Genomic DNA, 57271 nt, shown 5'->3' with positions numbered 1-57271 from the left:
ATATCGGTGAAGGTATCGTGGAATGCGAACTGGTCAAATGGCTGGTCAGCGAAGGCGATGTGATCGAGGAAGACCAGCCGGTGGCCGAGGTGATGACGGACAAGGCCCTGGTGGAAATACCGGCGCCCTACAAGGGCCGGGTGACCCGCCTTTATTACAAGGAAGGCGATATCGCCAAGGTTCACGCACCGCTGTTTGAGCTGGTCGATGAGTCCGGCGACACCACCGAACCGAAGCCCGAGCCCGAGCCGGCACCCGCGGCGGAAGCGGAGCCCGTCCAGACTCCCCGACCCGAAAACAATGCGACCGAAGACTTTATCCTGCCGGATATCGGCGAAGGCATTGTGGAGTGCGAAGTGGTGGAATGGCGCGTGGCCGAGGGTGATGAGATTGAGGAAGACCAGCCTGTGGTCGATGTCATGACCGACAAGGCAATGGTCGAAATCACCGCGCCCAAGGCCGGCCGGATCACCAAACTGTACCACCAGCAACAGGCCATGGCCCGGGTGCACTCGCCACTGTTTGCCTTTATTCCACGTGATCGTGAAGAGCCAGTGGAGACAACCGCCAAATCCGCACCAACCCCGGAACCTGCAACAGACACGGCCACGGCACCTGAAAGTGCGACCGTGAACCGGCAGCGGATTCCCGCCAGTCCCGCCGTGCGCCGTCTGGTCCGGGAACACGAGCTGAGCCTGGGTGACATCGCCGGTTCCGGTAAGGACGGGCGGGTGTTGAAGGCAGATGTGCTGGCCCACCTCGAGAAACCCGCATCGGACCGGGTGCGCGCCAGCGACTCGCAACCCGACAGCTCCAGCGGTGCCCGCAAACAACCCGGGCATGAGCAGGAAGTACGGGTGGAGCCTCTGAAGGGAGTCAGGGCGGCAATGGCCCGCAGCATGGTGGCATCAGCAACCACCATTCCTCATTTTATCTACAGTGAGGAGATTGATGTAACCGATCTGCTGAGCCTGCGGGAACAACTCAAGCCGGAGGCCGAGGCCCGGGGTTCAAGGCTGACAATGATGCCCTTCTTCATGAAGGCAATGGCCTTGGCGGTACAGGAGTTCCCTGTTCTCAACAGCCGGCTCAACGACGACGTCAGCGAAATCCATTACCTGCCCCAGTGCAATATCGGCATGGCCGTGGACGGGAAAGCGGGGTTGATGGTGCCTAACGTTAAAGGAGCTGAAAGCCTCACCCTGCTGGGCATTGCCGATGAAGTGGCCCGCCTGACCGAAGCGGCCCGATCCGGCCGTGTCAGCCAGGAAGACCTCAAAGGCGGCACCATCACCATCTCGAACATTGGTGCGCTGGGGGGGACTTATGCGTCGCCCATTATCAACGCACCGGAGGTGGCCATCGTAGCACTGGGCCGGACCCAGAAATTGCCTCGTTTCGACGCCAACGGCCAGGTGGTCGAGCGCGCGATTCTGACCGTCAGCTGGGCAGGCGACCATCGGATCATTGATGGGGGTACCATCGCGCGTTTCTGTAATCGCTGGAAGGGCTACCTGGAGTCACCCCAATCCATGCTCTTGCATATGGGCTGACGAGGCATCATGGCGCAGAACAATCAACTGCAGCAGTTCTATATCCCGGAAGAGCAGTCGATCTACCTGCTCAGCCATGATGACGCCAAGAAGCTGAAGGACTGGGTGGCGCTATGCACCACCCAGCTCCGCCAACTCGGTTACCGGGACATTGAGCTGATCGGCAAGGGCGCCTACGGCTTTGTGTTTTCGGGCCGACTGCCGAACCCGGGCATTGACGGCCCTGAGCACGTCTTCAAATTCACCCGCATCAACCTGCCCCAGCACCTCCAGGATCGACTGGAGGATGAAGCCTATATACTCGAGCAGGTCCGGCACCCGAGGGTGCCGCGACTGATTTCCTACCAACGTGCCAACAACCAGCCAATCCTCGTGATGGAACGAGCAGCCGGTCTGAATCTCGAGGAAGTATCCCTGCGGGAGGGGCGCCTGAAACCCCGACTGATCATGCGAATAGCCGATCAGCTTGCGGACATACTACGCAATCTGCGCCGTGAAAACGGGCCTGCCGGACGCCCCATTGTTCACGGCGACATCAAGCCATCCAACCTGGTCTTCGACGCCAGCACAGAGAACATTGCTCTGATCGACTGGGGCTCATCCGTGTTTGCCCAGTTGGACGCCAATCAGCAATTTATTACCTCTAATGTGATGGAGCTGATGTCCGACAACCTCCAGCAGACCAACGCCCGGCTGGGAGATGTCTATTTTATTGGCGATGAGCAGCTGAACGGCGGCCTGTCTTCCCCCCGTTTTGATGAACAGGGTGCAGCCGGCACGCTGTATGCCCTGGCCTCCGCCCAGTCATGCCGGTTCGGGCATCGGGCAATACCCGCCACGTCGTTGGGGCTGCCGATGGAGTTTGCGCGCATGCTTGATGGCATGCTGGCGCCGGATCTGGATACCCGTTGCAAGGCCGGCGATTACTACCTGCGAGAGATGCCAAGAATGGCTCGTACCGTGATGATCGACTTGCCTCATCAGCCAGTCGTGGCGCAAGTGCCGGTCTGGGTGCGGGAGTCTGAACAGGAAATCGACACGGTGGTTTACAGTTCACGGAAATCGTTTCTGCGCGAAGAAGGCGCCCCGGAAACGCTCAATGACGTCAACGACGTGCAGCTGGACCGCTACTACAAGAACTTCATGCAGGGCATGGGCGAAACCGAAAAGGCGTTTCTGGCCGCCGTCAGCCGGCTTGGTCGGTATCCGGTTGAGGGCGGTCTCGCAGTGCGCTGGGAAACCGACGGTGTTTACATCGATACCTCCCTGAACCTGCACGACCCGGCTCTGAAGTCTGCCTTTGTCCAGGCGGTCAACAACATGGTCTACCTGGCCCAGGCGATTTATCGCAAGGGTATCTTCAAGAGCTGTCTGTTCAACGCCCGCAACACCCTCCACATTGACCGCGACGAGCCCGACCAGCCTTTCCTGGTATCGCCCGACATGCAACTGCATTACGAGGTCAGCGCTGCACCGGAGGTGGAAGACGAAACTCGCGTGCACTCCTACTTCGAGGACGGCCCGGACCCGGAGGAGTTTCTTGTGCTCCCCGAGACAATCATCCACGCCCTGGAGGCACTGAACAACATTCACCACACCGGCATGATCATCTTCGAGGCCCTGCCCCGCCATCTGAAGATTCACAGCCATTACCGCCTGCTTGATCCAGACATGGAACACGAATTCAGCCGGCTTCTGAACGAGATCCTGTCAGCAGTGGAGCAGATCACCGGGCTTGGCGTGTCCGGGTTCATGAAAATGCCCTACAAGGACACCCGGTTCTTCCCCCATATCGAGCGCTTGCCGGAGCGTTTTTACCCGCGGAATCCACGCACCGAGAAGATCTAGACACGGTCCGTTTCAGTGGCTTCGAGACGTCGCCCCTCAAGCAAAATCTCGATGTAATGCCTCGCGGCAAAATTGCGGACATGTGACACCCGAGTTTCCACCCGGTTAATCACGCCCCCACAAGGGCCGTGAGCGAAGTTTCCTCTCACGTTTTATGTGGGGGCAGGTGTTCTGAACTAGATTGCCTCGACTACCGCAGACAACATATCCCGGACTTTGCCAGCGACCTGCTTGAGCTCATCATTATCGATGGCCGTCATGGACGCAACGGGGTCAATCGCGCTGACCTCCACACCGTCTGCAACTTCCCGGAGAATTACGTTGCATGGCAGCATCGCACCGACACGGGGTTCCAGGCCAATGGCCTCCCAGGCCATGCCGGGATTGCAGGCGCCCAGTATCCGGTATGCCGGCATATCCTTGTCGAGTTTCTTCTTCATCGTGGCCTTGACGTCGATCTCAGTCAGCACCCCGAATCCGTGATCTGCCAGAGTTTCCCGGACTTTCTTGTCCGCATCCTCGAAATCCACGTTCTTGATAACTCGATTGATCGTATATGACATAGCATCCCCCAACTATTCAGTGGTTCAGGTAGATTGATCCAGTTTGATCACCCTCAATCGCAGCGCATTGACTATCACACTCACCGAGGACAGCGACATGGCCGCCGCGGCAAAGATCGGAGATAGCAGTATGCCGAAAAAGGGGTACAGAATCCCCGCCGCAATTGGAACGCCAGCGGAGTTGTAGACAAAAGCAAAAAACAGGTTCTGCCGGATGTTGCGCATGGTCCCCAGAGACAACCGACGCGCCTCCACGATGCCCATCAAATCACCCCGCAGCAATGTAATGCCGGCACTCTCGATGGCGACATCGGTGCCGGTGCCCATGGCCACGCCGACATCGGCCGTTGCCAGCGCTGGCGCATCGTTAACGCCGTCGCCGGCCATCACCACAATGCGGCCTTCATCTTTCAGGCGCTGGACAATCTTGCCCTTGTCTTCCGGCAGAACTTCCGCTTCCACTTCGTCGATGTGCAATTTGCGGGCAACCGCTTCGGCCGAGGTTCGGTTATCGCCGGTCAGCATGACCACCCGGATGCCGTCCTTCTGAAGGGCCGAAATGGCCGCTTCCGTGGTTTCCTTGACCGGATCGGCAATGGCGAGCAGACCCACAATTTCGCCATCCACAGCCGCGAAAATCACCGTGGCGCCGTCCTTGCGGAGCTGTTCGGCCTCAGTTTCAAACCCAGAGGTATCGACGTTTTCGGATTCCATCAACAGTCGGTTGCCGATCAATACCTGCCGCCCCTCGATATTGCCGGTTACGCCCTTACCATTTGGAGAATCAAAGCCTTCAGCGTCCGGCAGCTCGAGTCCCATTGCGGTGGCTTTTTCAAGAACGGCATGGGCCAGCGGATGCTCGCTGCCTTTCTCCAGGCCGCCGGCAAACCGCATCAGCTCCTCGTCACTGAACCCCTCGGCCGCAACCAGCTTTGTGACCTGAGGTTTGCCTTCAGTCAGCGTGCCAGTCTTGTCCACCACGACCGTATCCACCTTTTCCATCCGCTCCAGCGCCTCTGCATCCCGGATCAGCACCCCGCTTTGGGCACCCCGTCCGACACCCACCATGATCGACATGGGTGTTGCCAGTCCCAGTGCACAGGGACAGGCGATGATCAGCACGCTCACCGCAGCGATCAGACCGAAGGCCATGGGCGGTGTTGGCCCGAGGAAGGACCAGGCAATAAAGGCGATAATGGAGATCAGGATTACAGCCGGCACAAAATAACCCGCCACCTTGTCGGCCAGGCCCTGGATGGGTGCACGACTGCGCTGGGCACTTGCCACCATCTGTACGATCTGGGCCAGCATGGTATCCCGGCCTACCTTATCGGCCCGCATGATAAAGCTGCCCTGCTGGTTGATGCTGCCGCCGATCACCTGATCGCCGCTTTTCTTGCTGACCGCCAGGGGCTCACCGGTCACCATGGATTCATCCACATTCGAACCGCCCTCAAGCACTTCGCCGTCCAGCGGGACCTTGTCTCCCGGTCGCACCCGCAGGCGGTCGCCAACCTTGACCTGATCCAGTGAAACATCGGTTTCACCGCCGTTTTCATCCAGTTTCCGGGCTGTTGCGGGAGCCAGGTCGAGCAGGGCCTTGATGGCGCCGGACGTTTTCTCCCGGGCACGGAGTTCCAGCACCTGGCCCAGCAACACCAGAACCACGATGACAGCGGCCGCTTCAAAATATACGGCTACGGAGCCATCTTCCTGCCGAAATGCATCAGGGAAAACCTGCGGCGTCAGAGTCGCCACCAGACTGTAGATCAGCGCCACACCGGTACCGATAGCAATCAAGGTGAACATATTCAGGTTACGGCTGACCACGGACTTCCAGCCCCGGACAAAGAACGGCCAGCCACACCAGAGGACAACCGGCGTTGCCAGCACCAACTGGATCCAGTTAGATATCTGAGGAGCAACAATGTGATCGAGCCCGGTCAGGTGCCCACCCATTTCAAGCACCAGCACCGGCAAGGTCAGTACCAAGCCGATCCAGAACCGTCGGGTCATGTTCCTGAGCTCTTCTGACGGTCCTTCATCGAGACTCACCTGCTCCGGCTCCAGAGCCATGCCGCAGATGGGGCAATCACCCGGACCTTCCTGCCGGATTTCGGGGTGCATGGGGCAGGTGTATATGGTGCCGGGAGCCACGGATTCTTCACGTTTCCGTTCATTACCGAGATAACGGCCCGGATCCTTCTCGAACTTCGACTGGCAGCCGTCGGAGCAGAAATACCAGGTTTTTCCGCCGTGCTGGCTCCGATGCTCCGCCGTGTGGGGGTCTACGGACATTCCGCAAACCGGATCCTTGGCGAGATGTTCGCCGGCTTCACCTTCACCGTGGTGAGCATGCTGGTGCTCAGGCATCCGCACCCCCTTGTTTATCCGCGGGCCATTCAGAAAATGCAATGAAGTAAAGCAGGAACAGATTGAGCACTGGAACCAGTATCAGAATACCCATCCAGCCCGGATATCCCGTGCGCTGGCAGATGCGCCATGCCGGGATGACAACCACAATGCCTATCACCAGCATCCACAGCCAGTGCCCTGCCCACATCGTGTCATAAAACATGGTATTACCAAACGTTCCATTTCCCATCATGATACTGCCCTCCAGGTCGATAACGTATTACTGGTGATGCTGCACGTGAGTTCCGTCATGCTCAGTTTCCCGGTTACGAGCGGTTCTTGTCAGGAACACCTGTTCGGCAATGGCGATCACAGCCATCGTTGCCACGGCCACGCCAATAACAAAGGGGTCTGTGTTCAGTTTCACCCAGACAAAACCACCAAGTGCCAGCATATCCAGAACAATCGCCGTGGCCGGCACCCAGGCGCTTGCCTTAACATCGGCCCGCAAATAGCGAAGCACGCCCCAGTGGATGGCAATGTCCATGATCAGGTAGAAGACGATCCCCAGGGCGGCGATGCGGGAAAGGTCAAAAAAGGCCGTGAGGACCAGCCCCAGGACCACAGTGTAGACCAGCGTGTGCTTCTGGATGGTTCCCGGCATGCCAAAATGGCTGTGGGGCACCAACTTCATTTCGGTCAGCATGGCCAACATGCGCGAGACAGCGAAAATACTGGCCAGAATGCCACCGGCCGTGGCCATCATGGCAATGGCAACCGTGAACCAGACTCCGTAATCTCCCAGTGCCGGACGCGCGGCAGCAGCAAGGGAGTAGTCCCGGGTCTCAATGATTTCAGCCAGTGAGAGATTACTTGCAACGGCAAAGCCAACCAGCGTGTAGATCACCACACAGGCTGCAATGGAAATAACAATAGCGCGCCCAACGTTCCGGTGCGGATCTTTCACTTCGGAGCCACTGTTCGTGATGGTGGTGAAGCCCTTGAAGGCCAGTATCCCGAGCGCGGTGGCACCCAGGAAATTACCAAGGGTTCCCGCCTCTCCCGGTGTCGCGAAATCCACTGAAATGCTGTCTGCGATCCAGACACCCACCAGGCCGAAAACCAGTATCCCCCCGATCTTCAGGATGCCGATGAAGGAAGCTACGCCCTGAATCATTCGGTTACCCAGCAGATTGACCAGGAATGCCGCCAGGATCAGCGATACGCCGAGGATGGGCACCATTCGACCACTTTCGTCGCCGCCGAACAGCTGCATGGTATAGGAGCCGAACGTACGTGCGAGGAAGCTCTGGGCGATCACCATTGAGAAGTACATCAACAAGGCATTGAATGCCGTCGGCAACCGGTTCCCGTAGGCCTTGTGGAGGTACATGCCAATGCCTCCGGCGGACGGATAGGCATTTGAGATCTTGATGTAGGAATAGGCACTGAAGCCAACGATCACTGCGGCGGCCAGAAACGCCAGAGGGAAAAGAACTCCAGTCATCTGCGCCATCTGCCCGGTGAGCGCAAAGATCCCTGCCCCGATCATCACGCCAGTACCCAACATGACCGTTCCTGGCAAAGTGAGACTGCCCTCCTGATAGCGGGTTGTTCTGTCCTGCTTCTCGCTCATCTAAGCTCCTGTCACTTCTTCGTGGGCGGTATCTTGGAACAGCAGAACGGTTCATGCGTGGCATTGGCCCGGGTGTTGTCGTCCGTAAAGCGGTACCACGCAAGTTTTCTGCGAGTCCACCACCCTGTTTTCAACCGGCCTCCCTGGGCATCAATCAGCTCCAACAACTGGTCGATGGACCAATGGGTCCCGTCGTAGCTGACGTACAGTGTGTTATTCGGTCGCCGCTCGGATAAATCAACGCAAGGGTGATGATTGAGTTCGTAGATGAGATCGTCCCACTGGGCCTCGCCGAGGCCTTCAATCTTCAGTCTACGGGTAAGCAGAAATTGCTTTTGATTTGTTTCTTTATGAGCTTTGGTCATGGCGATTCGCCTCTCAGCCCCTTTACCGTTGTTTTATCACAACACTTCTAACTGAACTGGGACTGAAAATTCGGCAAAGCCTTAAGGCAGACTTGATTCACATCAAATGATGAATCAAAAACGGGCCAGAGTGGAGTTCTCTGGCCCGTCAATTTGCAGATCAGAAGCCGACTCTGGCTCCGATTACAGCAAACCAGTCTTCGGTGCCCCCTCCTTCCGCTTTGGCGAAGTCTGCGGTATCACCGTATTTGCGCTCATGCACCACACCGATGTAGGGGGAGAAGGTGCGATCGATCAGGTCATAACTCAACCGCAGCCCTGTTTCTGTCGAACTCAACCCTTTGCCCAGTCCTATTTCACGGTCCTCGCTGAAGGCCACCGTGGCATCCAGGCCTGCCGTAAGGATCAGGTGGTTGGTCAAGAGCAGTTCGTACTCTGCGTCGAACTCTGCGGATGTGTCGCCCTCATCACTGACATACAGACTCGCGTCCACCTCGAACCAGTAAGGCGCCAGTCCGGCAACGCCAAGAACGGCATAGGTACGGTCAGGTCCCTCGGGCGTATCGATCCTGACACCTGCTTTGGCGTCGAAGAAGTCAGATATCGGTGTCTGGACCAGAAGCTGGTTTTCCAGTTGTTCGTATGCCTGCTCTTCAATCGCATACTCACCCTTGCCCAGCCAACGGAACTTGAGATCGTCGGTGCCGTAAAAGGCATCGCCATTCCAGACCCCCAATTCTTCGTCGTCATCGCTGTAGCGATACTCCAGTTCCTCGAACTGCACTCCCCAGACCGTCAGGGCATCCTTACGACCGGACGTATCCTCCGGCATGTCACTGGCCCACGTGGGGGCGGAGGGAACAACAATCGCCAGAGCAAGTGCGGTAAGGGTCAGGTTCTTCATGCGTCACCTCCGTCCTGCTCTGCCTTGATACCGACGGTGTTGCCCTGATCGGGGCCTCCCTCTACCACCACCTTCCGGAACATGCCGGAGGCCGCGTGATAGGACAGGTGGCAATGGAAGGCCCACTGTCCCGGTGCATCCACTTCAGTTTCCATATAAACAGTGGTGCCAGGCTGCACACTGACCGTGTGTTTGACCGGGTTCCACTGTCCCGCACCCACGTCGAGGATCGACCACATGCCATGAAGGTGCATCGGGTGAGTCATCATGGTTTCGTTGACGAACTTGAAACGGACACGCTCGCCATACTGGAGTTTCAGTGGCTCCGCATCCTCGTATTTGACGCCGTTGATGCTCCAGGTGTAACGCTCCATGTTCCCGGTGAGGCGGAGCTCGATCTCCCTGGTCGGTTCACGTTCTTCGTACAGAGGCTTCTGGGCCCGGAGGTCGGCGTAGGACAGAAACTTACCGCCATTGGCCGCCACAGGTACCAGACCACTGCCCTCGGCGTAAAACGGGTCGCTGGCGCCACCCTCTGGCATGATCATGGAACTGTGGTCCATGCCGGCCATGCCGGAGTTATCCATGGATTCCATGTCTGAACCGGGCTGCTCGCTGTCTTCCATTTCCATCGCAGAATGATCCATACTTTCCATTGAGGAATGGTCCATATCGGACATGTCGCTCGAATCACTCATATCCATACTGCCATGGTCCATGCCGTGCATGCCGCCCATATCGGCCATGGTTAGCAGCGGCGCCTCTCTGAGGTCGGGCACCGCCCCTTCCATACCCTCTTCAGGAGCCAGGGTTGCCCGGGCATAGCCGGAGCGGCCCATGGATTCAGCAAAAATGGTATAGGCTTCGGCGGTTTTCGGACGGACGATGACATCGTAGGTTTCTGCAACGCCTATCCGGAATTCGTCCACGGTTACAGGCTGCACGTTATTTCCGTCAGCCTGAACCACTGTCATTTCCAGCCCTGGAATGCGGATATCGAAGTAAGCCATGGCCGAGGAGTTGATGAACCGCAGGCGGATTCGCTCGCCCGGTTCAAAAAGGCCGGTCCAGTTCTGATCGGGGCCCTTGCCGTTGATCAATCCGGTAAAGCCCTGCACATCTTCCACGTCGGCTTTCATCATGCGCATATCTCCCCAGGCCAGACGGTCCTGAAGAGTCGTCATGAACCCGTGGTTTGACATGTCTGAAAAGAAATCGCCAACCGTCTGCTGCTTGCGGTTGTAGTAGTCCGGCATCTTTTTCAGGTTTCGCATGATGCGGTTGGCATCGTGGGGGTGCTTGTCGGTCAGTTGGATCACATATTCGCGGTTGTAACGGAATGGCTCGCGACCTTCCGGTTCAATCACGATCGCGCCATAGGCGCCGTTTGGCTCTTGAAACCCGGAATGGCTGTGGAACCAGTACGTCCCGCTTTGCACAACGGGAAACTCGTAGGTGAAGGTTTCGCCGGCGGGAATACCCGGGAAGCTGATACCCGGAACGCCATCCTGTTCAAATGGCAGAATAAGTCCATGCCAGTGAATGGACGTGGCCTCATCCAGATTGTTGGTGACATTGATTTTCGCAGTCTCGCCTTCCTTGAAGCGTAGCACCGGTCCCGGAGAGGCTCCGTTGTAGCCGATACCCTCTTTCACGAAATCGCCGGTATCAATCATCACCCGGTCCACGGTGATGTTGTACTCACCGGCAGCCGCTATTACAGGCATAAGGAGGCCGAGAGCCCCTGCCCAGAGGACTTTTTTCATTGATTGGTTGCTCCTGAGATACTTAAAACGGGAGCACCGTGGGGCGCCCCCTTAATTCTTATCCTGGCCGGCTCAGTGTGCGCTGGCCTGGGTGTCTGCAGCGGATTCGAAATTTACGTCGCCGTACATTCCTGACTGGTAATGGCCCGGAATGTTGCAGGCAAACTCCATGGTGGTCTTGCTGCTGAATGTCCAGACGATTTCTTTCGTGTCGCCGGGCTCAACCAGGACGCTGTTGGGATCGTCGTGCTTCATGGAATGGCCGTTACCCATGTCCATGTTCATCATGTCGTGATGGAGCTTGCCGCCTTCGATCACTCCATGCTCCACCATCATCTTCATCTCGTCCTGATGAGCATCGTGCATTTCAGGCGTACCAATGTTGAATTCATGGACGAGGTTTCCCCTGTTCTCAATGACGAAACGAACCGTCTCACCACGGGTGACATCGATGGCCTCCGGCTCGTAGTAGTTGTCATGCATTTCAACCTGGATGGTTCGAGAAGCGTCAGCGGCCTTGCCAGGTTCGCCAACACCGCCGCCGTGGCCACCCCCGTGACTGCCTGCAGCGAATGCGGTTCCTGTCACGGACATGGCTGCAGCCATAACAATAAGCTTTGATGCATTCATTTCATCTTCTCCAGTGAATTGATCTGCGGTAAAACGCCAGTTGCCTTGTACTCTCAACGAGGCAATAGTACGAAACGACTGGTACCATCTCGCACCAACCTGAATCCTTGCTGAAAATGACAAACTATTTATGATTCAGGCCCGATTCAGGTTGATAACGGACACTGGCAACGCTCTGACACCCCCCATGAAGGAACCGACAAATGCGGCTACTGCTCATCGAGGATGACCGTTTGTTGGCGGACGGGCTGGCAAGCCAACTCGAAAAAGCCGGCTTCAGCGTCGACACCGCTCACACTGCCAAAGAGGCGAATGCTCTGGGTCAACAGGAGGACTACAGGGTTGGCGTATTGGACCTTGGCCTGCCCGATGGCAATGGATTGGACGTACTTCGGAAATGGCGGGCGAATCAGGTCACCTTTCCGGTCCTGATTCTGACTGCACGGGGCGATTGGCAGGACAAGGTAAATGGGCTGAAAGCGGGTGCCGACGACTATCTGGCAAAACCCTTCCAGACCGAGGAACTGATTGCACGCCTTCACGCCATCGTGCGAAGAAGCGAAGGCCGGGTTTTCTCCCTCGTCAGGGCCGGCCGCTTTGAGTTGGACGAGAACCGCCAAAGCCTGAAAACAGGGGATGGCAGCGAGCATAGCCTGACCGGTACGGAGTTCCGTTTGCTTCGATGCCTTATGAGCCGCCCCGGACAGGTATTCTCGAAGGAACAGCTGATCGAGCAGCTCTACAACCTGAATGACAACCCCAGCGAGAACGTCATTGAGGCTTATATCAGACGGCTCAGAAAACTCGTCGGTTCCGACACGATTTCAACCCGGCGGGGCCAGGGATACCTTTTCAATGACACTGATTAAAAAGCCAGATTCTGTCAAAAACGCCTTGCTCGCCCTTTTGTTACCAGCCGGCATTGCCCTGATGGCCCTCGCCTGGTTCGTACATGGCCTCCTTCTGGATCGGATGGCCAGGGAATTTGTTGAGAGCCGGCTGAAAGACGAGGTGGCCTTTCTCGAACACCAGATTCGCGAATCAAACGGACAACTGGACTCGCTCCAGACCGGAGACTATTTCCAGGATGTTTTTCACCACGCCTTCGCCATCCACTCACAATCTCAGAATCTTGTTTCCCCCGAATCCTGGACTCCCCTCTTAATGCCTCTGATCGAGTCCGAACAGGAGGGCACCATCCAGGTGAGCGGTATTGTTCGTGACGACGCGCCGTCGGAGATTCTTGCTTACCGGGCATCAATCCTCGTCAACGGAATACCGGTGGTGATCATTGTCTCTGAGAATCTGGAGGCCCTGAAGAGCAGCCAGGCCGAACTTCACCTCTGGACCGCAATTCTGTCCATTCTTCTGATTCTCCTGCTTGTGGGTGTTATCTGGCTGGGAATAAGTTATTCAATGCGCCCCGTGCTATCGATCCAGGCCGCTTTGAAAAGGCTTCAGGGTGGCGAAATCTCGCGTATCCATGTTCAGGGTCCTGAGGAATTCCGCCCACTGGTGCAACAGCTTAACCAACTTCTGGATTCTCTGGACCAACGGTTGGAACGTTCCCGGAATGCCTTGGCGAACCTGTCCCACAGCGTCAAAACGCCCATCTCGGCCGTCAGGCAGATTCTGGAGGATACCAGTCGCCCCCTGGACAACGACCTCAGGCATCAAATGGCCACCCGGCTGGACGACATTGACCAGCAACTCGAATCGGAAATGCGCCGAAGTCGGTTCGCAGGACCACAAGTCGGAAAAAGCGCCAGCCCGGTAAAACAGGCGCGAGATCTTTTGTGGATGCTTGGACGCTTATACCCGGAAAAATCGTTCGAGCTGTCCACCTCGCTCACCGAGGAGGCCCGCTGGCCCATCGAAGAGCACGATCTGAACGAAATTCTGGGCAATCTGCTCGATAATGCCGGCAAGTGGTCAACCCAATGCGTTGAGCTGACTCTGGAGCAAGACCATAACCTTGCACGAATCGTCGTAACGGATGATGGCCCGGGTGTTCCTGAGGAAGCTCTGTCTAACTTGGGGCAGCGAGGATTGCGGCTTGACGAACAGACCCCTGGGCACGGACTGGGTCTGTCTATTGTCCAGGATATCGTTGATCGGTATGGCGGCCAGAAAAGCTACTCGGCAGCGCCCAACAATGGATTGAGAGTCGTGATCGAAATAGGGATCTGAGGACTTAGTCAGGCTTGCCCGCACTGTTGCAATGGGCGCGGAATTCCAACCGGCTGATCCGGTCATCGCCATCGGCATCGGTGATCTGCAGCAAACGTAACCCAAGCTCGAAATCCTCGGCCGGTGGTCGTTCCCCATACCCTTCCGGAACGTCACCGCACTTTAGATCCTCACCGATACCACATTGACGCATGTATATCAGTTCACTCTGGTCGATATAGTCGTTGCCGTTCCGGTCGGCGCATTGGAACTGCCCCTTGGCGCCGGGTGACAGTTTCTGGCCCGGGGTTGTTTCGGCAACCTCCGATGTGGAGCATCCAACCGAGGCCAGGACACCCGTGACGGCTATGAGCGCACTCATCCATTTGAACATACGGTCTCTCCCACAATCATCCTTTCTTGAACTGACGTCGTGATCAGGTACCAAACTCATCCCATTTCAGGCTCATGGATCACTACTAAAATTTAGTTCAACACTATCTCTGGTGCTATTGCGCAACTTTTTTTCAGCCTCCAAAAGCGCTCGCTTGCGTTCCAGGCCCCACCGATAGCCGCCCAGGTTGCCATCTGCCCGGAGCACACGATGACAGGGGATCAACAAGGCAATCCGGTTTCGGGCACACGCGGATGCGACTGCGCGGGTGGCACCGGGCTTTCCAATATTTTTCGCCACTTCTCCGTAGCTGAGTACCTGCCCGTCCTGAATGCTCTTGAGGAACCGCCATACCTGGATCTGGAAAGCCGTTCCTCGCAGGTCCAACGGTAAATCCGGGCTCTCTGATCCCCGACTGACATGCTGCTCGAGCGCTGCAATCCAGTCATCAAGTTCGGGAGCCTCCGCCGCCGGTGAAGGAATCAAGTTCGCGCCCGGGAACTCGTTGCGTATTGACTGGATCAGCGACTCGACGTCATCCCCGAATTCCACATAACACACGCCCTGTTCCGTGGCGCCCATCGCGATCAATCCGAGGGATGTTTGCCGACAGGCGTAGGCAATAACCTCACCTTCCGCACCCGATTGGTAATCTTTCAGCTTCATTCCAAACCTCCGCCCCTGCTCGCCGTAAACACGACTGACCGAACCATACCCAGAGGCAAAAATGGCCTCGGTTACAGTGGTTCCCTGCTTGAGCGATGCCTTGAGCCGTCTCAGTCGAACGGCCTCCTGATAGTCTCTGGGCGACACGCCGATGACTTCCTTGAACACCCTCTGAAGTCTGGTTGGCGACAGACCAACCATGCTGGCGAGCGTTGCCAACGTTAGTGGCTCCTCTGCCCTCTCTTCAATGACGCGAGCGAGCCTGATCATCTGGTCCGACCGTTCAGTTTCAGTTGGCACGTTATGCCCTCAAAGTAAGCTGGATATCATCATGAAACTGGATTTGTTTGCAGGATTCCATCCGTTTCTTGCGTCAAGACGACGAATTTTCACCTGCGGCGCGGATTTTCAGGATCGGAACTATGTGTGGTCGTGCACGGAAAGCCGTACAAATATGTTCAATACTCAACCAATCCTGAGGAATAACGCGACCACGGAGGGTTTCAACCATGAATTTTGTCAAATCCCGCAGTGCCCATCATGCTCTGGTGTTGTCACTTGCACTGGCCGCCAGCGCCGTTTCCCATGCAGACACCGTAAACGTTATTTTTGCCGCGGAGAATGCCCTCTATGGTGCCGGTTATGATGTGGGGCGGGCTGACGGCTGGATGGACAATTCGCTGAAGAAAGCCATTCGCCAGTATCAAGATCAGGTCGATCATCTCCGGACCAGCGGAAACCTGGATTCAGAAACTCTGACGTCCCTTGGAATCGCAAATAAAGCCGGCACCTCCATTTCTGGTAACGCTGTCGCCAAAAAAGCAGACGCACTCGCAGCTCTTGGAATCTCCGACGCCAGACCCAGGCATGCGGCCAAGCCGAAACCCCGGCGCGAAAAAATCGTTGCCAAAGCCTTTACGGTACCACCAGCACCGACTCCGACAGAGCAACCAAAGGCTGTCGCGGTAACTGAAAAGCCTGAGCCCGCTACTGCTCCTGCGAAACCGAAAGCAAAGGCTGAGGCAACGGCTTCCGATCGGTTGGCGGAAAACATCTCGAAACCCAATGAGGTTGTCGTTGTAGGAGACCGAATTAAAACGGAAAATAAGAATCGGAAACTCGCGTCTCCAGACAAAGAAGAATCTGTAAAAGCCCCGGTTATTGCCGCAGACGTATCCGCCGCGCCGGTACAATCGACTCCTCAATCAACCGAACCCGAACAGGAGCCCGACCTTAGCCTGCAACTGCCGGACGAGCCTACCGCCGCCGGTATCGCTGATCAGGTTTCTCCAGACGTTGAAGTCGGCGAACGGAAAGCAAACTCTGAATCCCGACCATCAGCGAGCGAGAATAACCGGTCAGTTTTCGGAAGCCTGTTTGATTTCCTGTTTGGCTGGATGGTCTGACGTCGGCAGGACGAGTGGAGTCGTTAAGCTGGAGCATGGGTCCCGGCGAACGCAAACATTGCATTCTCGCAACATGCGGACTATTTAATAGAGAATCCTGATGTCGCACAGATGCTCGGCCTAACTACCTGTTAGGGCCAGCATGTTGATGGATGAGAACGTTCCGATCTCTACGTCACAAAGGATGTGCTCCATGATTCACGTCAGACTTCTTCCGGCCCTGGCTGTTGGACTGTTAAGCACTGTAGTCTCGGCCCAGGACGCTTCCGACTTGGCAAAGCAGCTTGCCAACCCCATCGCCAGCCTGGTTTCAGTGCCACTGCAATCGAATTTCGACTCCAATATCGGGCCCGCTGATGATGGCGAACGCTACACACTGAACATTCAGCCGGTCATACCCTTTTCCCTCAATGAGGACTGGAATCTCATTAGCCGGACCATTCTACCGGTTGTGGATCAGAGCGATATTTTCCCCGGGGCGGGGAGTCAAAGCGGGCTGGGCGATACGGTACAGAGTCTTTTCATCTCTCCCGTCAACCCGACTGCCAATGGATGGATCTGGGGAGCCGGTCCTGTCTTCCTGCTGCCGACTGCGACGGACGATCTACTGGGAACCGAGAAATGGGGTCTTGGGCCGACAGCGGTTGCCCTGAAACAATCCGGACCCTGGACGGTCGGTGGCCTCGCCAATCATATCTGGTCCGTGGCAGGTGACGACAACCGCAGCGACGTTAGTCAGTCGTTTGTGCAACCCTTTATGACCTACACCACGCCAAAGGCATTCAGCCTCACGCTGACGGCGGACTCTGTCTACAACTGGAAGACCAGCGACTGGACGATTCCGGTCGGTGTTTTTGCCGGGCAAGTGTTTAAGGTCGGCAGCCAGATAATGCAGGTTGGAGCGGGACCACGCTACTACGCTGAGAGCCCTGACAACGGTCCGGAAGGATGGGGTGCCAGAGTCAATGTGGTTTTCCTGTTTCCAAAATAGGGGGAATGTGCTCAGAAAGGAAAAGATTGCCCGAGGCGAACTGAGGCCAAAGCCTCCAGAACACTTCAACCCCGGGCAGGTCTGAATACCATCAGAACTTCCAGAAAGGCGTGCTCAACTTCTGATGTACAACATCAGGGGAAAAACCTACGTCATTCAGCAGACGACGATCCATGGTCATCACCAGATGGACAAAATTGCGCTTCATTCTCCAGCTTTGATAGATTGCAGCAGCTCGTTTCATATCCTGTCTCCATATATTCAGCAGTTCAGGTTCCGGGAAACGCTCCACGAAACCGTGTTTAATTAGGCTCCTATACTAGTGCCCAATTGCCCATTGCTGAATACTTGGAAACCCCTATCAGAGCGGCATTTCAGCGATTTTCGGTCATTACTTACGGTTTAAACAATCGGACTATCCGATTGAGCCCGATGCTTTCAGGATGAATGCCCGTTTTTGACCAGTGTCTGGTACAGCTCATCTTTCAATTGCGCGCGTTTTTGTTTCATTCGATGAAGCTTATCGTCGCCAATTGGCGCATCACGGCGCTCCAAACCCTCTATTTCCTGATCCAACTCTGCGTACTGTTTGAACTGGTCCTCGAATCTCGGGTTAGTGCTTTTCAGTTCATCAATCAGATCGCTGTACTGCGGAAACTCTTTGTGGAGCTCATGATTCGAAATTCCCATACGGGTGCTCTCCTCTTCGTTGCAGTGTGTCGGATCACTGACTTCTTCATAATAGACGAGCCTGCCAGTTTGAGGACACCTTTGACAAATCGCTAATAACGCTTGGCCGAATGTAGGTATAGCATGGTCGAACGATACACAGTTTTGTTACGCCTCGGGACTCTCACGAATGACGTTTGCACGAATTGCCGGCACTGGTTCTTACCTGCCTGAGAACATCGTTACCAATCAAGACCTCGAAAAGATGGTCGATACCACTGACCAGTGGATCCGAGAGAGAACCGGTATCGAGCGTCGACATATTGCCCTGGAAGGTCAAACCACCGTCGACCTTGCCGAGCCCGCCGCACGCCAGGCAATTGAAGCGGCGGGGCTTGCCCCGGAAGACATCGATCTGATCGTTTTCGCCACTTCAACGCCGGACAAGATCTTCCCCAGCTGTGCATGCATCCTGCAGGCTCGCCTTGGCATCCGGGGCTGTCCCGCGTTCGATATCCAGGCTGTTTGCAGTGGATTTGTCTACGCCCTTGCAACCGCCGAGAAGTTCATCAAAACCGGAACCAGCAAGAAAGCCCTGGTCATTGGCGCGGAGGTCTTCTCCCGCATCATCAACTGGAAGGACCGCGGAACCTGCGTGTTGTTCGGAGACGGCGCGGGCGCTGTGGTGCTTGAGGCCAATGAGGAGACCGGCGTTCTGTCCACCCACATCCATGCCGATGGTCAGTACGAAAAGCTTCTGCATGTCCCCTGCGGGATTGCAGACGGCTATGATCAGGTGAAGGCCGGGCTTGCGTTCGTGGAAATGAAGGGTAACGAGGTCTTTAAAGTGGCGGTAAATACACTCGGTAAGATTGTGGATGAGACCCTCGAGGCCAATCAGATGCAGAAATCTGACATCGACTGGCTCGTTCCCCACCAGGCTAACCTGCGAATTATTGCGGCGACGGCCAAAAAGCTCAACATGCCGATGGATCAAGTCGTGGTGACCGTAAACGAGCACGGCAACACCTCGGCCGCTTCGATTCCCCTCGCGCTCGATGTAGCGGTACGGGATGGCAGAATCCAGCGCAACGACGTATTGCTCCTTGAGGCCTTTGGCGGGGGCTTCACCTGGGGATCGGCGCTGATACGCTACTGATTTCAGGCTCCGCAGACCCAATTGCGCCCCGTCTCCTTGGCTTGATACAGCGCTTCATCAGCCCGGTGCAGCAAGTCGGTCAGATTCTGCTGCCAGGTCTCAGGAGTCAACGTTGAAGTTCCGACGCTGATGGTAACCACGCTGGCTGCGCTTGAAGCCTTGTGCGGGATCTCAAGCGCCTCAACGGCGCGTCGGCAAAACTCTCCAACGTCCTTCGGGCTCTCGGTATCCGGAAGCACGATGCCGAACTCCTCTCCACCGTACCTGGCCACCAGGTCACCGGGTCGATTGACCACCTTGCGGAGGCTATCGGCTACTTTTTTCAGACAGGCATCACCTGCGGGGTGACCATACTCGTCGTTGTATTCCTTGAAATGGTCAATGTCGATCATCACGAGCGAAAGCGCGCTGCCCTGCCGAACTGCCCGTCGGTATTCACGCTCCAGGCAGGCATCGAAGTGTCTCCGGTTGGCCAGCCCGGTGAGCGAGTCGGTAAGAGAGATCCGTTCCAGTTTGGTCTTCGCCTCACTCAGCTCGGAATTCCTGCGGACACTCAGGGTGAAATAACCGACAACCAGGCAGGTTAAGGTAATGCCGGCCAATGCCACGAATAGTGGAAATCCCCCTCGTCTGCTCTGGACAAAGGCCTCCGACGGGACGGCCTCGACAACCCATTCACGCCCACCGATATCGAAGACGGCTGATGTGTATCGTTCCTCCGCTTCCCAGCGTTCGTCGTCTGCACTGTCGGAACTGAACAGCAGTGTGTTGTCCTGGCCGGAGCGGTCGTAGACCTGCAGCAGAATATCTCCAGTGAGTTCGTCACCAATGGCCAGACTTACCAACTCACCAATCCTGAAGACACCGTTGATAAAGCCATAATGTTGCATCGCGGAACCAGGGCTCGGATCGTCCGTCGGTGACCGGTACAGTGGTGCAAAAACAAGAAAACCTCGTTGGTTCTCAGGCTCCTGAACCAGCCGGATTCCAGCCGTTGCGGCCATGTTGCCGGTGGCCCTGGCTTTCAGGAGCGCAGCCAATCTCGATGTTTCGCTTGCAAGATCAAACCCCAGGGCAGTCCGGTTTTCTGAGAGGGGCTCGATAAACTGCACCGGCACATACCAGTCCCGAGTGCCCGCCTCACGCAGGCCGGAAGCCCCTGATTCCCGGATTTGAAAATTAACGAACTCCTCACGCTGTTCGCGAACAAACGCAGGCATATCGCTACGCCGCACCATCGGTGCCCAGGCAAAGGCCTGAATAGCTGGTGATCGTTCAAGAATCGTTTTGGTCATAACCCCAAAACGCTCCGAGTTCATTTCCGGAAGAACACTGACCGCCTCTTTCAGGGCGTAGAGTATTTCCAGGTTCAGCAGTACCTCTCTCTCGAACACAGCGGAAAGCTGATCAATGTCGGACCTGAACTCCAGGTCAATGGCGCGGGATTCTTCAAGATAGAGGGTCCGGCCCAGGGCAATACTGACTACAATGCCCACAGCCAGCCCAATTACGGCGCCGATAATCGTGCCCTGTTTCATCGACGGAAATCCGGACAGTTGAACGCCGTTTTTTCAGTAAACATGACACACAAGCCTCAAAAGAGCGGGAGCAGTTAATTTCTTCTGTCTCTACGTTATTACTCTAGGCCGAGATGTCGTTTTTTGTAACAGGATATCCAGACCGTGGCCGCGAATTTTGTTGTATGAAGGTGGGACAATTAGATACACTGTATTTTTATACAGCACTACGCACATTCACTGCGAGGAGTGACCATGGCGGTACAAGCAGTTTATTTTTCAGATAGGGACGGCCTGGATATGGCGCTTAAACATCCTGATACCATGCTCTTTACTTCAAAGGCGGAAGCGGATGCCCGGGACAAGGTTTTGGAACTGGCCGAAGAAATCCAGGTGTTTCTCACCCGTAAAGTTGAGGGGTTGAGTGATGATCAGGCAGAACTGTGTGCCATGGCCATCGCTGAGGAACGGGATCTGTTCCAGAAGGCCCTCAAGAAGCCCGAACTCCTGAACGCCGCTCAGGAATAGGTCGTCACCAAGAGGGGCAGCTAACCTGCCCCATAGCCTTAGCCTCCCGGCTCTGGCCCTTCAGAAGTAGTCGAACTCAAGATGCTGGTAAACGCGGCCGGCATTTTTAGCGGCCAGTTCCTCGAACGTATCCAGATATGACCACTGTGACTGGTCGATAGCATAGGCTTCGTCCAGGCCACCGCCACGTTCAAGAATTTCCTTCACCTCATTTCTTAAAAACACCAGATACCCCTTTGTTTCCTTGGTAATAATATCCAGTGAAGCAGGCTCGCCGTGGCCCGGGATAACAGTCTGGGGGTTTAGCTGGCTCATTCTGTCAAAAGAGTCGATCCAGGCGCCGGTGTCGGTGTCATCAAAGACCGCTAAAAGCCGTTGGTGAAAGCCAAGATCACCCGTAATCAGCAGCCTGTCTTGGGGTATCCAGAGCGCTATGTCGCCGGGTGAGTGTCCGGGGCCGAAGTAGCGCAGTTCGATCGTGACGTCCCCCATGTCCAGGACATACTGATCAGAGAACCCAATATCGGGAACAGCAACGTAGGTGCCCTCTGCCTTCTCCTTATTCCGGTTACGCATGGCCGCAAGCTTTATGTCGCCATGTTCGCGGAATTCCTCGATTGCAGTTTCATGGGCAATAATGGGGACTCCATTATCCCGCCAATAGCTGTTACCCAGCATGGCATGCCCCTGAGCATTCTCGTTGACAACATACTGCACCTCTTTGTCTGTCACGCTTCGAATCGAATGGTGCAGTGCGCGGGCCAATAGGTAATTGTCCCCGCCATTCATCACCACGACGCCGTTATCGGTGACGACAAAACTCAGGTTGTTATTGTGACCATGATTTTCATAAGTGCCCGGTGCTGTCGCGCCAATGGCCGAGTACACACGCTCAGAGACTTTTGTTAATTCAAGGCGCTCCGGAACACCCGCATCACCTGCAGTGACAACGCCGGATGCCAGTAATAGAAAACCCAGAAAGACTGCGCGCAATGGCATTTGTCCGTTCCTCTCCCATTCAGATTTTAGAGTTAGTTCGCCACCCGGAAGACGGATTCGGCGAGCGCCGAGTCATCCGGTAACCCCACGATTCGCTCCACGCCGCCGTTCTCGTTTCGGTAGAAAACCGAGGGTGTTGCCGAGACTGCGAGTGACTCCATCAAGCGGTTATTGTCTTCAATTCTGGTTCTCAGTGCGTCGGGAATATTTTCTGGCCCATCCAGCCAATCCCTCGGGAATTGACTGTCGTGAAAATCGAGCATCTTTACCGGCTCATCGGCGGCGATGATACTGGCCGACTTGGCCAGACTTGAGGGCTGAATGACACCAACAAGGATATGCCTGAGTTCAATCCCCCGCTCCAGGAAGGATTGCGCCTTTTCCCTGAAGACGACGCAGTAACCGCAATTCGGGTCGGTAAAAACATACACGATCCGCTTCACCTCGCCAGCCCGCTCGGCAACCCATGTGGCCTTGGCCAGTTCTGTCCAAGCGCTATCAAGGTCCGGTTTTGGCAGCCACGCACGGAAATGCTCCGCACTCACGTTCTGACCGAAGCCATCGACCATTTTTCCAATAACGACATGTTCACCGTCAGGCATCAGGTACATAGCGACGGCTTGGCCTTTACTCCGACCGACAAAACCCTTGAGACCGCCCGGCGCTTCAAACTGAGCCTCTACCGTCAGGCCCTCGTCCACCAGTGCCTGTATCGCATCAGGGTACTGACCAAAAACGAGCCCGGGCAGAATCAGAAAAATCACTTTAAGAAGCGATCGCATGACATTGTTTTTGCAATTTTTTCCCGATGTCATGACTTAGAATGAGGCCATTTCCAGATCCATCTCAACCGCCGCTACCCCGGCCTGAGCGCAATTTTCGTCAACCTCACCGGAGGGGGCGCCACTTACACCCACACCCCCAACTGTCTCGCCGCTGGCCTGAATCGGCACACCTCCGGCAGAAAGCAGGACGTTATCAATCTTGCCCACCGAAAATGGTCCGGTAAAACGGTCTTCCAGTGACGACGTGTTGCTGGTGAAGGTCATGGCCGTGTAGGCCTTTCGATAGCTGACCTCCAAGGCCAGATCCATGGCCAGAACATCCCGGAGCACAACCTGGGGGTGACCACCGCGATCAACGACCGTAACGGCAACCTGGACCCCCTGCTCCCGACAGGCTTCAATGGCAGTTCTGGCAATGGTCAGCGCGGTATCCAGGGACAATCGTTTGATTTCAATCATCACCGGCTGGTCATCGGTCTCGGCGATGGCCCCACCCGACAGGGCGAGCGCAGAAACAAAAACCAGAGATTTTGATAAGGTGGTTCGCATTGGCGTCTCCCCTTTTCGGGATTAATGATTCATGGACGGACCAGAACGTAGCCCTGATCAATCCGTTCCAGAATGTGGGCAACCCCCACTGGCACCCGCAGTATGTCAGGAATCAGCTCAGGCCGGTTTCCGGTACCTCGCTCAATGGTGTCGATGGTGTTCATGCAAACGGAAAACCTGACACCCTGAGCCATCAGGCTTTTGATCAGCTCACGCCGATCATTGTCGGCATAGAGCAGCCTGACACCCGGACCGAAGGTGGTAATTTCAATATCGACAAGGTCCGGCTGATAGTGCTCAAGCAGGTTGCCGGCGACGCTCAATACCATATCCTGCTTTTCCGGATCGCCATCACTCAGTTGCAGAAGCAGAAATGTTTCCGCGAACGGCTTGCCCGGATTGACTGGCATTTCCGCCCGCAGGACGGTGGCCGAAAGCATCAGTGCCAAAATTATCAGCCCACTTGCCCACCGCCTGTGCAAGCCCACGGAGAGTTTCATGCCGAGTAGTTTTCCAACCCTGGGTTACCCTCCACGTTTTTCAGTCGGGGGGTGTTGAACTTGGTGATCCTGACCGTCTTCTCGGATCTCAGATAGTCCGCAACGACGTCCCAGATCGGTCGACCGGGCGCTCTGGAATTCACCGTGGCCCAGCCGGCGACTTTGTACATCTTGTTCGCATCGATCAGGTCCCCGTTGTCCAGTCGCATATCGGAAATCCGACCGTTCATATTCGCAGTTGGATCGCAGGTGTAGTCCATGCCACCAACCCGCACCATGTCACCGCCTTGTTGATAGTATGGGTCTTTGTTGAACAGGTTGTCGGCCACATCTTCCATGATCAGCTTCAGGTCAGCGCCGGACATCTCTCTGACGTAGGTTTCTGGATAGGTAATAGCCGTGGCATTCATTACATCATCCATCGTGATCGCATCGCCCGGGAGCACCGTGGTTCCCCAGCGGAACCCGGGGGAAAGAGAAATCTGGGCATCCAGAACCGATCTTTGCGCATCACAAATCACCTGGTCCATGGTTCCGTTGAAATTGCCGCGCCGGTAAAGCAGCTCATCCGCTATAGCCAGCTTTTCCCCCAGCTTATCCAGGTACGGCGCCCGAATCCCACTTATGAGCTCCTCCATCCCGGCGTCCGGCTTGATCAGATCGGAAAACACCGGCAGCAGCTTGTACTCGTACCCACGAACCCCGTTATCGCCAATGTCGAGGTCAAGCACGGCAACGTACTTACCGTTGGTTCCGGCATTACTGACCAGGGTTTTACCACCCGGATTTTTCACAACCGTTGGCTGAGGTACCGCGTCGTGGGTGTGACCACCCAAGATGGCATCAATACCTGAAACCCGGCTGGCCATTTTGAGGTCCACATCCATACCGTTATGGGACAGAACCACGACGGCATTTACCTTTTCAGTCTCACGGATCTGGTTGACCAGATCCTGCATTTCCGATTCGCGGATACCAAAACGCCAATCCGGTATGAAATAGGACGGGTTGGCGATCGGTGTATACGGGAACGCCTGCCCAATGACTGCAACGCGCTTTCCGCCAAGCTCTCGGATGGAATAAGGTTTGAAAACGCGTCCGCTGGCTTCGTCAAACGACTCCGCGCCCATGAACATCGCTTCGTCAGACAGGAATACATTCTGTGCCAGGAACTCACCCTCGAACCTGCTGATATTTTTGCGGATCTGTGCCTCGGGATAGGTGAATTCCCAGTGGCCGGTCATGATATCGATGCCGAGACGATTGCTCGCATCCACCATGTCTTCACCGTTAGTCCAGAACGCCGTTCCTGACCCCTGCCACAGGTCACCGCCATCCAGCAGTAGCGAGTTTCCGGGACCTGCCTGATCACGCAACTGGTCGATTAACGTTTTCAGATGGGCAAAACCGCCCATGCGACCATATTCCTGCGCGGCCTCGGTGTAGTTCAGGTAGGTAAATGCGTGGGAACGGCGGGATGACGCCGGAATGCCAAAGTGATCCAGGAACGCCGACCCAACCACATGAGGTACCCTGCCCTTGCTTGGACCAATACCCAGGTTAACGTTGGGTTCGCGGAAATGGACAGGGGATAGCTGGGCGTGAATATCCGTCAGGTGAAGCAGTCGTGCATTGCCATATTTGGGCAAGTCGTACAGTCCCTCTCCCCCTTTCGCCAAGGCTAGTTTCGGAGCAAGGCCGGCAAGAGCTGCCGCCTGCATGGCAATCAGGAAATCTCGGCGGGATATGGACACTGTACTCTCCTCTATTTTTCATTATTGGAGTTAAAGGCGCACCCGGGGCCTTTGCCAGGACCCCGGAAAGCGCTGGTGGATTGTTTTGTACCGGTTCAGTCACCGATGGCCGTTATACGCCAGGCCTCCTTCTGATCCTGCTGCTGGGCAACAGACTGCTGGGCCAACTCCAGAGCGTCCCTGGCCAGTCTCGCGGCCGCATCGTAGTCGCCAGCACCCGCAGCCTCCTGGGCGGCTTTAAGCCTGTCTGACGTGGTGGTCCACTGGAACGTACCGGCTTCCTGATGCGTGCGTTCCGCTTGGGAATAGGCCTTCTCAAAATCGTCCTTCGGCCCGGCCTGGGCAAACAGCGGTATTGACAACGCGATTACCATTCCGAACGTCACTGTTGATCTGCTCATTGCAATTCTCCCGTCGGCTTTCAGGTCACGGCCTGGTGGAGGGACCTACCACCGGCAAACCATTGCTCATGTAGGTCAGGAAAAACTCGAGATTACGGTACTCTGTGCTCTGAGCGGGCAGAGGCTCGGCACGGACGTTACGGTTGCAGCCAGCAAAACGCCGATGCAAGGTGCCGAGTTCACCCCACTTGGACCGATGAACCGGGAAATTGGATGGCTGGCCAAGGGCTGGTGAGAGCAAATCTGCCCGAATCCAATTACCGGGATTCTGCACGTGACAACTGGCGCACGAGAAGTTCAACTGGCCACGGCGGCTGTAGTAGAACTCTTTCCCCGCCTGATAGGCCGCCTGGGCTTCCGCGCTATCCTGCACCTTTATATTGAACTTCTTGCCCTGGGAGGTGGAGGCCATGTACGCGGAAATCGAGGCGATGTTCCCCTTCTTGTACTTCAGGGGTTGTTCCCCGTTTGCTTCCCGGCAACGGTTTATGGCCAGCTCCAGCGTGATCACTTCGTTATTCTTTTCATCGAAGTAAGGATAGTTCTGGCGAACCCCGATTCCGTCATTTTCGAAACAGCTCGCATAGGTCTTGCCGTTCGCAAACGGGGTTTCAAACATCTCCTTGCCTTCAGCTACGGCGAACTCATAAGGGGGAAAATCCTGGAGAGATTCCCACTGCGAGCGCCGATCTTCATCAAGCGCATATTGGCCGTTAACGTATTCCTCGTAAGGCACGTCGGGGAACATCTGCTTGAAATATTCGACCGCTTCTTTCCGATCCTCTTCCGGCGTGCTGCCTGCCATTGCTGCAGGCACTGCCAATGCCGCTCCAAGAGCGACCAGAATGACCTTTGCTTTCAGCATGTCCAATCCTCCTCCGCAGCGGACCAGAACCTTCCGGTTCTGCCGCCGTAAACCTTCAGGCGATCGTCGCGGTTGTTGAGTCGCTCTCGCCCTTATTGTCAGTCCAGCTGATCGTCAGCTTGTCGCCTTTTTTGGCGCCTTTGAAACGGCATTCCAGGAAAGGATCCTTGGAAACCGCCGGACCCCAGTTGGCGACGAAAACGTCTTTACCGTTGTGGGTGATGGTCAATAACTGGATGAAATGGGCCGGAATAACGTTGCCCGCTGAGTCTTTGACAAAACCCGAATCCATCGGGTGCCGGACCAGCGCCTTCAGGGAAGTCACTCCACCGTTTTCTACTGCCCGAACTCTGATACTTGATGCCATTGCTTGTCTCCTGTCCGTCTGTCTGACCGTTAGCCGCCGCAACCACCAACGGTTACTTTCACGTTCTTAGTTGCCTTGTAGGCCTTGCCATCGGAAATCACCACGGCCACCACGTCTGTGGTTTCTGCCATTTTCAGGCGATTGGAAACGAACGGCAGGGCGCCCTCCGTAATATCAAAGGAGGCCGCCAGCGCATTGGGGTTCTTTTCGACCAGCAAGGCAATTCCGGTGACATTCGGCAAAGTGGTTTCAACCGTCACCGGCACCACTGCGCCATTCTGGGCAATGGTCGGCAGATCCAGGGAAATCTTGTCGGACTCCGCCGCATCCATTCCGTAAAGCTCGGCAATGGTCTCGTCCACGCCCGGCGTATTGAATGCTTTCTTTGGCCAGCCAGAGGTGTCCGGTGCATTCGCAGCCTCCGCTCTGAGCGGAATGATTCCAGATCCCAGTGCGAAGCTTGCAACGCCAGCTCCCAGCACCCCTTTCAAAAAGCCTCTTCGCCTTTGGTCAATCACGGCAACTCCTCCTCGCTTTAAAGCGTGTACAAATAATCGATAACCCGGTTGATCTCGTCTTTGCTCATAATCATGTGCTTCCCGAAAGGAGGCATGACGGTTACCGGATTGAACTTGGTTTCGTCCCAGATCCGCTTGAACAGCATCTCGCGGTCCGGGTAACGGGTTTTCATATCCACCAACTCAGGCCCGATGGTTCCGGTCAGTTTGCCGTCATCCATCTTGTGGCAGGCCAGACAGTTGCCATCCTTGCGACTGAACGCGAGTTCCTTTCCCCGGTCGATATCAGCCTGGGAGGGCTCTGCAACCACATGTGGCGCAGCGCCCAGCGCGAGTGTGGTGAAACTCATCGCTATTATTGTTTTTCTCATCTCTGTTCCTCCTCCGCACGTTTAGGGGCGCCTGGCCCCGGCAGCCTTCTATTCCGTGAGCCCCTCGTCCAGTGGCCCGGTCGTGCTTGGTGTCAGATTTTTGTCCGCTGCCGAATCACTGACAGTTACCTCATCCTTGCAGTCCTCCATACACCGGACGTTAGTGACCTCCGGTCGGGGGTCTTCCCAGATAAAGCCGTCCTCGTTAGGCATCTTGACTTGCGGAAGTGTGTCCTTGTTGGCAACAAAGTCCCCATCGACGATGTAGTTGAGATTCAGCACATAAGCCGTCAGTGCATACACCTGATCATCGGTCAGGGACTGTGGTGCAAAAAATGGCATCGCCCGATGAATGTAATCCCATAGCGTGCTTGCGTAGGGCCAGTAGCTGCCGATCGTTTTCTCCGGACGGTCCTCGGTGAGACTGCCTTCGCCACCAGAGAGTTTTGGGTAACGCCCCATTCCCTCGCCGAACGCACCGTGACAGGAAGAGCAGTAGGTTTCATAGATGCCCATACCTTCCTCGACGCTGCCACTCCCTTCTGGAAGCCCCTGACCATCGGGCCGGATATCGATGTCCCACGCCTGGATCTGTTCTTCCGTGGCGGGCGAGCCGTATCCGTAATGCCCGGCAGACTCGGCCAGTGCGAAAGCCGGGAGCACCGCGAACATCAGGCCCGAACAGAGACCAGAGATGGATCGTGATGATTTATCAAAGCTGAACATTGGTCACACTCCCGTCTCCCGAAATCTGCCAGGTCTGAATGGCGTTTTTGTGGTAGATAGAATTGGTGCCACGGACGGCCTTGAGCTGCCCCAGCGTCGGCTGCACGTATCCGGTCTCATCAATCACCCTGGATTGCAGCAACGCCGGACTTCCGTCCCAGTTCCACTCCAGTGAGAACCGGGTGAGCGATTTGGACATCACCGGCTCCCGCAACTGAGCCTGCTGCCAGTTGCGCCCGCCATCCACCGAGACATCGACCGCCTTGACCTTGCCCCGGCCACTCCAGGCAAGCCCCTCGATCTGGCAAACACCTTTACCCCGGACCGGCATTTCAGGACATGGCGAGGTAATGACAGATTTGGCCTCCATCACCCAGGTGAAACCATGAGCCGTGCCGTCCGGCATCAGATCGGTGTATTTGGACGTCTCTTCCCGCTGCATCCAGGGCTTGTCACCGACCTCCAGTCGACGCAGCCACTTCACGTGGGTATTACCTTCCCAGCCAGGGACCACGAGACGGATTGGATAACCCTGCTCGCGGCGAAGCGCCTCCCCGTTCTGGGCGAAGGCGACAATGACGTCGTCCAGCGCCTTCTCCATCGGAATGCTGCGGGTCATCGCCGCGCCATCAGCCCCTTCCGCTAAAAGCCACTTGCCTTCGGGCTTCATTCCGACCTCCTGCAACAAGGTCGAAAGGCGGACACCGGTCCACTCCGCACAACTGACCATGCCATGCAGGAACTGAAGAGAGTTGAGTTGCGCGCCTCGCCATTCCATGCCTCCATTGGCCGGACACTCGATGAAGTTTATCTGGGAGACGCTGGGAAACCGCTGGAGGTCCTCCATGGACAGAACGATTGGCCGCTCTACCAGGCCATGGATCATCAAACGGTGCTGCTGGGGATCAATTTCAGGACGACCTGCATGATGACGTTCGAAAAACAGGCCGTTCGGAGTAATGATGCCCTTGAGATGCTGTAGGGGCGAAAAACTGATGGAAGATACTTTGTCTGCTGTCAGCCAGGGCACATTCCTGCGAATCACGTCCTTTTCAAAGGGTGACGGAACGCCGTAAGGGTCACTGACCACGCCAGCGCCGAGTGAGCGGGTCCAGGATGGAATCTCAGGTGGATACTGAGTCTGCGCCGCCCCAAGTCTGGGAGAGAGCCCGCCCAGTGCGCCTCCTACCATGGCGCCACCAGCAGTGAACAACCCGCTTCGGAGAAAACGCCTGCGCTCATTGGACGGTAAACGTTCAGACTCTTTCAGGGCAATTTCGGATACAGCCTGATTAAGTCGGCGGAGCTTGCCGAGCATATTTTTACCTCCTTCGATGCCCTGTTCGGGCCGGTCGGCCGGCAATCAGTTTGGTGACTGAAGGTCGGACTTGTTGTTTTCGTTATAAGGATATAACTTATTTATAAACCGGAAAGCGGCTGGATACAAGCCCCTTTTTATCGAGTTTTTTTATTTATTCGTTCAGGCGGCCAACCTGGCAAGCAGCGGAATTTGCCGCTAATACCTTTAAAACAGGACCGCGGCAAAACTTCCGGGGGGTAACCGAAAATGCGTTTCCACGCTAGTAACACCAAGGTTTTTAGACTACTGCTCTCCTTGTCCATATTCCTTTTTCCGTCTCTTGGGATTGGGAAATCCGCTAAACCCTTTGCCGAAATATCGATTCCGTTCGGCCCGGAAAAATTAAAGGCAGAAAATATTTACTATTTTCAGGGGCTTTCGGGAGTGCCCTCCAGCACCAACGAAGGGTTCACTGCCAATGCGGGCTTCGTCATCACAGGTGACGGGGTTGTAGTCTTTGATGCCCTCGGAACACCCAGTCTCGGGGCGGCCATGATCGAAGAAATCCGCAAACTCACCGACCTCCCAATAACTCATGTGGTCCTGAGCCATTATCATGCCGATCACATCTATGGGCTTCAGGCATTCAAGGAGCTAACGGATGCCCAGGTGATTTCGCAGGCCCAGTCCAGTCGGTATATCTCGAGCGCAGAGGCGCAGCAGCGCCTGGACCAGCGTAAACGCGCCCTTTCACCCTGGCTCGATGAAAGCACCTCTCTGGTTCCCCCCGACAAAACCTTTGAAGATCAGTTTGGCTTCGAGTCAGAGGGCTACCGGTTCACAATAGTCCACGCGGGACCCGCGCACTCACCCGACGACAGCATGATGATGGTGCAGCCTGCCGGGGTGCTTTTTTCAGGCGATATTGTCCAGAGCGGTAGGATTCCCTTCCTGAACAGTGACCAGGTGGATACCGGTCAATGGATGGCAGCCATTGACAAGGTGCGGGCAATGCAACCTTCCATTCTTGTACCGGGGCATGGCGAGGCATCTGACAATGCCATGGAAGCGCTGAACTTTACCTACAATTACCTGGCATTCGTGCGCAATGAAATGAAAAAAGCCGTTGAAAACTGGGTGCCCTTCGAAGAGGCCTATCAGCAAACTGACTGGTCCCGATACGAAAATCTTCCCGCCTTCGAAGCCTCGAACAAGGCCAACGCGTACCGAGTGTATCTGGATATGGAAAAGGCGGCTTTGGGAGAAGAATAGGGAGCCCTGTCCCAAAAAGGCATCCAAAGTCGCGGCTTTGGTCCGTATACTTTCCAGAACAAAACAATAATGAAACGGATCATCACCATGCCTGACAAGACAACGTCGACATTCCCATCCATTCTGATCGTCGGTGCCGGCTTTGGCGGCCTGGGGATGGCCATTACCCTCCAGAACGCAGGATTCACGAACTTCATGGTGCTCGAAAAGGGAAGCTCCATCGGGGGTACCTGGCGGGACAATACCTACCCGGGCGCAGCCTGCGATGTTCAGTCCCACTTCTATTCCTATTCGTTTGAACCCAAGCACGACTGGTCACGCAAGTTCGGACTCCAGCATGAAATTCTCGGCTACATGGAGCACTGCGTTCGAAAATACGGATTAACGGATCGTCTTCGATTTGACAGTGAAGTCCGGGAAGCCAGATTCGACGAGACCTGCAACGAATGGATCGTCACCCTGACCGATGGCGAGGTACTGACAGTCAATGTATTGATCACGGCGACAGGTCAATTGAACCAGCCGGCCTGGCCAAAGATTCCAGGCATGAACTTGTTTGCTGGCAAAATTTTTCACTCCGCCCGCTGGGACCATGACTACGACCTCAATCACAAACGCGTCGCGGTTATCGGCACGGGCGCCAGCGCTATCCAGTTTGTCCCGGAAATCGCCAGGCAGGTGAAATCGCTCAATCTGTTTCAGCGCTCGGCCGCCTGGGTGCTTCCCAAACCCGATCGCGCTTTCAAGCGCTGGGAGCAGACGCTTTTCCGGGTGTTCCCGATCTGGGACCGAATCTATCGCTACCTGATTTACTGGAAGAACGAGAGCCGCGCCCTCGCCTTCACCAAGTTCAACGGGTTACTGGAACTCTTCGCACGGGAGGCGCGAAAAGACGCCAGAAAGCACGTCACCGATCCGGAAAAGCTCAGGCACATCATCCCGGACTATCAAATCGGGTGTAAACGCATCCTGATTTCCAATGACTGGTACCCCGTCATCAACCGGCCCAACGTGAGTCTGATCACTGACGACATTGAACGGATTGATGAGGACGGCGTCGTTACCAGCGATGGCACCCATTACCCCGTCGATGCCATCATCTGCGGGACCGGTTTCAAGGCCTCGGAGTTCCTGTCTCCCATGGTAATCACGGGACGCGCCGGACTTACTCTCAATGAGGCATGGAAAACCGGCGCGTCCGCGTTCAAGGGCATCACCGTGAGCGGCTTCCCCAATCTGTTCATGCTCTACGGCCCCAACACCAACCTGGCTCATAACTCGATTATCTTCATGCTGGAATCCCAGTTTCGTTACGTGCTTGACGCGCTCAGGGCCTTGGAGAAGTACCCGGGGTCGGCCATGGATGTCCGTCAGGATCGCCAGGAACGATTTTCTGCCGTCGTCCAGAGCGGCCTGAGGGGAAGCGTCTGGGATTCCGGCTGCACCTCCTGGTACCTCGATGCCAATGGCAAAAACACCGTGAACTGGCCGGGATTTACCTTCACTTACCGATTCGCCACCCGACACGTCGATACCGCGGACTACCAGTTCATCTACCCCTCGAAACCCGCCTGAGCGAATGGATCCGGCTGTCCTTTGACGGCTGTTGCAGTTTACGCACATTCATAGGATGATTGGTTGATATGCTTGCAGGATGTTAGGCCAATGCTCCAAAAAATTCGCAGAGGCTCACTGGTCGAGACGGCCATCGAAAGCCTCCGTCAGACGATCCAGTCGGGCCAGTGGCCGGTGGGCAGCAAACTTCCGGTCGAAGCCGACCTGTCGGAGGCCCTCGGGGTCAGCAGGAATACGGTGCGCGAAGCGGTACGCGTATTGGTCCATGTCGGTATGCTGGAAACTCGACAGGGGGACGGCACCTATGTGCGTGCAACCCGGGACGCCGGCGAAACACTTCGACGGATCGGCAGGACCCAACTGGCGGATCAGCTGGAAGTGAGAATCATGCTGGAAACGGAAGCGGCTACCCTGGCTGCGTCCCGCCGGACCGAGCAGGACCTGAAGATTATGACCAGCGCCCTCGACGCCCGGTCGAAAGCCGGGGATGATCTCGTAGAACGGATCAGGCACGACGAAGCCTTTCACCACGGTCTGGTTGCCGCCTCCCACAACTCTGCGCTCACCGAGCTGTATGACTATTTCTCCCACGCCATCAGCCAGACGATTGAGCGTACGGAAACCGACGCCGATTTGCCTGAACCGTCGCAGGAGGACCACGAACTGTTGCTCGCTGCGATTCGCCGTGGCGATCAGGCAAAAGCCGAACAGCTGGCCCGTGCCCTGCTCCGGCCCAGCCTTCAGGCCCTGCAAAAACAGGTGTCCTGAAACATGAAGTTCCGAATTGATACATTCACACTGCTTCTGCTTGGCGCCATTGTTCTGGCGTCTGTGTTGCCCGTCACCGGTAATACGGCCGACGTTTTTGCGTCAGTGGGTACGATTGCCGTTGCCCTGCTCTTTTTCTTCCATGGTGCGGCTCTGTCCCGGGAACAGATCATCGCCGGGGCGACACACTGGCGGCTGCACATCATGATCACTGCGCTCACGTTCGTCTTTTTTCCCCTGGCGGTACTGCCCATCAACGGCCTCAGCGAAATCGCCCCCTCGTGGATGCCGGAAGATCTGGGGCTGGGTTTTCTGTACCTTGGCGTGCTGCCTTCGGCGGTATCCTCTTCCATCGCCTACACGGCCATGGCGAGGGGAAATGTGCCAGCCGCTATCTGCAGCGCCGCTGCATCGAACGTGTTTGGCATGATGCTGACACCGTTTCTGCTGCTGTTACTGGTCAGTACGTCCGGCGGCGGGAATTTTTCGGTCGCAGAAGCCCTTCAAGACATCGTACTGCAACTGTTGCTGCCGTTTGCGGTGGGACATGCACTGCGTCCCTGGCTGGGCGGTTTTCTTGGACGTAACGAAAACCTGATGGCGCGATACGATAAATGTGTGATCTGGCTGATCGTTTATTCGGCGTTTTCGCATTCCGTGGAAAGTGGGCTTTGGCAAAACCTGCCGGCAAAAGCCATCGTGTTTGCGGTGGTGCTGTGCTTTGGCCTGCTGGCACTGTTCATGGTGATGGCACGGCTGCTGGTTCGCAGGTTCGGGTTCAGTCTCGAGGATGAAGCTGCCGTGGTGTTCTGCGGCTCGAAAAAAAGCCTCGCATCAGGCCTGCCAATGGCAAAGGTCTTGTTCTCCGGCCACCCGGGGTTCGGAATGATCGTTTTGCCGATCATGTGTTATAACCAGATCCAGGTGATCGTGGGAGCCATTCTGGCCCAGCGTTACCGCGCCAAAATCGACGCATCAGCCGCGGCCAGGGAGGCATCCGGGACCTAGGCTCAGCCTCCACCTCCCATGCCGCTGAACAGGCTGGCCAGAATCGCCAATCCAACGATCCAGCCAATAACCGCCGGCCAGAAGTTGACGAACTGCGGCGGCTGGTCCGCTTCCCCCTCGGCTGGCTCCGTCTCGCTGTGCGGGCGTTCCTCTGTCTTTTCGGGCACGTCCTGAAGGCTGAACCATTCAAACCAGCCCCCGAGAAAATGGGCAACTGCAACAGACAGACTTCCATTTTCAGCCAGAGGGCGAACCTGCGGTTCCAGCTTTCTGGCAATCTCGCGGCGGATGGGAAGCTTGTCAGCCGGCGGCTCGCACAATATCGCCTTCCAGATGCCCACATCCTGACTGCGGGATGAATCGTTCATCAGAGCCTTGATCTGGATGACGACCTCGCGCACCACCTGGGCCTCGGTGCCATCCAGGGGGCGATCGGCTTGCCCGGTTTCTTCCTGCTCTTGGGACTGAACGGCTTGCTGATGGGCCTGTGCGGGCGGTTCGTCCCGGTTATCAACAAACTCAGGGCTGCCCCCTGTTGCCTCCCGAAAGGCCTGGCTTAGCTTCCTGGCTTCGTCATCCGACGCAAACTTCAACTGTTGCTCATATGCCTGTTTTATCCGCTGACGATCGCCAGTCGGTTCAATTCCAAGGATTTCCCAGCAATTCATATAGCTGTAACTCCCAGCTCTGAGATTCATTACATTTTTGAGAGACAAATAGTGTGTAGTTCCCTACGATAGAACCTACACAACAATAGCGTTTCACTTTCCAGATCGGCAGATTATAGAATGTCACCCATCAGCAATTCGACAAAATTGGCATTCCGGACAACTCCCGTCCATCGCTTCGCCACGTTAGGCTGTGCTCTCACCGCCATTCTTGCAACAGCTCCCCAGGCTTGGGGCCAAAGCCCGGAATCAGAGATCTATCCAGAATTTCTCAGTGTTTCCGGGCAGCAGTCAGAGTTGCCCGAGGTTCTTAGCACCACTCGGCTGCGACAATCCAAACTGAAAGTGCCAGGCACCACGACCATTATTACCGGCGACATGATCCGCGATCTTGGCATCATGAGCCTGGTCGAGGTATTCCGGTTGGTTCCCGGCATGGTCGTTGGCGAACGCGGCAGCAACAATCAGGTAACCTCCTACCATGGTACATCGCAGTACGAACAGCGCAGGCTCCAGGTTCAGATTGATGGCCGAACTGCCTACCGGGTTAGTCTTTCCGATGTCGAGTGGATTGCCATGCCCGTTGCCCTCGACAACATAGAGCGGATCGAGGTTAGCCGGGGTCCCAATGCCGCCGCTTACGGGATCAATGCCTTTCTTGGCAGCATCAACATTATTACCCGCTCCCCGCAAGACACGGCAGGCATCGAAGCATACGGCTCTGCCGGCTCCAGGGGTCACCTCCGCACCTTTACATCCGTTGGCGACGCCGGCCAGGACGGAAGCTGGAGACTGTCATACGAAAAGCGCAAGTCCAACGGCTTCGACGCCCAGGTTGAAAATGGCGAACGCCGCCCCTTCCACGATGGTTACGATGTCAATAATTTCAACTTCGACAGCATCGTGACATTAGATAGCCGGCATTCCGTGGATTTCAGGGCCGGTGTTCTGGATGGAACCAATGAAGAAGACCTGTTCAAATCCGGCAAACTGGGGGCGACCACAGACCCTGATATTGTGATGGACGATTACTACCTGCAGGCAAGGTTTAACGGCGCCACATCGGATAACCACTTCTACCACTTCCAGACCAGCTACCAGAATCAGGACCGGAGGCAACGCTGGAGTGTGGCAATTCCAGCCGAGGAGTTTGTGACCCTGTTGCCACCGGATGTCACCTTCCCGACTGATCAGGGCCCCTTCATTGCCGACCTGAACGAGGACGCCGAAGAATCGCGACTGGAGTTCGAGTTGCAGGACACTGTGATACTGAGCCCCGAGTTCAAACTGGTGTCCGGCCTTGGATACCGCAAGGATACCTACCGGTCTGAAACCTTTTTCAACGGTGAAGGAAACAACTACCAGACCCGAGTCTTCGCCAATGCCGAATATTCGCCCCTGACCTGGCTGACATTCAACGCAGGTGGCAACTGGGAAAAAACCACAACGACCGACCAAGGTTATTTCTCTCCCAGGGTGGCGTCCAATTTCATCATCAACAGCAACCACGCCATCCGGTTTGTTTTCTCGCGCGCGGTCCGGACACCGGACGCATTTGAGCAGAACCCGGACTGGTCCTATCGCCCCAGAAATGTGCAGCCACCGTTTTCAGCACTTGAGGGCGCGCGTTTCCTCGTAGCAGACCTGGTGGATCAGGAGACTTCCACATTCGGCGAAACCCTTGAGGAGGAGTGGATTACCTCCCGGGAGATCAGCTATTTCGGACAGTTCCACTTGGATAACGCCTTGATGAGCGTTGAAGTTCGGTACTTCAACGACTATCTTCGAGATATGATCAGCGGCGTGATCAACGAAGAAGACTGGTACATTGATAACAACGTCGCCCTGGATCAGGAAGGTGTTGAATTGGAAGCATCACTTGAATTTTCCGGAACGATGCTGCGGGCAACCTACGCCTACCTTGACCAGGAGGGTCGATATACCGGTGATCCTGACAAGCTTCCCCCTAACACGCAACAACGAGCGGTGGACCTGCTGGGCCGACTCTCTGCCCGCCATTCAGGGAGTGCGGCCTGGATCCAGGACCTTCCCCTGGGATTGACCTCCTCTGCGGCTTTCTATATTGCTCAGGAGGTTCGGGATACGCGTTTCAAGCGGGCCGATTTCAGACTCGCCCGGCGAGTGGATCACTCGAATTTCAGCTACGTGCTGGCGTTGACCCTCCAGCATTACATCGACATGGAGCCCTGGATCAGCCCTGACAATATTATTGAGGACGCCAACCAGTATTTCGTTGAGGCCGGAATTAGATTCTGAACACTGACCAAGGATAGGACGTGACCCGGGACGGTATGACACGAGACCTCTGTTTCAGATGGCGGACCCTGATGCTGTCAGTCAGTCGTATTTGCCTTAAGCGGGTCCTCTGGGTTGTTGCCGGCCTGGTTTTACTGGCAACCGGTAACGCTCAGGAATCTCCCAACCAAACAGTCTACCTCGCCGGATCCGGGAATACCGCACTGGACCAACACGTTCAGGGATTGCTCCAAGAGAGGCTCGGCAACAACGTCACCATGCTGCCGATTGCCGACGAACAGATTCCGATGGTCGAGAATACACCAGTGGTCTCCATTGGGCCTTCAGCATTCTCCCGGGTACGCCAGGCCAATCGGTCGGCCCCGGTCCTCGCCATGCTGGTGGAGAAATCCTTCATCAAAGGCTTTGCAGAGATCGCGCCAGGCCAGATTTCAGGTGTCTTCTACGATGTTCCACTGCTGCGTCAGGCCCTGACGGGCAAGGCCATTCTGCCCCACGCCAATACGATTGCCATTCTGGCGACCACCAATTCTGTCGAACTGTACGAGCCGCTCATTGATCAACTCCCCGCCCACGAAATGAGTGCCCGGGTGTTTGTGGTCGATAGTAATGAGGATCTGATTCCCTCGCTGGTCAGAGCCCTCGGATACGGTGATTTCCTGCTTGCGGCACCGGATGACGCGATCTACAACCCGAGAACCATCAAACATATTCTGTTGACGGCATACCGACGCAATAAAATTGTCATCGGCCCGAGTCAGGCTTATGTCAAAGCCGGTGCCCTCGCCTCAAGCTATGCGCCCTTTCCCGCAATGGCTGATCGGGGCGCGGAGTTCCTGAACCAGTTCTTCGCGACCGGGAAATTTCCCGAGCCTGCCTATTCACCGGTATTCCGGGTTGAGGTTAATTACCAGGTAGCGCGCTCGTTGAACATTCCGGTTCCGGAGCGGGAGTACATCAATCAGTCCGTGCAAGATGAGTTAACCGGGAATGGAGGGCCAGCGGGTGAATAAACCAGAAAAAACCCAAGCCTCTCTGTCACGGAAACTGCTGCTGTTAGGGGCCATCCCCGCCATTGTCATGTTCATTGTCCTGATGAGCTTCTTCACGTCTGCACGGCTCGAGGATGCGCGCCAGGAACTGTCCGAAAGCAGCCAGATGCTCGCGGATAGTCTTGCGCCCGTTCTGGAATACGCCGTGGTTTCCGGGAATACCGTGGCGCTGGAGCAAGTGCTTTCCCAGTCACTCCGGCGCAGCAAAGCAGACTGGATACGTGTGACGGACGTGATGGGAGAGCAAATAGGCTTTGTCGCCACCGGCGCGACCAGCAACCCTGTGCAATCCGGCCAGTACGACATCTACGAGACGGAAATCCTTCAACAACCCCTGCAGCTCAATGGGGGGCGGGATAGCGAGTGGTTCACGCCAGAATACGGGTTTGACTCCGGAGCCCTCAGGGTCGGCACGGTTCAGGTAGGCGTCAGCACAGAACTGCTCGACAACCGACAACAGGATATCCTCTGGACGTCACTGGCCGTCGGAATTGCTCTGCTGTTATTTACCATTTTGCTGATCCATCACTATCTGAACACGATCCTTTCGCCCATCCGGGACCTCTCAGGCCGGGTAGCAAAACTCATCGACCGGAACTATACCGAAGAGCCACTGAGTGGCCACCGAAGCTCCCGTGAAGTGGTGGAAATAGAGGAACAGCTTAACGAACTCGCCACTCATCTATCAGGATTGCAGGCGGCCCGGGAGCAGACGCTGCTGGCATCGGAAAGTGCCCGTCAGAAAGCCGAATCGGCGAATCAGTCAAAGTCGGAATTTCTGGCCACCATGAGTCACGAGTTACGAACTCCCCTTAACGGGGTGCTGGGCATGATCGACCTGGTACAGGAGGAGTCTCTGAGCCATCGCCAGCGGGATTACCTGAATACCGCCCGCCAGTCCACCGAGGACCTCCTGACCGTCATCAGCGACATCCTGGACTACTCCCGAATCGACAACGGTTCCCTGGAACTGGATAGCCAGGAATTCGACCTGCGAAAACTGATCTCGAACTGCACGGCGACATATCGACATGTCGCCGAGGAACGGGGGCTCGCACTCAACCTCAGTTTCTTCGGCGACTGGCCGGACAACCCGAATGTGATTGGTGATGCACCGAGACTCCGACAAATCCTCGCTGGTCTGATCGACAACGCCATCAAATTTACCGGCGACGGTTTCATCAATATTCAGGCTGGCTGTTTTGCCCTCGAAGACGGCTGCATCATTCTCAATTGTACGGTCAATGACTCGGGCTCAGGCATTCCTGTGGAGCGCCTGCCCGACATCTTCAATTCGTTCGAGCAGCTGGACAGCGGAGACGGTCGGCTCTATGGCGGCACCGGCCTTGGACTGTCGCTGGTCCAGAGACTGGTGGAATTGATGGGTGGCCATATTCAGGTGGAAACCGACCTTGGCAAAGGCTCCTCGTTCCGATTCGAGCTCCCGTTTGAGCTCGCCAACGACCCCGGCACGACAACCCCCCCTGAGACGGCGGCCCGCAACCGCGGAACCGGCCTCGCGCACGCACTGGTGGTCGAGGACAATCTTGTAAACCAGCGCGTGGCGAATGCCCTGCTCACTCGGCTGGGGTTCAAGACCGACTCGGCAAATAACGGCAGGGAAGCGCTCGAAATGGTCCAGTCGAATCATGCTGGTTACGACGTGATCCTCATGGACTGCCAGATGCCCATCATGGATGGGTACGAAGCCACCCGGCACATTCGCGAGTGGGAACAGGGAAATGGCCAGACCGGTACACCTATCATTGCGTTGACCGCCGACGTTCTGCCCGGCACTGAACACAGTTGCCTGGAGTGCGGCATGAATGACTATCTGGCCAAACCCGTTCGAAAAGAGAACCTGCAGGAAGTTCTGAAGCGCTGGGTTCAACTCTGACGTGGCGCCGGGCGAATGCCGATGACTAAAATCAGGCTGAGAAAATAGTCACGGTCGGGCGATGCCGCGACCCATCGGTGAGCGGGTGCTCGAAAGCCCCGCCCCTCCCAAACCAACTATTTGGTCGTGATGCTTCCCTGCGCTCGGCTGGTCCAGGCGCGCCCATCGCCGCGACGGGATGTAATGGTCGACGTTCCACTGCCGGTAGCGCCTTCATATTCGCCAGTACCGCCCATCACTGTCCAGGTCGCTGGCTGCTCTTCTTCACCAAGCAAATAGGAAAGATACAGCATGTCGCCGTTGTCCGAGATACTCGTGCAATAGCCGGCACCTCCAGCTCGTCCAGAGCCATCGACGCCTTGGTGTCCAGTGCACCATTGGCTAGATACGTCGCCGTCTGCCTGAACCACGGTTGCATGGTTCCTGATGACCGTTCTACCTTTTGTCCCGTTAGGCATATCCACAGCTTGCCCCGGGGCAGTTTGTACCCAATAGAGAGTGCTGTCGACCTTCTCGGTATCTGCCAGGGCAGTGAACGCTACACAGATTGCAAAAGCACCAATGGCGCCGGTATATATCTTTTCCATGATTGCGACCCCTAATCAGTTGTTATGACTTTTGCGGGACTTCCCGCGCAGGAGTTGGTATTTCCTGCATTGGCGCACAGGTCTCAGCAATCTTCAGCTGAAGAAGGGCCGCGCTAGCACACTCCATTGATACGCGTGTCCACGTAGTTAGTTAACAATTGCACATAGTTTCGGGAATGCAAGCCGGAAATCCGAAATCGGCAGACGACGCTAAAATGCCTCTTTTTAGCAGTGTCCACAGTAGGTGCCGATCACGACGAACAACTGTAGTGCGATGACCCACCGACCCCAAAGAGTTCCGACGGCTTCAGCCTGTAATATTTCTCTTCCACGTCTTTCGACTGCTCGGCATATGGCTGGGTCATGACTTCCTGCAACTCTCGCAGCAAAGAATAGTCCCCAGCCATCGCCTGCTGATACGCCGGCACAACAAGCCACTCCCTCAGACTGTATTTTGGATTGACAAACTTCATCTGGCGGGACAGCTCCTCACGAGAGCGAGGTTCAGTGAGCGACTTCCATTTTGTGAGCCATTCTGACCAGCGCCTATCCATCTCCTCGGGAGCTGCGTCATACGTCGAGCGCCTGTAGAAGCTGTTTTTAAGTGGGCCAATGTCATCGGGCACCCCCGAGAGCTCACGAAAGAAAATGGTGTAATCGACAGGCGTTTTAGCCATCAAGGATCCGAGCTCGCTCAACAAGTCCCCGTCAAAAGTGGGAAGTCCGAGTTTGGAAGCCCACATTTTCTCCAGTTGCGCCCGCATCACTTTTGGAAAATCACGTTGAATCTCGTCAAGTTGTTGCAGGTGGTCCAGATCCTCGGTCAGCAATGGCTTTAGCGCCAAACAAAACATCTGGAAGTTGCGCTCGGCTGCCACGGGCTGATTCAGGAATGAGAAGTGCTGTCCGCCACCCGTCCACGGCTGGTAGTGCGGATCAAAAACGTCACAGAATCCGAATGGACCGTAGTCGAGTGTGAAGCCGCCGGCCGCACAGTTGTCACTGTTAAAGTTACCTTGGCAGTAGCCGACGCGGATCCAGTCTGCCACAAGCGCGGTGAGCCGGCTCAGAAACTCGCGTGCAAGACACACCACTTTTTCGGCGGTGGCCAGCGTCTGGTCGATAACGTCACCGTACTCACGATCAATCAGGTGCAAGACGATCTTCTCGAGCTCCTCCATGGCTTGCGGATGTTCATTCTTGCGGGCACGCCGACTGAATAGCTCGATTTGGCCCACCCGAATGAATGACGGTGCAACACGCGTCGAGACAGCAACTGGCTCCGAGACAAGCACGTCTGGATTCGTCGAGCGTGAGCCTTCGGAGTACCACGGCCGCCTGACCTTCTCTGTTTTTGAAACGTACAAACTGAGCGACCGAGACGTTGGCACGCCAAGCGCGTGCATATGCTCCTGTGCCAGGAACTCACGCACACTCGACCGCAGGACTGCCCGGCCGTCCGCGCCGCGGCAGTATGGTGTCCGGCCGCCCCCTTTTAGCTGCATTTCCCAGCGCTGGCCATTGATGACGGCCTCAAGCACTGAAATTGCGCGACCGTCGCCGTATCCGTTGCCGGTTTGAAACGGGCACTGTTGGGTGTATTCGGTGCCGTAGATGGAAAGTGCATAGCCGCACGCCCACCCAACCGTGCGCATTGGCTCTGGAACGTGCGATAGGTCGCCGGAGAACACGCGCATAAAGTCGTTCGACCGCGCCATGCTGTCGGCGAAGCCCAGTTCATGAAACAAGGTTTGGCCGTGCGCAACGTACTCGGGGTTTTCGATTGGTGTGGGTTTGACCGGAACGTAGTGGCCCGAGAAGACTTGTCGCGGTGCATGGTCGGCTCCGTTTGCTTTCCCTTCAGGGTCACAGTTGAGAGTGTCCACGAGCGAGTAGTCTGCAAACTTGGCGAGATCGTCGAGAGTCGAGACCATAGTGGGTGTTTCCCGGGACGGTCGTTTTAGCATAGGGACTCCTCGTGGCCAAATGTGGTGGGCATTCTTCAAAACTCCACTACCGATTCCTGAGCACTGCTAACTATTGCGATAACTCGCAGGAAAGGCGCGGAACAGAAAGACGATACCGTTCGGGGTGGCCCGACCAGGTCGGACGCCTACTGTAGTAGGAGAAGTTGCCTGGCTGGGACCACATGTCCCAGCCAGGCGCCCAACTGATGACCTGGTTTGGCGCCGGCAATGAGCTGCACCGTGACTGGCGGAACGACGAATTAAGAACTTCGTGTGGTCGTCTACCGGGCCAGTACCGCGTCAGACCACCGGTTCTCTCATGGTGACGAATTCTTCCGCAGAGGTCGGATGGATACCGAGCGTGGCATCGAATTGCGCCTTGGTGGCACCGGCCTTGATTGCGACCGCCAGCCCCTGGGTAATTTCTCCGGCATCCGGCCCCACCATGTGGGCACCCAGCACCTTGTCATTCGACTCATCGACCACCAGCTTCATCAGGCATCGTTCATCGCGGCCGCTCAGGGTGTGTTTCATTGGGCGAAACTCCGACCGGAAAATCTTCAGACGGTAACCGGCTTCTCTGGCTTCATCCTCGGTCAAACCTACGGTCCCGATATTGGGCTGGCAGAACACCGCCGTCGGAATAGCCGAGTAGTCCATTTCACCCTCTCCGTCACCGAACAGTCGGCGCGAGAGAACCATACCCTGAGCGAGGGCCACAGGCGTGAGCTGAGGAGTTCCGATGACATCGCCAAGTGCGGTGATGGACGGGACCGTTGTCTGAAAGTGCTTATCCACCCGAACATGACCTGAATCCGCCAGTTCGACCCCGACGTTTTCCAGCCCAAGCCCCTCTACCAGAGCCTTTCGGCCAGTTGCCGCCATGACCAGTCCGGTTTCCAGAGTTTCGCCATTATTGAGATCCACCCGGTAATGCGCACCTTCAGGCTTGACCGATTCGATTGTGACTCCAAACCTGAGATTGACGCCTTTTTTACGCATCTCCTGCTCGGTGAAGTGACGGATATCGGTATCAAAGCCCCGGAGAAACAGGTCGCCGCGGTACAGCAGGGTTGTTTCAACACCAAGACCGGCAAGAATGCCTGCAAACTCAACCGCAATGTAGCCCCCGCCCCAGACGACTGCCTGCTTCGGAAGCTGTGGGAGGTAGAACATCTCATTGGAGGTCAGAATGCATTCTTTGCCCGGAACGTCCGGCACAACCGGCCAGCTTCCGGTAGCTACGGTAATGTGCTTGGCGCTGTACGACTGTTCACCAACCACGACGGTGTTGGCGTCCCTGAACGTGGCAGTGCCCTCAATGATCGTAACGCCGGCATTTTCCAGCAGTCGGCCATAAATCCCGTTCAGGCGTTCGATTTCTGCATTTTTATTCGCCACCAGTGTGGGCCAGTCGAACGTCACATCCCCAACCGGAACGTTCCATCCGTATCCTCCCGCGTCTTCCAACTCTTCATGGACATGGGCGCCGTAAACGAACAGTTTTTTCGGAACACAGCCTACGTTGACACAGGTGCCCCCCAGATAACGGGATTCAATCACTGCAACCCGGGCTCCACGCTGGGCCGACATCCTGGCGAGACGGACCCCACCGGAGCCGGCACCAATTACAATAAGATCAAAATCCTGGCTATCAGACACTGTGTCTCCTGTTACTCGTTAGAAACTAACTCTGGCCTGTCGCGGCCGCTTTGCTTTCGGGATGTACTTCCCTGAACAGAACGTGATCTTCGAAATCTCCGAGTCTGATCTTCCCCAGGCTGTGGAATCCCTCGGACTCATAGAACGGCAGGTAACGGCTGTTACCGGTATCCAGAACCAGACCGCTACCTCTCGGATTCTCGGAGCAGAGTTTCTCCACCGTCTTCAGGAGAAGGCGTCCGTAGCCACGATTCTGGTATTTGGGGTTGACCCCCATCAGCGGCAGCTGGTGGGCGAGAGGCTGGGGCAACATGTTCCGTATCTTTTCGTGGTAATCCAGATACCGGCGTGTCGATGCAAATCCGGTGGTCAGTACCATGCGAATGCGCCAACTGAACTGGTCGGCCAGATTCATACGTAACTCCGGATCCCCAATGAAGGCCACCGCCACCAGCGTATCGTCGACCATCACGCCAATCGCTTCCTGCTCGAACCCAAAATAAAGATCAATCAGCTCGCGGATGGTGGCACGGATACGCTGATCGTAACCCGCGCGGCGATGATCGAACAGATACTGGAACGTTGGCTCATTCCTGTACGCATGGTACAGGATCGATCGCGCCTCATTGGTCGCGGTTTCATCCAGGCGAACAATGACCGGCTCTGACTTATTTTTGTTTTCGCTGCCGTTACTCATCCTTACCCTCTCCTGCTGTGGTCCGGAGAATCAGCCCCGGAAACTGTGGAACGGAATCAGATTGTAAGTGTCAGGCGCACAGAAACGCGGCCCGGCTCATCGGCGCGGTCCATCGCCGCCTGATCAACAATGACGCCATGGCCGGAATTGAGTCTCTCCAACCAGGCAGCCACCTCTGCAAAGGGCGCATCCTCTATCCAGACACGGATAGCGTTCTCACCGCTGGGCTCGAAGCGCTGTAACGACAGCCCCGCTTCGCGGGCCGAACCGGTTACCAGCGCCATCAGCGCCCGACCATCTGCTACGTCGGCAGTGCCCTGGCCGGTCTGCCCGCCCGGAGTTCCCAGCCGTTTGATGGTGGTTTCATTCGCTTGCATCCAGGCGAGCAGCTCAGCCGCACTCTGCCGTTCGGCAACCGCAGCGTCATGAAAATCGGAGGCTGGCTGCCAGATCGCGAAGTAAAGCAGGCCCACAAAAACGGCGACCGCCAGCACTGTCAGCGCCTGCTGGTCCCGCCTCGGTAACTGGTCGTACTGCGCTATCAGTTTGCCGACAGCCGGCTGATCCTTGATTCTCTGGAACATCCGTTAACCTCCGGAAACGGTCAGGCGCCCACGGGCGCCACTGGCTTCATTCACAACCGATCCGATCTGGGCTTCCAACCCCTGATTGGTCAGCCCATTGCGCAGGGTACTCAGTCGGTCATAGCTGTCGGCCCTGACATCAACAACCAATTCACCGCGGGATCGGCTGAAGTTCACGGAGTTGAAGCTTACGGACTGTGAACCGGGGAGCTCGGAATATTCCTGCCCGGTGTACTTCATCAAGGTGATGAAATCCAGATCCGGCCCTTCCGCCCCTGCAACTCGCAACTGACCTTCTATTACTCGACGCACATTGCTGGCATTGGTACGAGTATCCCCGGGAAAGGCCTCGCGGTATATGACCATGGCCTGTTCCTGCAACTCGCTCGCCTTGTTGTCATAATAAAAACCGGTTCCGACTTGCAGTGCAACCTGGAGTCCAAACCAGACGGCGGCAACAGCAATTAGCGGTTTCCAGGGTTTAAGCGGACTGGTTTTGTTGACCCGGGTGGAAAATTTTCCCTGGCAGAGATTGATCGGATAAGAGAGATGATGGTGGTGGGCATGCGCCAGGAGTTCCAGGGGCATGAGTTCCAGAATTTCCCGATGTACTGCGAGGCGGCCCGGCGACTTTAACTCTCCAACCACCGACTGCTGATACTCGAACTCTTCCTCGGTGCCATAGAGTGTCACCGGAACTTCCGCAACCACTTCCTCTGACGGCGGTACCGCCAGGGTATGGGCGAACATCCCGAGATTGGCGGACTGCATGCTCAGCCACTCCCCACGGTCACTGACCATCAGGGCCGTCTCGCCGTCCAGACACACAGACCAGCCCCCTTCGGTCAGTGGTAACAGTGCCGCGTCCGGATATATGGCATCAAGGCGAACATGCTCCCAGCCGGAAAATAGCGCAACCCATTGCGCCATCCTCTCGTCGTCTATCGCCGCGACCCGGTACCCTTCGTCGGCATGACGGCCGAGGGCCAGATGCACCGTGTCGATATCCTGGGCAATCTGCTCTTCCACAGCGTAAGGAAGCGCCTGATTGATAAACCGGCTCTGCTTGGCCGGTATATCCGCAATGCAGAACAACGCCTCATCTCCCGGGATCAAACCGATCAGCAGCACATTATCGAGCGCATTCTGGCCCAGGGTCTGCTCGATCTCGACCTGAGTATCGCCGGTTCCACGTGCCTGGGTATCCCCGCTGGCATCATGCAACACCCAGTTAAAGGACTGTGCCTCGGGATTCACTTCGGGGTCCGCAAGCGGAGGCACCGGCCGCACATAAAGGCGAAAAGACATGGTTATCCTTCTGAGATAGTGAAAGGCTCTTTGGTAATTCTGTTCTTCTGTCCGGTATCCCTTCGAACCGTCCGGACTTCCCCTTCCGGGTTGCGGAAAACCGTAGCGACCATGTTCACAACACGGCTATCGTAGGTAATCCGTGATACAACTTCAAAAAAACGGGTTTGCAGGCTCAGGCCGGTCGACTTCAGTCCCAGTCCGGCAAATTCTGGCAGCGCCAGAAAATCCTGCAGATCCTCGAACCGTTCTTCCTTCCTTTTTTCAAGAATAGCCGCCGCCTGGGCATCCGTCAGTTCCTCATGGAGGGACCTCAGCACCTCAGCAGTGGCGGTGTTCACATTGATCCCCACACCGGACACCGGGAGCGCCGCAACATGTGGGCGCAGTTTCTGGTAGGTTTCCGGCCCCACACCTTCGACCAAACGCAACTCACTGACACTCACGAACGGCTGATTCCCCGCCCGATATGCTTGTTCCGCTGACAGGTATTGTCCGTCCTCAGCGCCGTAAGCGCTAACGGTCTGATCGTTCTCGTCGATCCAGTCAATCAACGCGTCCACACTGACTTCAGAGATCTCCAGAGCCGCCAGAAGACGGGAAAATCGTTCTTTCGCGAGCGTATTCACCTGGCCATTGGGAGCCACCAGATCATTGAGGTTGAAGCGTCCGCCGAGGTCATCAATCTGCACCTCTGCCACGCCGTTCTCGTCCAGAGGCAGGATGGCGGCGTTCATGGCCCAGAACTCATCGAGGCTATCGACCATTTCATTCGCTTCCTTGTCCTCCTCGTAATCCCGGACCAGAATCCGGCGAGCAAAGGCCTCGGCGCCCAGCGCAATACTGGTCCCCTGCTGCTGGGCCAGATAATGCCCCGCCTTGAAGACCCGAACGCTTTGCTGCTGTGTCATGCCAGCCGCCAACATTACGACCAGCGCCATCGCGAGCAACACCATGATCAGTGCTACGCCACGCTGCCCTGTACGACCAAAACGAGCGCTTAAATTGCCACTTGTCACCTTCAGCCCCCCTGCCCCTGGGCACCGGGATCGGTGTTATCCTCCGGAACTTCCTCTTCTTCGGTTTCACTGGCGGCTTCGGCAGCCTGATTGACGACACTCTGCGCCTCATTCGCATCAAAGTCCGGCAATACGAAAGTTCGCACCAAAACCCCAAACCGCTCATGCTCCAGGGTTACTTCGATGCCCATCGGTAATGGCGTTTCAGGACGACTACCAGGATTGATTCCCGCCATCATCTCGTTAGTTGGCCACTCTGGCTGCCAACTCCGCTCGTCATTGAGAAACCGGACTTCAAAGTCCAGTACGTCCTCAAGCAGCAACACATCCCGGCTATTATCTTCCTGTCCCTGATCCACCGTGGGCCAGTAACGCCGACGCAGTTCGTCACCGGTAAACTCCCATGCCGCTCGCTGAAGGCCACTTCGGCGGGTACCGAGAGGGTTACGCCAGCCCTGACGTGTCAGTATCAGCGCAAAATCCTCTTCGCGGCTTGTGAGCGCGGGCTTGTAGTCGCCATAAATATCGCGAGCGGATCGATTCACAATCTGGGTGATATCCCGTTCGAGAAGCAGCATGGCGCGCTGCAAACCATCAAAATCTTCTGCCAGTTCGTTAACCCGATCCCGTGAGGTGACGACGCCGCTGATTACCTGCCAGACACCAAGGCCAATGACGGCCGTGATGGTGACGGCGATGAGAACTTCCATCAGCGTAAAGCCCTGCTGGGAGCGCGGAGTCAAAGCAGCCATCAGTTCTGCCCCAAAAAAGCGGACAGGGTATGGACCGGAGCCGGATCGGATCTCTCATTGCGATAACGCGCCACGGTCACCTCCACGCGCCTCATCGTCGGCTCTTCTGTAGCCAGGACCCGGGTGGTTACTTGCCAGCGGAAGGGGCCGTAATCCGTGTCTCGGGAATTTTCGGAAATACCGGGCAGGTTCTCCTCCAGACGGAGTTCATTGATGCGGTTATCTGCAAGCCAGCCCGCCAGGGTTTTATCCCGGATTCGCTCATAGCTGGAAATGTATTGACTGCCCACCTCGGCCGCAGCAGTCGCAATCAGACCAAAAACCAGCAAGGCCACCAGAACCTCTATCAGGGTAAAGCCTTTCTGATGCCTCACAGCTCGGCCTCTTCGTCGCCCGGCTGTCGCCATTCAATGGGAGAGAAACCATCCGAAGCCAGCACGTGCACGTAGTCGTTGTTTTTGCCGATGGTGAACTCAATCTCAAACGGTGTTGTTTCGCCGCTGGAGAAGAACACGACATCCGGACGCAGTTCATCCTCGGCGGATGCCAGCCTGGGCGCGTCCCCCTCGACGAATTCCGTTACCACAAGCCAGTCCGGAAGGCTCCTCTCACGGAAAAGGCGTTCCCCGGAGGCTTTCCAGTCACCGGTCTCGTCCTGAAAGGCGACAAACTGATAACTATCGGGTTCCAGGAGCAGGCCAAGCTCCAGGTTATTGACAACCGCCTGCTCCGATGCCGTTTGCATCAGCAGATAGAGATCGCGAACCTCGTTCTTGAGTTCCCGCTGCTGGGAGCTGCCGCCCATTGTAAATACGGCAAGGGCGGCCAGCAGTCCGACGATAATCAGGACAACCAGTATTTCGAGCAGTGTGAAACCGGCCTGCTGCGTCCTGGAGTGCACAATGATTTAATCCTTTGTGTTCCAAGCGCTGATGTCCGCCGCATCACCTTCTCCGCCTTCCTGGCCGTCGGAACCGTAGGAGTAGAGGTCGTAGGGCCCTTCGGTACCCGGACTGACGTACTGATACTCAGTGCCCCAAGGGTCTTCGGGTACGCTCTTCAGATACCCATCCGGGTTCCAGTTTTTCGGTTCCGGGCTCCCGCTGGGCTTGGTTACGAGGGCTTCCAGACCTTGCTGGGTCGACGGGTATTGGCTGTTATCGAGGCGATAGAGGTCCAGCGCATTGGCAATATTGCTGAGCTGGGTCTCTGCGACCGTCACTTTCGCCTGGTCACTTCGGCCCATGATATTGGGAGCAACAATTGCCACCAGAAGGCCAAGTATCACCATGACCACCATGATCTCAATCAGGGTGAAGCCGCGATTTCGGGTACGCATTTTCAGGTTTGGAATCGTCATAGTCTCACTCGTCATTGGCGTGAAATCCCTTTTTTAACGTTATCAGGTCATCGAATACCTGGTGTTGTTAGCCCACCAGGTTACTCATATTCAGAATTGGCAGCATAATGGCCAGAACGATAATCAGCACCACCACACCCATGATCAACAACATCATCGGCTCAAACAGTCCAACAATCGCCGCAATCTTGGACTGCAGGGTGTTCTCCTGCATGCGGGCGGTCCGTTCCAGCATACTGTCCAGTTCACCGCTGGCCTCACCACTGGCAATCATGTGCAGCATCATCGGCGGGAAATATCCGGTCTGATCCAGAGAACGGTGCAAGGATCCCCCTTCACTGACCTTTCGTGCGGCTACTCTCAACTCACTCCGAAGGAAGTCGTTTGAAAGCACCTCGCCCGCAATCCGCATGGCTTCGACCAATGGGACACCGCTGGTCGTCAGGATACTGAGGGTGCTGGCATAACGGGCTGTACTCACCCCCCTTACCATTCCGGAAACCAGAGGCAAGTGCAGAAGGCGCTTATGAAACCGCATCCGGAAACCCGGTTTGCTCAGGGCGACGCGAAATGCCACCACTGCGATGATCAATAAAATAAGAAGGTAGACACCGTAATCCGCAAGAAATTCCGAGACCGTTAACATCGCCGTGGTCAACGCGGGCAGCTCCTGCCCCTGTTTGACGAACACTTCAATGATATCCGGAACCACATAAGTGAGCAGAAACACGACGATGGCAATCGCGACCACACTGAGAATGATCGGGTAGATGGCCGCCAACTGAATTTTCTGGCGCGCTTCCTGCCGGCTTTCGGTGTAATCCGCCAACCTGTTAAGAACCAGGTCAAGGTGACCCGCGTGCTCGCCGGCCGACACGGTGGACCGGTACAGGCGGGGAAACGCTCTCGGGAATTCCCCGAGGCTGTCCGCCAGGGTATACCCTTCCATGACCTTTGCCCGGATCGCGATCAGCATACTGCGGATTCTGGGCTTCGAGGACTGTTGGGCCGCGGCCGACAGTGCCTGTTCCACAGGAATGCCTGACTGTATCAGGGTCGACAGTTGCCGGGTAACCAACGCAAGATCCGGGGCTGAAAGTGATCCGCGACCGCCGAGGGGATTGGAGCGTAACTGTTTTTCGGTGGAAGGTTCCACAGCCAGGGGGGTCAAACCCTTCTCCCGTAGCTGCTGGCGAACAGCACGCGCTGCGTCTGCCTCCATCACGCCCTGCTTCTGCTTACCTCGGGCGTCCAGTGCTTTATAGTCAAATGCAGGCATGTGTTAGCGGCCCCGGTAGGTAACGCGCAGAACCTCTTCCACGCTGGTTATACCGTCCAGAATCTTCTGAACGCCATCAGCGTGGATACTAGGCCCATGTTGTCGCGCCACTTTTTCGAGTTCAAGTTCCCCGGCCCGTTTATCGATCAGCCCACTTAATTCGTCCGTTATTGGCACCACCTCATAGATACCTATGCGGCCCCGGTAGCCCAGATCATTGCAATGTTCACAGCCTACGGAACGGTAAATGGTGGGAGGCAGAGAGGGATCCAGTTGCAGGAACTCGCATTGTTCTTCCGAAGGCGTATAGGATTCGCGGCACTCCTTGCACAAAACCCTGACCAGACGTTGCGCCACAATGCCTACGAGACTCGACGAAATCAGAAATGGCTCGATTCCCATATCCATCAACCGGTTAATCGCGCCGACAGCGGTATTGGTGTGAAGAGTGGATAGAACCAGGTGACCGGTTAAACTCGCCTGGACGGCGATTTCAGCGGTTTCGAGGTCCCGGATCTCGCCAATCATCACGACGTCGGGATCCTGCCGCAAGATCGCCCTGAGGCCGCGGGCAAAGGTCATGTCTACCTTGGCATTAACCTGGGTTTGCCCGATACCCGGCAAATCATACTCAATGGGATCTTCAACGGTCAGTATGTTACGGCTACGGTCATTGATCTCCTGCAGCGCGGCATACAGGGTTGTCGACTTACCGGAACCCGTTGGACCGGTTACCAGCAAGATGCCATAGGGGCGATAGATAAGCTTTCGGAGAATCTTGAGGTCGTTCCCGTCCATACCAAGAGATTCCAGGCGAATAGCCCCTGCCTGCTTGTCGAGGAGACGCAACACTACCCGCTCCCCGCTTGATGAAGGCATGGTGGACACGCGGATATCCACCTCTCGCCCGGCAACTCGTAACGCTATTCGACCATCCTGGGGCACCCGCTTCTCTGCAATATCGAGCTTGGCCATGACCTTGATTCGGGACACGAGTAAGGGCGCCAGGGCGCGCTTGGGCTGAACAACCTCTCTCAAAACCCCGTCGACACGAAAGCGCACGACCAGCCGTTTTTCATAGGTTTCAATGTGAACGTCCGAGGCACTGGTTTTGACGGCTTCTGTCAGGATCGCGTTGATCAGGCGAATGATGGGAGCGTCATCTTCCTGTTCAAGCAGATCCTCGGTTTCGGGAACAGAATCTGCCAGGGAGGCCAGGTCCATATCATCACCGATGCCCTCCACCATTTGCATGGCTTCGGCAGAATCGTTCTGGTACGCGGCATTCAGCGCATGATCGAACCGATCCGGATCGATGGTGGAAAATCTCGCACGGCCACCGCTCACCCGGTTGGCTTCGGCGAGCGCCGAATGAGAAGCTCCGGGGCGAATCAGTATGATTGGATCGCCATCATCCGAGCGTGTCAGTATAACGCCGTTGCGTTTGGCAAACGTAAAAGGAAGACGGCCCAGCGGAGCATCCTGCTGCTGAAATTCGGATTCTGTAGTCAAGGTCTTCCCCGTCCTGAAATTCTTTTTGATTCAATCAATTCAGAAAGGCTACCACAGGATATGGAACCGCTGAATAACTCTATACACTATACTGCCAATAAAACATTGCCGTCTGATAACCTGTGGGCTTTTTTCCTGCCCACCAACATCATCCAGGATGATCAATGCTCTTATACAACGAACGGCTTCCTCTGCTCCTCGCCATTATTACAGGCGCGGCAATGGTGGGTGTGACAGCCTGGCAGGTCTATAGTTTCGTGCTGACCAAAAACCAGCGGGCCGTGCTCGACGAAACTCAACCAATCACTCGGAATGCCTCGGCGGTAGGCCAGCCACCGGAAATCGACTTGGCCTCTCTGACCCTGTTCGGTATTGCAGGCGAGGATGGCGCCGTGCGGCCAGAGGAGACCGAAAACCTCCCGGAAACCAACCTTCGCCTCTACCTCAGGGGCGTCCTTGCGGCAGAGGGTGAATTCCCCGGCAGTGCGCTTATTGAGGATCAGAAAGGCAACACCGAAGCCTATCCCGTCGGTGATGAACTGCCCGGAAATGCCACCCTTCGTTCCGTGCACCCGAACCGAGTTGTCATTGAACGGGGAGGTAAACTCGAAAACCTTTTCTTCCCCGAGAATGAAGACCGGTCGGGCATATCGTTTGCCGCCAGTGACGAGGAGGAACAGCAACAGACCACGCCCGTCTCACGGTCATCTACGGCCCCATCCAGGCAACCGTCGCCGGATGCGAACGATGAACAGCGCAGAGAGGAAATTCGCCGGCGCCTTGAGCAACTCAGGGAACGCCTCCGGAATAACAGTAACTGAGGCCGGACATGGTTACGGCCGCTTCAGCGTTTCGGCGCCGGACCTTTCTAGTGCCAGCACTGCTGTTGGCCACCGCTGTTTACGGCGCACTGGAACTCAGCAGCCGCCTGATGAACTACGTTCAGGAAGAGTTCGGTACGGAAGCCTACGAGCGCCTTGAAAACTGGCAGAGACTCCATACGCTTGCTGCCAACGCCCCGACTGAACGCCAGCTCCGGCTGGTTAACCGCTTTTTCAATCGAGTGAGGTTTGTCAGTGACATCCAGCACTGGGGCGAAGAAGACTACTGGGCCACACCGGTGGAATTCCTGACCACCAATGCCGGCGACTGCGAAGACTTCTCCATTGCCAAGTACCTCACCCTGAAATCCATGGGAGTCCCGGACGACCAGTTACGGGTTGTCTACGTCAAGGCTCTCGAGTTGAACCAGGCCCACATGGTGCTTGCCTGGTACCCCGAACCGGACGCCGACCCCCTCATCCTGGATAATCTGATAAATGACATTAAGCCTGCGTCACAACGCACTGATCTTGAACCCGTTTATAGCTTCAATGGTGAAGGACTTTGGCTTAACAACTCTGGCGGGGAGCGAAAGCGGATCGGCGAAGCCCAGAAGCTTTCCCGGTGGCAGGAACTCAACGATCGGCTGATCGATTCACTTCGGCCCTGACCCTGCTGGCGGCAAATGACACCCTGAATGTCGCCAAGCGACACCGCATTCGCTCCCGAAGCCACTAGAATGCCCGACATCAACCAAGTATCGGGGAGCAAACGCATGCGACGCTGGAATGGCTGGGGCGACGAGACTTTCAATCTGGCGCTGCCCAAGGAAGGCAAAGGGTTTCTGACGGAGCGCATAGGCATCGGCCAGCCCCTTGCCGACGCCGCTCTACAGGACGTTTGCGACAAGGTTCCTGAATCCCGGCTCCCCGCATCCTCAGGCAGCGCACTTGGCGGCCTGGTCGACACCAGCCCTGAGGCAAGGGTGCGGCACGCCCGGGGGCAAAGCCTCGCGGACTGGCTGGCCATGCGCAGCGGAGAGTTCGGGGTATTCCCCGACGGAGTCGCTCGCCCGCGTTCCGGTCAGGACGTCCAGACCCTCCTCCGCTTCGCAAGGGAAAACAATGTTCACCTGATCCCTTATGGCGGAGGCACCAGCGTTGCCGGGCACATCAACCCTTTGGCTGTCGACAAACCCGTGCTGACCGTCGATATGGGCGAGATGAACCAGCTCACAGACCTGGACACGGAAAGCCAGATTGCAACCTTCGGTGCCGGCACACCCGGTCCGCTGGTTGAATCCCAACTGCGCGCCCACGGCTATACGCTCGGGCACTTTCCGCAGTCGTTTGAATTGTCCACCATTGGGGGCTGGGTCGCGTCACGCTCCAGCGGACAGCAATCCCTGAGGTACGGTCGCATAGAACAACTGTTTGCAGGCGGGCGCGTTGAAACCCTGCTCGGAACATTGAACCTGCCAACCATTCCGGCCTCCAGCGCGGGCCCGGACATCCGCGAGGTAATACTGGGCTCGGAAGGCCGGCTTGGCGTGATTACTGAGGTCAAGGTTCGGGTCAGCCGGCTACCGGAACAAGAGAGTTTCCACGTGGTGTTTTTCCCGGACTGGGAACAGGCCCGGGCCGCATGTCAGCAACTGGTCCAGAATCGAACACAACTTTCCATGCTGCGGCTGAGTAACGCCGTTGAAACCGAAACCCAGCTCGCTCTTGCCGGCCATCCCCGGCTGATCGCTCTGTTGGAGCGCTATCTTTCCCTTCGGGGAGCCAGTGCAGCAAAGTGCATGATGACTTTCGGCCTCACCGGAAGCCGCAGGCAATGCAAGAGCGCATTGGCGGAGGCCCGCCAGGTTTGTGCCGAATTCGGGGGCGTATACACCGGTACCCACCTGGGAGCCAAGTGGGCGGAGAAGCGGTTTACGATGCCGTATCTGCGGGAAGCTTTATGGGAACTGGGCTACGCCGTTGACACCCTGGAGACAGCAACCGACTGGGACAACGTCGACAACCTGCTTGGGTTAATGGAAAACAGTCTACGGCACGGCCTTGAGGACGAGGGTGAATCCGTCCATGTGTTCACTCACCTCTCCCATTTCTATGGCCAGGGCTGCAGCATCTACACCACCTATGTATTCCGGGTGGCAGACACCTACGAGAAAACGCTCTCGCGCTGGATGTCCCTGAAACACAGCACGTCCGAACTGATCGTTGCCAACCGCGGCACCATCAGTCATCAGCATGGCGTCGGCAAAGACCACGCCCCGTACCTGCCCATTGAAAAAGGTGAGCTGGGCATGCTGGCCATCCGATCACTCTGCAACACCTTAGATCCGGATTCCCTGCTGAATCCGGGGACGCTGGTGGATTGAATATGGCTAACACCCGGGATCAGATTCTGGAAGCTCTGAAAGCCGGCAACCGCCGCTTTGATGTCGTGGTCGTGGGCGGGGGAATAACCGGCGCAGGAATCGCACGGGAGGCTGCGGGCAGTGGATTGCAAACCCTGCTGGTGGAACAGAAGGACTTTGCCTGGGGCACCTCCAGTCGATCTTCCAAGATGGTGCACGGCGGGCTTCGCTACCTTGGCAGTGGCCAATACCGACTGACCCGGGATGCAGTCCGGGAGCGCGAACGCCTGATGGCCGAGGCCCCGGGGCTCATACGACCACTTCGCTTCGTGATGCCGCATTACCGTCGCCAGTTTCCCGGCCCCCGAGTATTCCAGCTTCTTCTCGCTGTTTACGATCGTATCGCGAGGTTCCGCTCGCGTCGGCTGCTCACTCGATCAGAAGCCCCGCTTTGGGTGCCAGGGCTGAAGACCGACAACCTTCTGGGCGCCAGCGTGTTTTCCGACGCCGTGACCGATGACAGCCGCCTTGTCCAACGGATCATCGCAGAAGCTCGGCGAGAGGGTGCCCTGTGCCTGAATTACGT

At 56.3% G+C, this 57271-nt stretch carries 58 protein-coding genes and 1 pseudogene (2 of these 59 cut by a window edge); 20 read left to right on the top strand and 39 right to left on the bottom strand.

The genetic code is table 11. The features are described 5' to 3' along the window. Both K0B93_RS02290 and K0B93_RS02285 read left to right on the top strand, forming a co-directional pair. Positions 1-1553, top strand: the 3' portion of a protein-coding gene (locus tag K0B93_RS02290) for a dihydrolipoyllysine-residue acetyltransferase (protein WP_219865645.1). It extends 22 nt beyond the left edge of the window; 1553 of the gene's 1575 nt are visible here — the last part of the coding sequence; its start codon lies off the left edge, out of view; the stop codon is at positions 1551-1553. A 9-nt stretch (positions 1554-1562) separates the two neighbouring features. Next, positions 1563-3401 carry a protein kinase domain-containing protein gene (locus tag K0B93_RS02285; RefSeq protein ID WP_219865644.1) on the top strand — a complete coding sequence of 613 codons (1839 nt, stop codon included), beginning with the start codon at positions 1563-1565 and terminating at the stop codon, positions 3399-3401. A 176-nt stretch (positions 3402-3577) separates the two neighbouring features. Here the strand turns inward: K0B93_RS02285 and K0B93_RS02280 are convergent, their stop codons facing one another. The 8 genes from K0B93_RS02280 to K0B93_RS02245 form a co-directional block, all read right to left on the bottom strand. Further along, positions 3578-3964 carry a DUF302 domain-containing protein gene (locus K0B93_RS02280; RefSeq protein WP_219865643.1) on the bottom strand — a complete coding sequence of 129 codons (387 nt, stop codon included), beginning with the start codon at positions 3962-3964 and terminating at the stop codon, positions 3578-3580. Positions 3965-3988: 24 nt separating this feature from the next. Next, positions 3989-6337, bottom strand: coding sequence for a heavy metal translocating P-type ATPase (locus K0B93_RS02275; protein WP_219865642.1), 2349 nt, complete (start codon positions 6335-6337; stop codon positions 3989-3991). Next, positions 6330-6572, bottom strand: a complete 243-nt coding sequence (locus tag K0B93_RS02270; RefSeq protein ID WP_219865641.1) for a hypothetical protein — start codon at positions 6570-6572, stop codon at positions 6330-6332. The genes K0B93_RS02275 and K0B93_RS02270 overlap by 8 nt, the downstream gene beginning before the upstream one ends. A gap of 27 nt (positions 6573-6599) precedes the next feature. Further along, positions 6600-7955 (bottom strand): APC family permease, encoded by a 1356-nt coding sequence (locus tag K0B93_RS02265; protein WP_219865640.1) that lies wholly within the window; start codon positions 7953-7955, stop codon positions 6600-6602. An 11-nt stretch (positions 7956-7966) separates the two neighbouring features. Beyond that, positions 7967-8320, bottom strand: a complete 354-nt coding sequence (locus K0B93_RS02260) for a hypothetical protein (RefSeq protein ID WP_219865639.1) — start codon at positions 8318-8320, stop codon at positions 7967-7969. Between the two features lie 160 nt (positions 8321-8480). Then, complete coding sequence (locus tag K0B93_RS02255) at positions 8481-9152, bottom strand: copper resistance protein B (RefSeq protein ID WP_416383189.1); 672 nt, start codon at positions 9150-9152, stop codon at positions 8481-8483. Positions 9153-9220: 68 nt separating this feature from the next. Then, positions 9221-10990: a copper resistance system multicopper oxidase gene (locus tag K0B93_RS02250; protein ID WP_219865637.1), complete on the bottom strand. Its 1770-nt coding sequence runs from the start codon at positions 10988-10990 to the stop codon at positions 9221-9223. Between the two features lie 72 nt (positions 10991-11062). Further along, entirely contained in the window at positions 11063-11620 is a 558-nt protein-coding gene (locus K0B93_RS02245) for a cupredoxin domain-containing protein (protein WP_219865636.1), read from the bottom strand. 203 nt (positions 11621-11823) lie between these two features. Here K0B93_RS02245 and K0B93_RS02240 point away from each other — a divergent pair, with 203 nt between their 5' ends. Continuing rightward, positions 11824-12489, top strand: coding sequence for a response regulator transcription factor (locus tag K0B93_RS02240; protein WP_219865635.1), 666 nt, complete (start codon positions 11824-11826; stop codon positions 12487-12489). After that, positions 12476-13810 (top strand): sensor histidine kinase, encoded by a 1335-nt coding sequence (locus tag K0B93_RS02235; protein WP_219865634.1) that lies wholly within the window; start codon positions 12476-12478, stop codon positions 13808-13810. Before K0B93_RS02240 ends, K0B93_RS02235 begins: the two co-directional genes overlap by 14 nt. 4 nt (positions 13811-13814) lie before the next feature. On the opposite strand, the gene K0B93_RS02230 is transcribed toward K0B93_RS02235, so the two are convergent. Next, a complete protein-coding gene (locus K0B93_RS02230; RefSeq protein ID WP_219865633.1) occupies positions 13815-14183 on the bottom strand; it encodes an EF-hand domain-containing protein in 369 nt (122 codons plus the stop codon). Positions 14184-14255: 72 nt separating this feature from the next. Then, positions 14256-15149 (bottom strand): methylated-DNA--[protein]-cysteine S-methyltransferase, encoded by an 894-nt coding sequence (locus K0B93_RS02225; RefSeq protein ID WP_324123941.1) that lies wholly within the window; start codon positions 15147-15149, stop codon positions 14256-14258. A 209-nt stretch (positions 15150-15358) separates the two neighbouring features. Here K0B93_RS02225 and K0B93_RS02220 point away from each other — a divergent pair, with 209 nt between their 5' ends. Further along, a complete protein-coding gene (locus K0B93_RS02220; RefSeq protein WP_219865632.1) occupies positions 15359-16255 on the top strand; it encodes a peptidoglycan-binding domain-containing protein in 897 nt (298 codons plus the stop codon). Between the two features lie 193 nt (positions 16256-16448). Next, entirely contained in the window at positions 16449-17246 is a 798-nt protein-coding gene (locus K0B93_RS02215; RefSeq protein ID WP_219865631.1) for a transporter, read from the top strand. A 91-nt stretch (positions 17247-17337) separates the two neighbouring features. On the opposite strand, the gene K0B93_RS02210 is transcribed toward K0B93_RS02215, so the two are convergent. Continuing rightward, the gene (locus tag K0B93_RS02210) at positions 17338-17490 is read right to left on the bottom strand and encodes a hypothetical protein (protein WP_219865630.1); all 153 of its coding nucleotides are present in this window, start codon (positions 17488-17490) and stop codon (positions 17338-17340) included. 194 nt (positions 17491-17684) lie between these two features. Beyond that, on the bottom strand, positions 17685-17936 hold the full coding sequence (locus tag K0B93_RS02205) for a YdcH family protein (protein ID WP_219865629.1): 252 nt from the start codon (positions 17934-17936) through the stop codon (positions 17685-17687). Positions 17937-18105: 169 nt separating this feature from the next. Between K0B93_RS02205 and K0B93_RS02200 the strand changes: the two genes are divergently transcribed. Then, complete coding sequence (locus K0B93_RS02200; RefSeq protein WP_219865628.1) at positions 18106-19074, top strand: beta-ketoacyl-ACP synthase III; 969 nt, start codon at positions 18106-18108, stop codon at positions 19072-19074. 2 nt (positions 19075-19076) lie between these two features. On the opposite strand, the gene K0B93_RS02195 is transcribed toward K0B93_RS02200, so the two are convergent. After that, a complete protein-coding gene (locus tag K0B93_RS02195; RefSeq protein WP_219865627.1) occupies positions 19077-20612 on the bottom strand; it encodes a CHASE domain-containing protein in 1536 nt (511 codons plus the stop codon). Between the two features lie 234 nt (positions 20613-20846). On the opposite strand from K0B93_RS02195, the gene K0B93_RS02190 reads away from it, so the two are divergent. Continuing rightward, a complete protein-coding gene (locus tag K0B93_RS02190) occupies positions 20847-21119 on the top strand; it encodes a YebG family protein (protein WP_219865626.1) in 273 nt (90 codons plus the stop codon). A 60-nt stretch (positions 21120-21179) separates the two neighbouring features. Here the strand turns inward: K0B93_RS02190 and K0B93_RS02185 are convergent, their stop codons facing one another. From K0B93_RS02185 to soxC, 12 genes are all read right to left on the bottom strand, one after another. Further along, entirely contained in the window at positions 21180-22118 is a 939-nt protein-coding gene (locus K0B93_RS02185) for an MBL fold metallo-hydrolase (RefSeq protein ID WP_219865625.1), read from the bottom strand. Between the two features lie 32 nt (positions 22119-22150). Continuing rightward, entirely contained in the window at positions 22151-22900 is a 750-nt protein-coding gene (dsbG, locus tag K0B93_RS02180) for a thiol:disulfide interchange protein DsbG (protein WP_219865624.1), read from the bottom strand. Positions 22901-22936: 36 nt separating this feature from the next. After that, complete coding sequence (locus K0B93_RS02175; protein ID WP_219865623.1) at positions 22937-23452, bottom strand: GlcG/HbpS family heme-binding protein; 516 nt, start codon at positions 23450-23452, stop codon at positions 22937-22939. Between the two features lie 29 nt (positions 23453-23481). Continuing rightward, complete coding sequence (locus K0B93_RS02170; RefSeq protein WP_219865622.1) at positions 23482-23901, bottom strand: hypothetical protein; 420 nt, start codon at positions 23899-23901, stop codon at positions 23482-23484. Between the two features lie 47 nt (positions 23902-23948). Next, on the bottom strand, positions 23949-25706 hold the full coding sequence (gene soxB / locus K0B93_RS02165) for a thiosulfohydrolase SoxB (protein ID WP_219865621.1): 1758 nt from the start codon (positions 25704-25706) through the stop codon (positions 23949-23951). Positions 25707-25801: 95 nt separating this feature from the next. Then, positions 25802-26107 (bottom strand): hypothetical protein, encoded by a 306-nt coding sequence (locus tag K0B93_RS02160; RefSeq protein ID WP_219865620.1) that lies wholly within the window; start codon positions 26105-26107, stop codon positions 25802-25804. Positions 26108-26132: 25 nt separating this feature from the next. After that, positions 26133-26972 carry a sulfur oxidation c-type cytochrome SoxA gene (gene soxA / locus K0B93_RS02155; protein WP_219865619.1) on the bottom strand — a complete coding sequence of 280 codons (840 nt, stop codon included), beginning with the start codon at positions 26970-26972 and terminating at the stop codon, positions 26133-26135. Positions 26973-27027: 55 nt separating this feature from the next. Then, a complete protein-coding gene (gene soxZ / locus K0B93_RS02150) occupies positions 27028-27339 on the bottom strand; it encodes a thiosulfate oxidation carrier complex protein SoxZ (protein ID WP_218634320.1) in 312 nt (103 codons plus the stop codon). A 29-nt stretch (positions 27340-27368) separates the two neighbouring features. Next, positions 27369-27857 (bottom strand): thiosulfate oxidation carrier protein SoxY, encoded by a 489-nt coding sequence (gene soxY / locus K0B93_RS02145; protein ID WP_219865618.1) that lies wholly within the window; start codon positions 27855-27857, stop codon positions 27369-27371. A 17-nt stretch (positions 27858-27874) separates the two neighbouring features. Then, positions 27875-28228 (bottom strand): sulfur oxidation c-type cytochrome SoxX, encoded by a 354-nt coding sequence (soxX, locus tag K0B93_RS02140; RefSeq protein WP_219865617.1) that lies wholly within the window; start codon positions 28226-28228, stop codon positions 27875-27877. A 48-nt stretch (positions 28229-28276) separates the two neighbouring features. After that, entirely contained in the window at positions 28277-28954 is a 678-nt protein-coding gene (locus K0B93_RS02135; protein WP_219865616.1) for a c-type cytochrome, read from the bottom strand. Then, positions 28941-30272 (bottom strand): sulfite dehydrogenase, encoded by a 1332-nt coding sequence (gene soxC / locus K0B93_RS02130; RefSeq protein ID WP_219865615.1) that lies wholly within the window; start codon positions 30270-30272, stop codon positions 28941-28943. The genes K0B93_RS02135 and soxC overlap by 14 nt, the downstream gene beginning before the upstream one ends. A gap of 426 nt (positions 30273-30698) precedes the next feature. On the opposite strand from soxC, the gene K0B93_RS02125 reads away from it, so the two are divergent. The 4 genes from K0B93_RS02125 (at position 30699) to K0B93_RS02110 (ending at position 34877) form a co-directional block, all read left to right on the top strand. Further along, positions 30699-31526, top strand: a complete 828-nt coding sequence (locus K0B93_RS02125; protein WP_219865614.1) for an MBL fold metallo-hydrolase — start codon at positions 30699-30701, stop codon at positions 31524-31526. Between the two features lie 87 nt (positions 31527-31613). Continuing rightward, positions 31614-33101 carry a flavin-containing monooxygenase gene (locus K0B93_RS02120; protein ID WP_219865613.1) on the top strand — a complete coding sequence of 496 codons (1488 nt, stop codon included), beginning with the start codon at positions 31614-31616 and terminating at the stop codon, positions 33099-33101. A gap of 90 nt (positions 33102-33191) precedes the next feature. After that, entirely contained in the window at positions 33192-33869 is a 678-nt protein-coding gene (locus K0B93_RS02115) for a FadR/GntR family transcriptional regulator (RefSeq protein ID WP_219865612.1), read from the top strand. Between the two features lie 3 nt (positions 33870-33872). Beyond that, positions 33873-34877 carry a bile acid:sodium symporter family protein gene (locus tag K0B93_RS02110; RefSeq protein ID WP_219865611.1) on the top strand — a complete coding sequence of 335 codons (1005 nt, stop codon included), beginning with the start codon at positions 33873-33875 and terminating at the stop codon, positions 34875-34877. A gap of 2 nt (positions 34878-34879) precedes the next feature. Here the strand turns inward: K0B93_RS02110 and K0B93_RS02105 are convergent, their stop codons facing one another. Beyond that, entirely contained in the window at positions 34880-35545 is a 666-nt protein-coding gene (locus K0B93_RS02105; protein ID WP_219865610.1) for a J domain-containing protein, read from the bottom strand. Positions 35546-35842: 297 nt separating this feature from the next. On the opposite strand from K0B93_RS02105, the gene K0B93_RS02100 reads away from it, so the two are divergent. The 3 genes from K0B93_RS02100 (at position 35843) to K0B93_RS02090 (ending at position 40771) form a co-directional block, all read left to right on the top strand. Continuing rightward, positions 35843-37822, top strand: coding sequence for a TonB-dependent receptor plug domain-containing protein (locus K0B93_RS02100; RefSeq protein WP_228743169.1), 1980 nt, complete (start codon positions 35843-35845; stop codon positions 37820-37822). 71 nt (positions 37823-37893) lie between these two features. Then, positions 37894-38835 carry an ABC transporter substrate-binding protein gene (locus K0B93_RS02095; protein ID WP_228743167.1) on the top strand — a complete coding sequence of 314 codons (942 nt, stop codon included), beginning with the start codon at positions 37894-37896 and terminating at the stop codon, positions 38833-38835. Beyond that, positions 38828-40771: an ATP-binding protein gene (locus tag K0B93_RS02090; protein ID WP_285368112.1), complete on the top strand. Its 1944-nt coding sequence runs from the start codon at positions 38828-38830 to the stop codon at positions 40769-40771. Before K0B93_RS02095 ends, K0B93_RS02090 begins: the two co-directional genes overlap by 8 nt. A gap of 116 nt (positions 40772-40887) precedes the next feature. On the opposite strand, the gene K0B93_RS02085 is transcribed toward K0B93_RS02090, so the two are convergent. Both K0B93_RS02085 and K0B93_RS02080 read right to left on the bottom strand, forming a co-directional pair. Next, on the bottom strand, positions 40888-41358 hold the full coding sequence (locus K0B93_RS02085; protein ID WP_219865607.1) for a hypothetical protein: 471 nt from the start codon (positions 41356-41358) through the stop codon (positions 40888-40890). Positions 41359-41609: 251 nt separating this feature from the next. Continuing rightward, the gene (locus K0B93_RS02080) at positions 41610-43325 is read right to left on the bottom strand and encodes a protein adenylyltransferase SelO (protein ID WP_219865606.1); all 1716 of its coding nucleotides are present in this window, start codon (positions 43323-43325) and stop codon (positions 41610-41612) included. Between the two features lie 176 nt (positions 43326-43501). Between K0B93_RS02080 and K0B93_RS19165 the strand changes: the two are divergent. Then, positions 43502-43582: pseudogene (locus tag K0B93_RS19165) on the top strand (hydrolase); the annotation flags it as partial. Between the two features lie 43 nt (positions 43583-43625). Here K0B93_RS19165 and gorA read toward each other — a convergent pair. The 11 genes from gorA to gspE form a co-directional block, all read right to left on the bottom strand. Continuing rightward, entirely contained in the window at positions 43626-44987 is a 1362-nt protein-coding gene (gene gorA / locus K0B93_RS02075) for a glutathione-disulfide reductase (protein WP_219865605.1), read from the bottom strand. Positions 44988-45012: 25 nt separating this feature from the next. Beyond that, positions 45013-45684, bottom strand: a complete 672-nt coding sequence (locus K0B93_RS02070) for a GNAT family N-acetyltransferase (RefSeq protein ID WP_219865604.1) — start codon at positions 45682-45684, stop codon at positions 45013-45015. Positions 45685-45740: 56 nt separating this feature from the next. Further along, the gene (gene gspM, locus K0B93_RS02065; RefSeq protein ID WP_219865603.1) at positions 45741-46268 is read right to left on the bottom strand and encodes a type II secretion system protein GspM; all 528 of its coding nucleotides are present in this window, start codon (positions 46266-46268) and stop codon (positions 45741-45743) included. 3 nt (positions 46269-46271) lie between these two features. Further along, positions 46272-47576, bottom strand: a complete 1305-nt coding sequence (gene gspL / locus K0B93_RS02060) for a type II secretion system protein GspL (RefSeq protein WP_219865602.1) — start codon at positions 47574-47576, stop codon at positions 46272-46274. A gap of 2 nt (positions 47577-47578) precedes the next feature. Continuing rightward, the gene (gspK, locus tag K0B93_RS02055; protein ID WP_285368115.1) at positions 47579-48595 is read right to left on the bottom strand and encodes a type II secretion system minor pseudopilin GspK; all 1017 of its coding nucleotides are present in this window, start codon (positions 48593-48595) and stop codon (positions 47579-47581) included. Positions 48596-48597: 2 nt separating this feature from the next. After that, positions 48598-49347, bottom strand: a complete 750-nt coding sequence (gene gspJ, locus K0B93_RS02050) for a type II secretion system minor pseudopilin GspJ (RefSeq protein ID WP_219865601.1) — start codon at positions 49345-49347, stop codon at positions 48598-48600. Continuing rightward, positions 49347-49721 carry a type II secretion system minor pseudopilin GspI gene (gene gspI, locus K0B93_RS02045; RefSeq protein WP_219865600.1) on the bottom strand — a complete coding sequence of 125 codons (375 nt, stop codon included), beginning with the start codon at positions 49719-49721 and terminating at the stop codon, positions 49347-49349. The genes gspJ and gspI overlap by 1 nt, the downstream gene beginning before the upstream one ends. Next, complete coding sequence (gspH, locus tag K0B93_RS02040) at positions 49718-50248, bottom strand: type II secretion system minor pseudopilin GspH (protein WP_219865599.1); 531 nt, start codon at positions 50246-50248, stop codon at positions 49718-49720. Before gspH ends, gspI begins: the two co-directional genes overlap by 4 nt. 6 nt (positions 50249-50254) lie before the next feature. Beyond that, a complete protein-coding gene (gspG, locus tag K0B93_RS02035) occupies positions 50255-50707 on the bottom strand; it encodes a type II secretion system major pseudopilin GspG (RefSeq protein WP_219865598.1) in 453 nt (150 codons plus the stop codon). Positions 50708-50774: 67 nt separating this feature from the next. After that, positions 50775-51986, bottom strand: coding sequence for a type II secretion system inner membrane protein GspF (gene gspF / locus K0B93_RS02030; protein ID WP_219865597.1), 1212 nt, complete (start codon positions 51984-51986; stop codon positions 50775-50777). Positions 51987-51989: 3 nt separating this feature from the next. Next, on the bottom strand, positions 51990-53498 hold the full coding sequence (gene gspE, locus K0B93_RS02025) for a type II secretion system ATPase GspE (RefSeq protein ID WP_219865596.1): 1509 nt from the start codon (positions 53496-53498) through the stop codon (positions 51990-51992). A gap of 164 nt (positions 53499-53662) precedes the next feature. On the opposite strand from gspE, the gene K0B93_RS02020 reads away from it, so the two are divergent. The 4 genes from K0B93_RS02020 to K0B93_RS02005 form a co-directional block, all read left to right on the top strand. Then, positions 53663-54319, top strand: a complete 657-nt coding sequence (locus K0B93_RS02020) for a type II secretion system protein N (RefSeq protein WP_219865595.1) — start codon at positions 53663-53665, stop codon at positions 54317-54319. Between the two features lie 8 nt (positions 54320-54327). Then, positions 54328-54990 carry a transglutaminase-like cysteine peptidase gene (locus K0B93_RS02015; protein ID WP_219865594.1) on the top strand — a complete coding sequence of 221 codons (663 nt, stop codon included), beginning with the start codon at positions 54328-54330 and terminating at the stop codon, positions 54988-54990. 105 nt (positions 54991-55095) lie between these two features. Beyond that, the gene (locus K0B93_RS02010) at positions 55096-56706 is read left to right on the top strand and encodes an FAD-binding oxidoreductase (protein ID WP_219865593.1); all 1611 of its coding nucleotides are present in this window, start codon (positions 55096-55098) and stop codon (positions 56704-56706) included. A gap of 2 nt (positions 56707-56708) precedes the next feature. After that, on the top strand, positions 56709-57271 hold the 5' portion of the coding sequence (locus K0B93_RS02005) for a glycerol-3-phosphate dehydrogenase/oxidase (protein WP_219865592.1). The gene runs 1045 nt beyond the window's last position; 563 of the gene's 1608 nt are visible here — the first part of the coding sequence; the start codon lies at positions 56709-56711; its stop codon lies beyond the right edge, outside the window.

It is taken from the genome of Marinobacter sp. F4218 (genome assembly GCF_019443085.1).
GTDB classification, from domain to species: Bacteria; Pseudomonadota; Gammaproteobacteria; order Pseudomonadales; family Oleiphilaceae; genus Marinobacter; species Marinobacter albus.
Note: the sequence above shows the minus strand (reverse complement) of the source record. Positions and strands in the feature narration are given on the sequence as shown.

What these genes read in the sequence shown, in the direction of transcription:
- K0B93_RS02285 (WP_219865644.1), top strand. Translation starts at nt 1,563, where the DNA reads ATGGCGCAGAACAATCAACTGCAGCAGTTCTATATCCCGGAAGAGCAG.
- K0B93_RS02280 (WP_219865643.1), bottom strand. Translation starts at nt 3,964, where the DNA reads ATGTCATATACGATCAATCGAGTTATCAAGAACGTGGATTTCGAGGAT.
- K0B93_RS02275 (WP_219865642.1), bottom strand. Translation starts at nt 6,337, where the DNA reads ATGCCTGAGCACCAGCATGCTCACCACGGTGAAGGTGAAGCCGGCGAA.
- K0B93_RS02270 (WP_219865641.1), bottom strand. Translation starts at nt 6,572, where the DNA reads ATGATGGGAAATGGAACGTTTGGTAATACCATGTTTTATGACACGATG.
- K0B93_RS02265 (WP_219865640.1), bottom strand. Translation starts at nt 7,955, where the DNA reads ATGAGCGAGAAGCAGGACAGAACAACCCGCTATCAGGAGGGCAGTCTC.
- K0B93_RS02260 (WP_219865639.1), bottom strand. Translation starts at nt 8,320, where the DNA reads ATGACCAAAGCTCATAAAGAAACAAATCAAAAGCAATTTCTGCTTACC.
- K0B93_RS02255 (WP_416383189.1), bottom strand. Translation starts at nt 9,152, where the DNA reads ATGCCGGAGGATACGTCCGGTCGTAAGGATGCCCTGACGGTCTGGGGA.
- K0B93_RS02250 (WP_219865637.1), bottom strand. Translation starts at nt 10,990, where the DNA reads ATGAAAAAAGTCCTCTGGGCAGGGGCTCTCGGCCTCCTTATGCCTGTA.
- K0B93_RS02245 (WP_219865636.1), bottom strand. Translation starts at nt 11,620, where the DNA reads ATGAATGCATCAAAGCTTATTGTTATGGCTGCAGCCATGTCCGTGACA.
- K0B93_RS02240 (WP_219865635.1), top strand. Translation starts at nt 11,824, where the DNA reads ATGCGGCTACTGCTCATCGAGGATGACCGTTTGTTGGCGGACGGGCTG.
- K0B93_RS02235 (WP_219865634.1), top strand. Translation starts at nt 12,476, where the DNA reads ATGACACTGATTAAAAAGCCAGATTCTGTCAAAAACGCCTTGCTCGCC.
- K0B93_RS02230 (WP_219865633.1), bottom strand. Translation starts at nt 14,183, where the DNA reads ATGTTCAAATGGATGAGTGCGCTCATAGCCGTCACGGGTGTCCTGGCC.
- K0B93_RS02220 (WP_219865632.1), top strand. Translation starts at nt 15,359, where the DNA reads ATGAATTTTGTCAAATCCCGCAGTGCCCATCATGCTCTGGTGTTGTCA.
- K0B93_RS02215 (WP_219865631.1), top strand. Translation starts at nt 16,449, where the DNA reads ATGATTCACGTCAGACTTCTTCCGGCCCTGGCTGTTGGACTGTTAAGC.
- K0B93_RS02210 (WP_219865630.1), bottom strand. Translation starts at nt 17,490, where the DNA reads ATGAAACGAGCTGCTGCAATCTATCAAAGCTGGAGAATGAAGCGCAAT.
- K0B93_RS02205 (WP_219865629.1), bottom strand. Translation starts at nt 17,936, where the DNA reads ATGGGAATTTCGAATCATGAGCTCCACAAAGAGTTTCCGCAGTACAGC.
- K0B93_RS02200 (WP_219865628.1), top strand. Translation starts at nt 18,106, where the DNA reads ATGACGTTTGCACGAATTGCCGGCACTGGTTCTTACCTGCCTGAGAAC.
- K0B93_RS02195 (WP_219865627.1), bottom strand. Translation starts at nt 20,612, where the DNA reads ATGAAACAGGGCACGATTATCGGCGCCGTAATTGGGCTGGCTGTGGGC.
- K0B93_RS02190 (WP_219865626.1), top strand. Translation starts at nt 20,847, where the DNA reads ATGGCGGTACAAGCAGTTTATTTTTCAGATAGGGACGGCCTGGATATG.
- K0B93_RS02185 (WP_219865625.1), bottom strand. Translation starts at nt 22,118, where the DNA reads ATGCCATTGCGCGCAGTCTTTCTGGGTTTTCTATTACTGGCATCCGGC.
- dsbG (WP_219865624.1), bottom strand. Translation starts at nt 22,900, where the DNA reads ATGCGATCGCTTCTTAAAGTGATTTTTCTGATTCTGCCCGGGCTCGTT.
- K0B93_RS02175 (WP_219865623.1), bottom strand. Translation starts at nt 23,452, where the DNA reads ATGCGAACCACCTTATCAAAATCTCTGGTTTTTGTTTCTGCGCTCGCC.
- K0B93_RS02160 (WP_219865620.1), bottom strand. Translation starts at nt 26,107, where the DNA reads ATGAGCAGATCAACAGTGACGTTCGGAATGGTAATCGCGTTGTCAATA.
- soxA (WP_219865619.1), bottom strand. Translation starts at nt 26,972, where the DNA reads ATGCTGAAAGCAAAGGTCATTCTGGTCGCTCTTGGAGCGGCATTGGCA.
- soxZ (WP_218634320.1), bottom strand. Translation starts at nt 27,339, where the DNA reads ATGGCATCAAGTATCAGAGTTCGGGCAGTAGAAAACGGTGGAGTGACT.
- soxX (WP_219865617.1), bottom strand. Translation starts at nt 28,228, where the DNA reads ATGAGAAAAACAATAATAGCGATGAGTTTCACCACACTCGCGCTGGGC.
- K0B93_RS02135 (WP_219865616.1), bottom strand. Translation starts at nt 28,954, where the DNA reads ATGTTCAGCTTTGATAAATCATCACGATCCATCTCTGGTCTCTGTTCG.
- soxC (WP_219865615.1), bottom strand. Translation starts at nt 30,272, where the DNA reads ATGCTCGGCAAGCTCCGCCGACTTAATCAGGCTGTATCCGAAATTGCC.
- K0B93_RS02120 (WP_219865613.1), top strand. Translation starts at nt 31,614, where the DNA reads ATGCCTGACAAGACAACGTCGACATTCCCATCCATTCTGATCGTCGGT.
- K0B93_RS02115 (WP_219865612.1), top strand. Translation starts at nt 33,192, where the DNA reads ATGCTCCAAAAAATTCGCAGAGGCTCACTGGTCGAGACGGCCATCGAA.
- K0B93_RS02110 (WP_219865611.1), top strand. Translation starts at nt 33,873, where the DNA reads ATGAAGTTCCGAATTGATACATTCACACTGCTTCTGCTTGGCGCCATT.
- K0B93_RS02105 (WP_219865610.1), bottom strand. Translation starts at nt 35,545, where the DNA reads ATGAATTGCTGGGAAATCCTTGGAATTGAACCGACTGGCGATCGTCAG.
- K0B93_RS02095 (WP_228743167.1), top strand. Translation starts at nt 37,894, where the DNA reads ATGCTGTCAGTCAGTCGTATTTGCCTTAAGCGGGTCCTCTGGGTTGTT.
- K0B93_RS02085 (WP_219865607.1), bottom strand. Translation starts at nt 41,358, where the DNA reads ATGGAAAAGATATATACCGGCGCCATTGGTGCTTTTGCAATCTGTGTA.
- K0B93_RS02080 (WP_219865606.1), bottom strand. Translation starts at nt 43,325, where the DNA reads ATGCTAAAACGACCGTCCCGGGAAACACCCACTATGGTCTCGACTCTC.
- K0B93_RS02070 (WP_219865604.1), bottom strand. Translation starts at nt 45,684, where the DNA reads ATGAGTAACGGCAGCGAAAACAAAAATAAGTCAGAGCCGGTCATTGTT.
- gspM (WP_219865603.1), bottom strand. Translation starts at nt 46,268, where the DNA reads ATGTTCCAGAGAATCAAGGATCAGCCGGCTGTCGGCAAACTGATAGCG.
- gspL (WP_219865602.1), bottom strand. Translation starts at nt 47,576, where the DNA reads ATGTCTTTTCGCCTTTATGTGCGGCCGGTGCCTCCGCTTGCGGACCCC.
- gspJ (WP_219865601.1), bottom strand. Translation starts at nt 49,347, where the DNA reads ATGGCTGCTTTGACTCCGCGCTCCCAGCAGGGCTTTACGCTGATGGAA.
- gspG (WP_219865598.1), bottom strand. Translation starts at nt 50,707, where the DNA reads ATGACGATTCCAAACCTGAAAATGCGTACCCGAAATCGCGGCTTCACC.
- gspF (WP_219865597.1), bottom strand. Translation starts at nt 51,986, where the DNA reads ATGCCTGCATTTGACTATAAAGCACTGGACGCCCGAGGTAAGCAGAAG.
- K0B93_RS02020 (WP_219865595.1), top strand. Translation starts at nt 53,663, where the DNA reads ATGCTCTTATACAACGAACGGCTTCCTCTGCTCCTCGCCATTATTACA.
- K0B93_RS02015 (WP_219865594.1), top strand. Translation starts at nt 54,328, where the DNA reads ATGGTTACGGCCGCTTCAGCGTTTCGGCGCCGGACCTTTCTAGTGCCA.
- K0B93_RS02010 (WP_219865593.1), top strand. Translation starts at nt 55,096, where the DNA reads ATGCGACGCTGGAATGGCTGGGGCGACGAGACTTTCAATCTGGCGCTG.